The sequence below is a fragment of the Micromonospora sp. NPDC006431 genome (assembly GCF_042870725.1).
Classification (GTDB): domain Bacteria; phylum Actinomycetota; class Actinomycetes; order Mycobacteriales; family Micromonosporaceae; genus Micromonospora.
In genome coordinates this window covers 1-57,671 of record NZ_JBIAHQ010000013.1, presented here as the reverse complement: position 1 = coordinate 57,671, position 57,671 = coordinate 1, and the positions used below count along the sequence as shown (strand labels likewise).

At 73.8% G+C, this 57,671-nt stretch carries 43 protein-coding genes and 1 tRNA gene (1 of these 44 running past the window's edge); 21 read left to right on the top strand and 23 right to left on the bottom strand.

What is annotated here, in order from left to right; genetic code table 11:
• Both ACFYM6_RS22110 and ACFYM6_RS22105 read right to left on the bottom strand, forming a co-directional pair.
• Window positions 1-505, bottom strand: the beginning of a protein-coding gene (locus ACFYM6_RS22110; protein ID WP_387278211.1) for a glycosyltransferase family 4 protein. 821 nt of this gene lie to the left of the window's left edge; the window shows 505 of its 1,326 coding nt (coding positions 1-505); the start codon lies at window positions 503-505; the stop codon falls past the left edge of the window.
• A 146-nt stretch (window positions 506-651) separates the two neighbouring features.
• Window positions 652-2,589 carry an amylo-alpha-1,6-glucosidase gene (locus tag ACFYM6_RS22105; protein WP_387278209.1) on the bottom strand — a complete coding sequence of 646 codons (1,938 nt, stop codon included), beginning with the start codon at window positions 2,587-2,589 and terminating at the stop codon, window positions 652-654.
• Between the two features lie 87 nt (window positions 2,590-2,676).
• On the opposite strand from ACFYM6_RS22105, the gene ACFYM6_RS22100 reads away from it, so the two are divergent.
• The 5 genes from ACFYM6_RS22100 to ACFYM6_RS22080 all read left to right on the top strand — a co-directional run bounded on the left by ACFYM6_RS22100 (window position 2,677) and on the right by ACFYM6_RS22080 (window position 9,214).
• Window positions 2,677-5,364, top strand: a complete 2,688-nt coding sequence (locus ACFYM6_RS22100; RefSeq protein ID WP_387278207.1) for a glucosidase — start codon at window positions 2,677-2,679, stop codon at window positions 5,362-5,364.
• Between the two features lie 84 nt (window positions 5,365-5,448).
• Window positions 5,449-6,147: an HAD family hydrolase gene (locus ACFYM6_RS22095; protein ID WP_387278205.1), complete on the top strand. Its 699-nt coding sequence runs from the start codon at window positions 5,449-5,451 to the stop codon at window positions 6,145-6,147.
• A gap of 21 nt (window positions 6,148-6,168) precedes the next feature.
• Complete coding sequence (locus ACFYM6_RS22090; protein ID WP_387278203.1) at window positions 6,169-6,960, top strand: DUF4184 family protein; 792 nt, start codon at window positions 6,169-6,171, stop codon at window positions 6,958-6,960.
• A 422-nt stretch (window positions 6,961-7,382) separates the two neighbouring features.
• Window positions 7,383-8,171, top strand: a complete 789-nt coding sequence (locus ACFYM6_RS22085) for a L,D-transpeptidase (RefSeq protein WP_387278201.1) — start codon at window positions 7,383-7,385, stop codon at window positions 8,169-8,171.
• 110 nt (window positions 8,172-8,281) lie between these two features.
• Window positions 8,282-9,214 carry a rhomboid family intramembrane serine protease gene (locus ACFYM6_RS22080; RefSeq protein WP_387278199.1) on the top strand — a complete coding sequence of 311 codons (933 nt, stop codon included), beginning with the start codon at window positions 8,282-8,284 and terminating at the stop codon, window positions 9,212-9,214.
• Window positions 9,215-9,454: 240 nt separating this feature from the next.
• Here ACFYM6_RS22080 and ACFYM6_RS22075 read toward each other — a convergent pair whose 3' ends face one another.
• The 4 genes from ACFYM6_RS22075 to ACFYM6_RS22060 form a co-directional block, all read right to left on the bottom strand.
• Window positions 9,455-9,727: a hypothetical protein gene (locus tag ACFYM6_RS22075; RefSeq protein WP_073836709.1), complete on the bottom strand. Its 273-nt coding sequence runs from the start codon at window positions 9,725-9,727 to the stop codon at window positions 9,455-9,457.
• 46 nt (window positions 9,728-9,773) lie between these two features.
• Entirely contained in the window at window positions 9,774-10,208 is a 435-nt protein-coding gene (locus tag ACFYM6_RS22070; protein WP_073836708.1) for a hypothetical protein, read from the bottom strand.
• Window positions 10,209-10,394: 186 nt separating this feature from the next.
• On the bottom strand, window positions 10,395-12,371 hold the full coding sequence (locus ACFYM6_RS22065) for a zinc ribbon domain-containing protein (protein ID WP_387278196.1): 1,977 nt from the start codon (window positions 12,369-12,371) through the stop codon (window positions 10,395-10,397).
• Between the two features lie 203 nt (window positions 12,372-12,574).
• Window positions 12,575-13,279 carry a VOC family protein gene (locus tag ACFYM6_RS22060; protein ID WP_387278194.1) on the bottom strand — a complete coding sequence of 235 codons (705 nt, stop codon included), beginning with the start codon at window positions 13,277-13,279 and terminating at the stop codon, window positions 12,575-12,577.
• A gap of 328 nt (window positions 13,280-13,607) precedes the next feature.
• Between ACFYM6_RS22060 and ACFYM6_RS22055 the strand changes: the two genes are divergently transcribed.
• The 4 genes from ACFYM6_RS22055 to ACFYM6_RS22040 are packed head-to-tail and all read left to right on the top strand — an operon-like array spanning window position 13,608 to window position 17,985.
• Window positions 13,608-14,888: an ABC transporter substrate-binding protein gene (locus tag ACFYM6_RS22055; protein ID WP_387278192.1), complete on the top strand. Its 1,281-nt coding sequence runs from the start codon at window positions 13,608-13,610 to the stop codon at window positions 14,886-14,888.
• Between the two features lie 43 nt (window positions 14,889-14,931).
• Window positions 14,932-15,927 carry a carbohydrate ABC transporter permease gene (locus ACFYM6_RS22050; protein WP_387278190.1) on the top strand — a complete coding sequence of 332 codons (996 nt, stop codon included), beginning with the start codon at window positions 14,932-14,934 and terminating at the stop codon, window positions 15,925-15,927.
• A 1-nt stretch (window position 15,928) separates the two neighbouring features.
• On the top strand, window positions 15,929-16,765 hold the full coding sequence (locus tag ACFYM6_RS22045; protein WP_387278188.1) for a carbohydrate ABC transporter permease: 837 nt from the start codon (window positions 15,929-15,931) through the stop codon (window positions 16,763-16,765).
• Window positions 16,766-16,776: 11 nt separating this feature from the next.
• Complete coding sequence (locus ACFYM6_RS22040; protein ID WP_387278186.1) at window positions 16,777-17,985, top strand: ABC transporter ATP-binding protein; 1,209 nt, start codon at window positions 16,777-16,779, stop codon at window positions 17,983-17,985.
• Window positions 17,986-18,025: 40 nt separating this feature from the next.
• On the opposite strand, the gene ACFYM6_RS22035 is transcribed toward ACFYM6_RS22040, so the two are convergent.
• From ACFYM6_RS22035 to ACFYM6_RS22025, 3 genes are read right to left on the bottom strand one after another with little or no spacing between them, the layout of a single operon-like run.
• A complete protein-coding gene (locus ACFYM6_RS22035; protein ID WP_387278184.1) occupies window positions 18,026-20,125 on the bottom strand; it encodes a xanthine dehydrogenase family protein molybdopterin-binding subunit in 2,100 nt (699 codons plus the stop codon).
• Window positions 20,122-21,114, bottom strand: coding sequence for an FAD binding domain-containing protein (locus ACFYM6_RS22030; RefSeq protein ID WP_387278182.1), 993 nt, complete (start codon window positions 21,112-21,114; stop codon window positions 20,122-20,124). Before ACFYM6_RS22030 ends, ACFYM6_RS22035 begins: the two co-directional genes overlap by 4 nt.
• Window positions 21,111-21,662, bottom strand: coding sequence for a 2Fe-2S iron-sulfur cluster-binding protein (locus ACFYM6_RS22025; protein WP_387278180.1), 552 nt, complete (start codon window positions 21,660-21,662; stop codon window positions 21,111-21,113). Before ACFYM6_RS22025 ends, ACFYM6_RS22030 begins: the two co-directional genes overlap by 4 nt.
• Before the next feature lie 78 nt (window positions 21,663-21,740).
• Here ACFYM6_RS22025 and ACFYM6_RS22020 point away from each other — a divergent pair, with 78 nt between their 5' ends.
• Window positions 21,741-22,844, top strand: coding sequence for an XdhC family protein (locus ACFYM6_RS22020; protein WP_387278178.1), 1,104 nt, complete (start codon window positions 21,741-21,743; stop codon window positions 22,842-22,844).
• The gene (locus ACFYM6_RS22015) at window positions 22,841-23,422 is read left to right on the top strand and encodes an NTP transferase domain-containing protein (RefSeq protein ID WP_387278176.1); all 582 of its coding nucleotides are present in this window, start codon (window positions 22,841-22,843) and stop codon (window positions 23,420-23,422) included. The genes ACFYM6_RS22020 and ACFYM6_RS22015 overlap by 4 nt, the downstream gene beginning before the upstream one ends.
• A gap of 57 nt (window positions 23,423-23,479) precedes the next feature.
• Here ACFYM6_RS22015 and ACFYM6_RS22010 read toward each other — a convergent pair whose 3' ends face one another.
• Together ACFYM6_RS22010 and ACFYM6_RS22005 are read right to left on the bottom strand one after the other, a co-directional pair.
• The gene (locus tag ACFYM6_RS22010; protein WP_387278174.1) at window positions 23,480-24,577 is read right to left on the bottom strand and encodes a winged helix DNA-binding domain-containing protein; all 1,098 of its coding nucleotides are present in this window, start codon (window positions 24,575-24,577) and stop codon (window positions 23,480-23,482) included.
• A gap of 108 nt (window positions 24,578-24,685) precedes the next feature.
• Window positions 24,686-25,411 carry a YsnF/AvaK domain-containing protein gene (locus ACFYM6_RS22005; RefSeq protein ID WP_387278172.1) on the bottom strand — a complete coding sequence of 242 codons (726 nt, stop codon included), beginning with the start codon at window positions 25,409-25,411 and terminating at the stop codon, window positions 24,686-24,688.
• A 372-nt stretch (window positions 25,412-25,783) separates the two neighbouring features.
• Here ACFYM6_RS22005 and wrbA point away from each other — a divergent pair, with 372 nt between their 5' ends.
• A complete protein-coding gene (gene wrbA, locus ACFYM6_RS22000; protein ID WP_387278170.1) occupies window positions 25,784-26,401 on the top strand; it encodes an NAD(P)H:quinone oxidoreductase in 618 nt (205 codons plus the stop codon).
• A 61-nt stretch (window positions 26,402-26,462) separates the two neighbouring features.
• Here the strand turns inward: wrbA and ACFYM6_RS21995 are convergent, their stop codons facing one another.
• Window positions 26,463-28,400, bottom strand: coding sequence for a chorismate-binding protein (locus ACFYM6_RS21995; protein WP_387278169.1), 1,938 nt, complete (start codon window positions 28,398-28,400; stop codon window positions 26,463-26,465).
• Window positions 28,401-28,663: 263 nt separating this feature from the next.
• Between ACFYM6_RS21995 and ACFYM6_RS21990 the strand changes: the two genes are divergently transcribed.
• From ACFYM6_RS21990 to ACFYM6_RS21980, 3 genes are all read left to right on the top strand, one after another.
• On the top strand, window positions 28,664-30,067 hold the full coding sequence (locus ACFYM6_RS21990; RefSeq protein WP_387278167.1) for an FGGY family carbohydrate kinase: 1,404 nt from the start codon (window positions 28,664-28,666) through the stop codon (window positions 30,065-30,067).
• A gap of 105 nt (window positions 30,068-30,172) precedes the next feature.
• Entirely contained in the window at window positions 30,173-32,803 is a 2,631-nt protein-coding gene (locus ACFYM6_RS21985; RefSeq protein ID WP_387278165.1) for a nitrate- and nitrite sensing domain-containing protein, read from the top strand.
• Between the two features lie 5 nt (window positions 32,804-32,808).
• On the top strand, window positions 32,809-33,222 hold the full coding sequence (locus tag ACFYM6_RS21980) for a roadblock/LC7 domain-containing protein (RefSeq protein WP_196806755.1): 414 nt from the start codon (window positions 32,809-32,811) through the stop codon (window positions 33,220-33,222).
• 47 nt (window positions 33,223-33,269) lie between these two features.
• Here ACFYM6_RS21980 and ACFYM6_RS21975 read toward each other — a convergent pair whose 3' ends face one another.
• Window positions 33,270-34,763: a GH1 family beta-glucosidase gene (locus tag ACFYM6_RS21975; RefSeq protein WP_387278163.1), complete on the bottom strand. Its 1,494-nt coding sequence runs from the start codon at window positions 34,761-34,763 to the stop codon at window positions 33,270-33,272.
• Window positions 34,764-35,605: 842 nt separating this feature from the next.
• On the opposite strand from ACFYM6_RS21975, the gene ACFYM6_RS21970 reads away from it, so the two are divergent.
• Window positions 35,606-38,503 carry a glycoside hydrolase family 48 protein gene (locus tag ACFYM6_RS21970; protein WP_387278407.1) on the top strand — a complete coding sequence of 966 codons (2,898 nt, stop codon included), beginning with the start codon at window positions 35,606-35,608 and terminating at the stop codon, window positions 38,501-38,503.
• A 286-nt stretch (window positions 38,504-38,789) separates the two neighbouring features.
• On the opposite strand, the gene ACFYM6_RS21965 is transcribed toward ACFYM6_RS21970, so the two are convergent.
• Entirely contained in the window at window positions 38,790-39,473 is a 684-nt protein-coding gene (locus ACFYM6_RS21965; RefSeq protein ID WP_387278161.1) for a DUF3159 domain-containing protein, read from the bottom strand.
• A gap of 85 nt (window positions 39,474-39,558) precedes the next feature.
• Between ACFYM6_RS21965 and ACFYM6_RS21960 the strand changes: the two genes are divergently transcribed.
• Window positions 39,559-40,446 (top strand): phosphatase PAP2 family protein, encoded by an 888-nt coding sequence (locus tag ACFYM6_RS21960; protein ID WP_387278159.1) that lies wholly within the window; start codon window positions 39,559-39,561, stop codon window positions 40,444-40,446.
• Here ACFYM6_RS21960 and ACFYM6_RS21955 read toward each other — a convergent pair whose 3' ends face one another.
• Window positions 40,447-40,899 carry a YbhB/YbcL family Raf kinase inhibitor-like protein gene (locus ACFYM6_RS21955; RefSeq protein WP_387278157.1) on the bottom strand — a complete coding sequence of 151 codons (453 nt, stop codon included), beginning with the start codon at window positions 40,897-40,899 and terminating at the stop codon, window positions 40,447-40,449.
• Between the two features lie 109 nt (window positions 40,900-41,008).
• Between ACFYM6_RS21955 and ACFYM6_RS21950 the strand changes: the two genes are divergently transcribed.
• Window positions 41,009-41,734 (top strand): maleylpyruvate isomerase family mycothiol-dependent enzyme, encoded by a 726-nt coding sequence (locus tag ACFYM6_RS21950; RefSeq protein WP_387278155.1) that lies wholly within the window; start codon window positions 41,009-41,011, stop codon window positions 41,732-41,734.
• Window positions 41,735-41,811: 77 nt separating this feature from the next.
• Here ACFYM6_RS21950 and ACFYM6_RS21945 read toward each other — a convergent pair whose 3' ends face one another.
• Complete coding sequence (locus tag ACFYM6_RS21945) at window positions 41,812-42,657, bottom strand: DUF1028 domain-containing protein (protein ID WP_387278154.1); 846 nt, start codon at window positions 42,655-42,657, stop codon at window positions 41,812-41,814.
• A 222-nt stretch (window positions 42,658-42,879) separates the two neighbouring features.
• On the opposite strand from ACFYM6_RS21945, the gene ACFYM6_RS21940 reads away from it, so the two are divergent.
• Together ACFYM6_RS21940 and ACFYM6_RS21935 are read left to right on the top strand one after the other, a co-directional pair.
• Window positions 42,880-43,851, top strand: coding sequence for an LLM class F420-dependent oxidoreductase (locus ACFYM6_RS21940; RefSeq protein WP_387278405.1), 972 nt, complete (start codon window positions 42,880-42,882; stop codon window positions 43,849-43,851).
• A gap of 1 nt (window position 43,852) precedes the next feature.
• The gene (locus ACFYM6_RS21935) at window positions 43,853-44,650 is read left to right on the top strand and encodes an SDR family oxidoreductase (RefSeq protein ID WP_387278152.1); all 798 of its coding nucleotides are present in this window, start codon (window positions 43,853-43,855) and stop codon (window positions 44,648-44,650) included.
• A 174-nt stretch (window positions 44,651-44,824) separates the two neighbouring features.
• On the opposite strand, the gene ACFYM6_RS21930 is transcribed toward ACFYM6_RS21935, so the two are convergent.
• The 5 genes from ACFYM6_RS21930 to ACFYM6_RS21910 all read right to left on the bottom strand — a co-directional run bounded on the left by ACFYM6_RS21930 (window position 44,825) and on the right by ACFYM6_RS21910 (window position 55,162).
• The gene (locus ACFYM6_RS21930) at window positions 44,825-47,299 is read right to left on the bottom strand and encodes a transglutaminaseTgpA domain-containing protein (protein WP_387278150.1); all 2,475 of its coding nucleotides are present in this window, start codon (window positions 47,297-47,299) and stop codon (window positions 44,825-44,827) included.
• Window positions 47,275-48,423, bottom strand: a complete 1,149-nt coding sequence (locus ACFYM6_RS21925; RefSeq protein WP_387278148.1) for a DUF58 domain-containing protein — start codon at window positions 48,421-48,423, stop codon at window positions 47,275-47,277. The genes ACFYM6_RS21930 and ACFYM6_RS21925 overlap by 25 nt, the downstream gene beginning before the upstream one ends.
• 3 nt (window positions 48,424-48,426) lie before the next feature.
• The gene (locus ACFYM6_RS21920) at window positions 48,427-49,422 is read right to left on the bottom strand and encodes a MoxR family ATPase (protein WP_357447144.1); all 996 of its coding nucleotides are present in this window, start codon (window positions 49,420-49,422) and stop codon (window positions 48,427-48,429) included.
• 32 nt (window positions 49,423-49,454) lie between these two features.
• The gene (locus ACFYM6_RS21915; RefSeq protein ID WP_387278145.1) at window positions 49,455-52,085 is read right to left on the bottom strand and encodes a fibronectin type III domain-containing protein; all 2,631 of its coding nucleotides are present in this window, start codon (window positions 52,083-52,085) and stop codon (window positions 49,455-49,457) included.
• Between the two features lie 152 nt (window positions 52,086-52,237).
• Window positions 52,238-55,162 (bottom strand): tetratricopeptide repeat protein, encoded by a 2,925-nt coding sequence (locus ACFYM6_RS21910; RefSeq protein WP_387278143.1) that lies wholly within the window; start codon window positions 55,160-55,162, stop codon window positions 52,238-52,240.
• Window positions 55,163-55,394: 232 nt separating this feature from the next.
• Between ACFYM6_RS21910 and ACFYM6_RS21905 the strand changes: the two genes are divergently transcribed.
• Window positions 55,395-55,478, top strand: a tRNA-Leu gene (locus ACFYM6_RS21905).
• 466 nt (window positions 55,479-55,944) lie between these two features.
• Here the strand turns inward: ACFYM6_RS21905 and ACFYM6_RS21900 are convergent.
• Entirely contained in the window at window positions 55,945-57,114 is a 1,170-nt protein-coding gene (locus ACFYM6_RS21900; RefSeq protein ID WP_387278141.1) for a winged helix DNA-binding domain-containing protein, read from the bottom strand.
• 128 nt (window positions 57,115-57,242) lie between these two features.
• On the bottom strand, window positions 57,243-57,671 hold a 429-nt coding region (locus tag ACFYM6_RS21895; RefSeq protein WP_387278139.1), incomplete at its 5' end, for an alpha/beta fold hydrolase.

The following is a 57,671-nucleotide window of genomic DNA, read 5'->3' as shown; positions in this document are numbered from 1 at the left end:
GCCAGTGCTCGACGCCGTGGATGGTGCGGTTCATCTCCTCGGGCAGCCAGCCCTGGTGCCGGCCGGCCTCGGTGGCGTGGATCGTGGTGACCAGGGGTAGATCGAGGTGCTCGGCCAGGGTGACCGCGGTGTGCGCGACCAGCCAGTCGTGGGCGTGGATGACGTCGTACCCGCCGGTCGCGGCGGCGCGCAGCGCGGCCCGGGTGAGGGTGTGGTTGAACGCCATGGTCCAGGCCAGCAGCGAGTCGGTGGCGAGCGGGAACCGGACCGGGTCCTCGGCCGCCCGCAGGATCCGCACCCCGTCGGCGTACTCCTCCAGGGGTGCGCCCTCGGCGTGCCGGGTGACGACGGTGACCTCGTGGCCGGCGGCGGCCAGCGCGACGGAGAGGGCGTGCACGTGGCGGCCGAGGCCGCCGACCAGCACGGGCGGATATTCCCAGGAGAGCATCAGCACCCGCAGGTGCCGGGCGGGCTGGAGGTCGATCACTTCGGCGTCAGCGGACATGCGGCCCCCTTGAGTTGTGTCTCCCGCACCACGCCACGGCCGCCCACCGCACCGGGGGCCGCCGTCCGCGCCCGGGGTCGCAGCCCATCCTGCCGAGCGGTCGATAACCGGCGGAGACGCGCTGATTGCCGGGATGTAACGCGTGGTCAGCGCCGGCGGACGCGGAGCAACTCCGCGACCGACCAGGCCTGGAACGGGCAGCCGGTGGCGGTGTGCGGCGGGTCGCCGTCGGCGGTCTCGCTCACCGAGCCCAGGCCGAACTCCGTCAGATGCCCGTCAAGACCCACGAACAGGTCGTCGGTGGGCAGCCCCGCCCGGCGGTACGCGTCGGCGAACGGCCCGATCAGCCACGGCCAGACGGTCCCCTGGTGGTAGGCGGCGTCCCGCTCCGCCGGCCCGCCCCGATGCCGGCCCACATAGCCGGGGGAGTCGGGGGCGAGGCTGCGCGGGCCGAGCGGGGTGAGCAGCGCCTCGGCGATGCGGCGCAGCGCCGCCGGGTCCGGTTCGAGGGGGGCGTACGGCAGCGACCAGGCGAGCAGCTGGTTGGGGCGGAGCAGGTCGTCGTCGTGGTGCGCCGCCCCACCGAGGGGGTACGCCGGGGCGGGCGCGTCCACCGCGTCGTGCAGCCAGCCCAACGGAGCGGGGAACCGCGCCCGGAACGCGGCCGACGCCCGGGTGTGCAGTCCCCACAGCGCGGTGGCGTCCCGCCCGACCAGCTCGGTCAGCTCGGCGACCCCGGCCAGTCCGTTGACCCAGAGCGCGTTGACCTCCACCGGCTTGCCGGTGCGCGGCGTCACCGGCGCTCCGTGCACCCGGGCATCCATCCAGGTCAGCGCGGTGCCGGGGGTGCCGCCCTGGGTGATCAGTCCGTCCGTCGGGTCGGCCCGGATGCCGTAGCGGGTGCCGGCCAGGTGCGCCTGCACCACCGCGTGCAGCGCGGGCAGCAGCTCGTCGCCGAGGTCGGTGTCGCCGGTGACGGTGACGTGCCGGGTCACCGCGTGCAGGAACCACAGCGTCGCGTCGACCGTGTTGTACTCCACCCGCCCCGTGTCGGCGGTGTTGGACAGCATCCCCTCCGACAGGGTCGCCGCGTAGGCGCGCAGCAGTGCCCGCCCCTCGTCCGCCCGGTTGGTGGCCAGGAACAGGCCCTCGTAGGAGGTCATGGTGTCCCGTGACCAGGCGCCGAACCACGGGTAGCCGGCCACCACGTCGGGGCCGGTGCCGGTGCTGACCACGAACGCGTCCGCCGCCAGGGCCAGGGTCGCCGCCACCGGGTCGTCCGGTTTCGCCGCGGCCACCACCGCCCGGTTGCGCCGTCGCGCCGCCTCGACCAGCGCGGTCGCCGGCGGCGGCTCCTCGGCCAGGTCGTCCGCCCAGGCCAGCACCGGGACCGTGTCGCCGGGGGAGTCCAGGGTGCCGGAGAAGCGGCCCGCGTACCAGAGGTCCTCGTCCGGGTTGAGGCCGCGGGCCGCCTCCTCCCGGTGGCGTACGCCGAGCCACCACTGCCCCTCGGGCACCCAGTCCGGCCCGGCCAGCCGGAAGGCGCCCTCGACCACCGCCCCGCCGGCCGCCGGCTCCAGGCTCGGGGCCGGCCCGTCCGCCCGGCGCTCCCCGTGCGCGTCCCGCCAGGTGCAGGCCGCCGCCAGGTCCAGCCGCACCGGGCCGCCGGAGACCAGCCGGTGCACCACCGCCACGCAGGGCCGTCCGTAGGCCATGGCGATCTCCCGCTCGATCACCACGTCGCCGATCCGCCACCGCCAGCGCGGCACCCCGTCGACCAGGTCGAACCGCTCGAGCAGTTCGTAGCCGCGCGGGTCGACCACCCCGGAGGACCACTCGTGGGCGCCCAGCCGGACCCGCTGCCCGGAGGGCAGGGTCACCGCCGGGTCCAGGCTGACCAGGCCCACCTTCCGGGAGGCGGGGGTTTCCCCGGCCACCACCAGCAGCCCGTGGTAGCGGCGGGTGCGCAGCCCGCTGACCGTGCCCATGGCGTAGCCGCCCCGGCCGTCGGTGACCAGCCACTCCCGGGCCGACCCGGCGGCGAGGTCCCCGCAGACCTGCGGGCCGAAGCGAATCTCGATCAACTTTCCTCCACCGGCGGCGAGGTGCTACACGCCACGACGACAATGGCCGCTGTGGTGAAGTACCCAGGCGGCGTCGAAGATGTGCAAATGCTCACCGACCGCCCGACCTCCGCGACCCCCGACCCCGAGCGGCACCGGCTCGCCCAGACCGACGCCGGGGCGCAGGACTGGCGCGCATGGGGTCCCTATCTGTCCGAGCGGGCGTGGGGGACGGTTCGGGAGGACTACAGCGAACACGGCACGGCGTGGGACTACTTCCCCCACGATCATGCGCGCTCCCGAGCCTACCGGTGGAACGAGGACGGGATGGCGGGCGTGTGCGACGACCGGCAGACCTTCTGCTTCGCGCTGGCACTGTGGAACGGTCGGGACCCGATCCTCAAGGAGCGGATGTTCGGCCTGGGCGGCGACGGCGGCAACCACGGGGAGGACGTCAAGGAGTACTGGTGGTACGAGGACTCCACCCCCACCCACTCCTGGATGCGCTGGCGCTACCACTACCCGCAGGCCGCCTTCCCGTACGACGAGCTGGTCGCGGTGAACGCGCTGCGCGGCCGGGACGACACCGAGTACGAGCTGGTCGACACGGGGATCTTCGACGAGGACCGGTACTGGGCGGTGACCGTCGACTACGCCAAGGCGTCCCCGACCGACATGTGCGTCCTGGTGACGATCGCCAACCGGGGGGACCGGGACGACACCCTGCACGTGCTGCCCACCCTGTGGTTCCGCAACACCTGGGGGTGGGGACTTCCCGGTGGCGACCGGGTGCCGCGGATGGTCGGCTTCGAAGCCGGCGCGGGGCCGGGCCCGGCGGCCGGGGCCCGGCTGGTCGGTGAGCACTGGGTGCTCGGGCAGATCCGGCTGGAGGGCGACGGCACGCCCGTCCCGCTGCTCTGCGACAACGACACCAACGCCGAGCGGCTCTGGGGGCTGCCCGGGCGGTCGCCGTACCCGAAGGACGGGATCAACGACCACGTGGTGGCCGGCGCGGCCACCGTCAACCCGGACCGGGAGGGCACCAAGGGCGCCCTGCACTACGTGCTCGACGTGCCGGCCGGTGGGCAGCGGCAGATCCGGTTGCGGCTGACCCGGACCGCCCCGCCGCCGGCGAGCCCGCCGCCGCCCCCGGCGGATCTCGGGGACGACTTCGACAGCGTGGTGTGGGCGCGGCGCGCCGAGGCCAACCGCTTCTTCGCCGGGGTCATCCCCGTCGCGGCGACCGCCGACGAGGCGCTGGTGGCGCGGCAGGCCATCGCCGGGCTGATGTGGGGCAAGCAGTTCTACCACTTCGACGTGAAGCGGTGGCTGGAGGGCGATCCGGGCTCGGCGCCACCCCCGGCCGGGCGTCGGCACGGGCGCAACAGCGCCTGGTGGCACATGAACAGCTTCGACGTGATCTCCATGCCCGATCCGTGGGAGTACCCCTGGTACGCGGCCTGGGACCTGGCCTTCCACTGCATCACCATCGCCCGGGTCGACCCCGGCTTCGCCAAGGAGCAGCTGCTGCTCCTGCTCCGCGAGTGGTACCTGCACCCCAACGGGCAGATCCCGGCGTACGAGTGGGCGTTCGGGGACGTGAACCCGCCGGTGCACGCCTGGGCGGCGCTGAAGGTCTTCGAGATCGACGGCTCCCGGGACCACGAGTTCCTCGCCCGGGTGATGCACAAGCTGCTGCTCAACTTCACGTGGTGGGTCAACCGCAAGGACACCGGCGGCAACAACGTGTTCGAGGGCGGCTTCCTCGGGCTGGACAACGTCGGCCCGTTCGACCGGTCGGCCGCGCTGCCGGTGGCCGGGGTCCTCGAACAGTCCGACGGCACCGGCTGGATGGCCATGTACGCGCTCAACCTGCTCGACATGGCCATCGTGCTGGCGGAGCACGACCGGGCGTACGTGGACACCGCGACCAAGTTCTTCGAGCACTTCGCGTACATCGCGGCGGCGGCGTACCAGCAGGGGCTCTGGGACGACGAGGACGCCTTCTTCTACGACGTGCTGCGGCTGGCCGACGGCAGTCAGGTGCCGCTGAAGGTCCGCTCGGTGGTGGGGTTGCTGCCGCTCGCGGCGGTCACCCGGCTCACCGCGCGTACCCTGCGCCGGCTGCCCGAGCTGGGTGCCCGGCTGCGCTGGTTCCTCACCAACCGTCCCGAGTTCGCCGACGTGGTCGGCGCCCGCCGGCTCGGCCCCGACGGGCGGCAGCAGCGGCTGCTGTCCATGGTCGGTCCCGACCAGATGGTCCGGCTGCTCGCCCGGATGCTCGACACCGACGAGTTCCTCTCCGAGTACGGCCTGCGGACGCTGTCCCGCGCCCACCTGGACAAGCCGTTCACCGTCACCCTCGGCGGGCAGGAGTTCAGCGTCGGTTACGAGCCGGCCGAGTCGACCAGCGGCCTGTTCGGCGGCAACTCCAACTGGCGCGGCCCGATCTGGATGCCGACCAACTTCCTGCTGATCAGCGCGCTGCGGGACTACGCCGCCTTCTTCGGCGACGACCTGCAGGTGGAGTACCCGACCCGCTCCGGGCAGAAGCGGACCCTGGACGAGATCGCCGATGATCTCTCCGCCCGGCTGATCGCGCTGTTCACCCGGGACGGCTGGGGCCGACGGCCGATCTACGGCGCCTGCCAGCTCTTCCAGACCCACCCCGACTGGCGGGACCTGATCGCCTTCCCGGAGTACTTCCACGGCGACAACGGCGCCGGGCTCGGGGCGTGGCACCAGACCGGGTGGACCGCGCTGGTCGCCGACCTGATCCTCACCCTGCGCCGCTGACGTGCCGGCGCGGTCGGAAACCCGGATGTCGCGGCTGTCCCGGCGCAGTAGCGTGTCCCGGTCCGTTACGGGAAGGGGTACGCGATGCGACAGCGCCGGGAAGCCAAGGTGCTCGTCTTCGACGCCGACGACACGCTCTGGGAGAACAACGTCCTCTTCGAGCGGGTGATCCACGACTTCCTCACCTGGCTGGACCACCCGACGCTGGACCGGGCGGAGATCCGGGCCGTCCTCGACGACATCGAGCGGGCCAACGCCGTCGCGCACGGCTACGGCAGCAAGGTCTTCCTGCACAGCCTGGGCGAGTGCCTGGAAAAGCTGCGGGAGCGCCCGGCGACGGAGCGGGAGCGCGCCGAGATCGAGAGCCTCGCGGCGGCGCTGGTGGGCCACCAGGTGGAGCTGATGCCCGGCGTGGCGGAGACCCTGGACGACCTGGCCACCCGGCACGAGTTGCTGCTGCTCACCAAGGGGGAGCGGGAGGAGCAGCAGCGCAAGCTCGACGCCTCCGGGCTGCTGCACCACTTCCGGGCCGCGCACATCGTGCGGGAGAAGGACGCGGACACCTATCGCTGGTTGGCCTGCGAACACGGCTTCGACCCGGCCAGCGCGTGGATGATCGGCAACTCCCCGCGTTCGGACATCCTGCCCGCCCGGGCCGCCGGCATGAACGCGGTCTTCATCCCGAACGAGAACACCTGGGTGCTGGAGCACGACGAACTCGACCCGGGCGACCATGGGGTGATCCGGTTGGCCGCTTTCCCCGACCTGCGCCAGCACTTCTGATCGGCGGGTAACGTCCCGCCTGTGCCGTTGACCTTTCCCTCGCACCTGGCGCCCGTGCTGCCGCTGAAGCTGTGGCGACCGCGCTGGTTCGACGGGGTCGCCCTGGCCACCGGCTCCGTCGCGCCGGACGTCGGCTACCTGTTCACCGGCACGCGGTTCGAGCTCGGTCAGCGTACGCACACCCTCGGCGGGCTGCTGTGGTGGTGCCTGCCGGTCGCGCTCGCGTACGCCTGGATCGTCCGCCGGGTGATCGCCGGCATCGCGGTGCACCTGCCCGGCGAGCGCCTCTTCGCCTGGCGGGACCACGCCGCGCTGGGCGGGGTCCGGCATCCCTGGCAGGTCACCGTCTGCTCGGCGCTGATCGGTGCGTTCAGCCACGTCGGCTGGGACCGGATGACCCACAGTGACCGCTGGCCGCGGCTGCTGGGCATCGTGGACTTCCACGCGCTGACCAGGCTCTACTGGTGGCAGTTCTCCGACGTGCTCGGCACGGTGGCGGGCGCCGTCGTCGTGGTCGCCCTGGCGGTGCGTGCCGCCCGCCGGCAGGAGATCTTCGACGGCGCACGACCACCCGCGCCGCCGGCTCGGCCCGGCCGGTTCTGGGCGGTCGCGCTGCCGGTGGCCGCGCTCGGGGCGCTGCTGCTGCCCGGCCTGCCCGCAGCCGCCGTACCGGCGCCGGCCGGGGTGCGGCTGCTGCACCTGGGGGCGCTCGCGTTGATCGCCGGAGCCGCCGCGGCCGGCGGCCTACGTCCGGTCCCGCCGCCCGCGACGCGCGACGGACACCTCGCGGACAAACAGCGCCAGCCCAGCTGACCCTGTTACACGAACATGCCGTATTTCGACATTGGCATCAATCACATTCTCCCGGCGCTGGGGAACCTTGTTCGCCCTGCGAGAAGGTGCCTAACCTGAGCCCGCGTTCACGACTCTTCGGGGTGAGTCGGGGACGCACCGAAGTCCGGTAGTTGGGCACCGTGGAGCTGAGTGCAGGCGGGCCGGCTCGCCGTGTTGAGCCCGGCGTGGGCGTCGTGCCACGCCCGCCGCGCTCGCAACGGCGAATTCCGCTACCACGCCGGACGGCTGGGGGTCAGGACCGGGGAGTTGCGGACCCGGTCCTGACCCACCCCGGCCTCTCCCCGCGCGTCTCCCGTCTCCGGCGCCCCGCTAGCAGATTGTGCGAAAAGTCGCGCTTCCCGGGACTGTGCGGATAAGCACGAAGTGCGATGATCCCCCGAATGAAGCGGAGATCTCTGTTCATCGGTGCGGCGGCCGGCGTGACGGCACCCGTGCTCGCCGCCGGCGCGACCCCCGCAGCGGCCCGACCCAGGGGCGCCACGGCCACCAGCGGCACCGCCGTGCCCGGTCCCAAGCGCCAGTGGCCGGTCGCCCCAGACAACAAGGCCGCCCGCCTGACCACCCTGCCGCCGACAACACAGCAGGTCATCATCGTCACGGGGAACAGCTACACCACCACTTACGCCACGTTGGAGACGTTCCAGCGGATCCGCGGCGTCTGGACCCCGATCTCCGCGCCACTGGCCGCCCGGATCGGCAGCAACGGCTTCAGCGACAACCACCTCGAGGGCGTCCCCAACACTCCGACCGGCGTCTACTCCATCGGCCCGACCATGTACGGCATCGCGGCCAACCCGGGCGTCAGCTACCCCTACCACCGGCTGGTCACCAACGACTGGTGGAACGAGAACCCGGATTCGCCGGCCTACAACAGCTTCCAGCACACGGCCACCAACCCCGGCGGCTACAGCGAGGCCCTCTGGCGGGAGACGCCGGCCTACACGCACTTCGCCGTGATCACGTACAACATGGCCCCGAACGTCGCCACGCCGGTGCCCGGCGCCGGCAGCGGGATCTTCCTGCACGAGTTCAGCAAGACACCGTCCGGCCCCACCGCCGGCTGCGTCAGCCTCTCGCACGGCGACCTGGTGAGCGTGCTCACCTGGCTGAAGCCGGAACTCATGCCCCGCATCGTGCTCTGCCCCGCGCAGAACCTCAGCCGCTACTGAACCGCCCCGCGGACGGCTACGCTGACCGTCCACCCAGAGCCTCCGGCCGCACCCGGCCGGAGGCTCTGCGGCACGCCGGCCCACGAACCACCCGGGGGACCACCCAGCTCATGGACACGATCAGCACCGGCCAGCCCTCCGGCGGCGAGGCGACCACCACCTGCTACCGGCACCCCAAGCGGGAGACGCTGCTGAGCTGCACCCGCTGCGACCGCCCCATCTGCCCCGACTGCCTGCGCGAGGCGCCGGTGGGGCACCGCTGCCCGGAGTGCGTACGCGACGAGAACCGCACCGTCCGCCAGGCCCGCACGGTCTTCGGCGGCCGGGTGGCCGCCCGACCCGTGGTGACGTACGTGCTCATCGGGCTCAACGTGCTGGCCTACCTGGCCGAGCTGGTCCGCCCGGCGATCCTCGACCAGTTCGACAGCCTGGGCACCGGGCTGGTCGACGACGCCGGCCAACGGTACGTCGACGACGGCGGCGCCTACGACGGATACCAGCTCATCGGCATCGCACACGGCGAGTGGTACCGCCTGATCACCTCCGCCTTCCTGCACCAGCTGCCCACCCAGGGCATCCTCGGCATCCTGCACATCGTGTTCAACATGTACTGGCTCTGGGTGCTCGGCCGGGTCATCGAGGAGCGGCTGGGCGCCGTGCGCTTCCTCGCCGTCTACCTGCTCGCCGCGCTCGGCGGATCGGTCCTGGGCTTCCTGGTCTCCCCGCACCAGGCCGCCGTCGGCGCCTCGGGCGCGGTGTACGGGCTGGCCGGCTGCTACTTCGTCCTGACCCGGCGGCTGCACCACCACCCGATCGACCCCAACCGGGTGATCATCCCGTTCCTGATCTGGATGGTGGTCTCCGCCGGCTGGACCTCCTGGGAGGGGCACCTTGGGGGCCTCCTGGCCGGCGGGGTCGCCGCCGTCGGGCTGGCGTACGCGCCGGCGAAGCGGCAAACCATCGTGCAGGTGTCGGTGACCGTCGGACTCGCCGTGCTGCTCGTCGCGCTGGTCGTCATGAAGTCGCTCGCCCTCACCACCTGACCGCCGCCGGCCATCGGCTACCCGGCGCTGCGGGGCTGGGCGGGCGCCGGAGACTTCGAGGGGCACCTGAGCTTCGGCCTCGGGGTGCGGGCCTCGGGCGAGCCGCTGCCGGTGCGACTGGGCGAGTCGACCCGGCCCGACGGCATCCACGTCGTCTCGGTGGACGTGCGGCGCAGCTGACCGCGGTGGGCGGCACCGCCCGCGCGGGCCGGACGGCGACCCGGTCGGATGACGGGTGCCTCAGGCCGCGCCGCGGACGATGGCCACGGCCACCCGGCAGAACTCGTCCATGTCGGGCTGGAAGCCGGCGGCGATGTCCGGGTGCAGGCCGGCGCGGGTCTCGTCGAGCAGCCGGCGGCACACCTCCTCGACGGGTTCGCCCGCGTAGCCGGCGCGGACCCGCTCGGTGGCCGCCTGCAGGGCCGAGGTCAGCTGATCCTCCAGCGGGCCACGCAGCTTCTGCTGCACCGGATCGAGCCCGCTCGGGTCGAGCGTGACGTGTGGCTCCGACATGCTGCTCCCTTCGTCGGCGTCCGCGGTACCCCGCCGCGGTCGTCGGTCAAACCACCGCCGGTACGGCGGCCACCCGGACCTGGTACGAGAAGTCCTCGGCCGGCTCCTCCGCGTACGACAGCCGGCGGATCTGCCGGTCGTCGGCGTAGAGGGCGACGTCGACCAGCACCCCGAGGTGGGCCAGGCCGATGTTCGCCACCCGCTTCTTGTCCTGCAGCACCGCGCAGACTCCGCCCAACAGTGTGCTGGCGTCGGAGGTGCGGTGCCCGGGCGGGCAGCGCAGGGTCAGGTCCACCTCGATCGGGCCGGCGAGCGGGGTCCAACCGGTGTGCTGGGCCGCCTCGCAGGCGGCCTGGAGCAGGGCGCGGACTCTCGCCGCCTGCCGGTGCCCGGCGGCGAAGATGGACAGGGCCTCGGTCTTGACCGGGGGCAGGCCGCTCACCTCGAACGTCAGGGCGAGAGCGCGGGTGGTGTCCTGCACGACGGACCTCCTCGGTTGGGACGATCCTGCCCAACCGGTGGTGCCGCAGAGGCGAGTTCGCGCGAGAACCAACCGAAAGGGCGGGCTGGGGTCGGCCGGAGGCGTATCGACGTCGACGGCGAACGCGCTGGCTGCGGAACTATGAGAAGGCTAGTCGACCGGGCGGACGCTGGGTAGCGTCTCTGATCAGCTTGGCGATCCTGTGTCGGATGGGGTTTCCGGGATCGTTTCCCACCGTGGTGGAGTTGCATGGGCGTGGAGGTGGAATCCTGCGCCCAGTGCGGCTCCTCGTGGCCGGTGGCCGGTGGTGGTGGGTGTGCTGATCGTGTTCACGCTCTGGTGTCGGTGGGCTGCGCGGGGCAGCCTCCGGTCCGTTGGTGCGTGTCCCTCCGGACGCTTGCCCGCCTGACCGTGGGGCCGGGTGGGGGAGGGTGCCCTGCGTCGCCTGGGCGCGGGGCGTGTTGGCTTGTGCCGGGTGGGGCCGGTCTTCGATCGGTCCCTCCGACTGGTCTTGGAGGTGGTGGGGGTGACGACGGCTGCGGCTTCGAGCGTGTCCACGACCGAGCGGGTTACCATCTGCCCGCTGGTCTTGTCGATGACGGTCTTGGTCTGATGGGTGAGGCCGCGGGCGGCGATGCGCCGCCAGGCGCCGTGGTCGCGGTCGCCCTGCCAGCGGCAGGACTGGTTGGGGCAGATGGCCCATTTCCAGCCTGGGGTGGTGGGGCGGTCGGGGGCTTTACGGTGCTGTAGCGGGGTCAAACATTGCGGGCAGTGCTTGGAGGTGTTGCGGGCGGGGACGGTGACCACGGCGATGCCGTGCTCGGCGGCGAGGTGCCGCATCCGGTCGCTGATTCTTCCGCGGACCTGCTGGGACAGGCGCGTGTTCAGGCTGTGCCCCATGCCCTTGGCTTCCATCGACCGCAGGTCTTCCAGGTAGATGACGGACGCCCGGGCGGCGATCGCCTGGTCGACGGTCCAGCGGGCGGCGGCCCAGGCGAGCGCGTCGTTGAGGTTTTGGCGGCGGGTGGACACGTGGCGGATCTCGCCGGCCAGCACCTCGTGTTTCGCGCTCAGCTGCTCGTCGGGGCGGCCGCCGAGCAGCCGCGTGTACTGGTCGGCCTTCGCGTGCAGCCGCTCGCTGTGGCGGCGCAGGCGGTGCTGCTTGGCCAGGACGCCGGCGGCCCGGAACTGCCCACCAGCCCCCAACGCCGCAATCCGCCCGGTGTCGTGCAGTCGTAGGGCGCCCGCGCTGAGGAGCGTGTTGAGACCCCAGTCCACACCGACCGCCACGGTGTGGCCGGTGCGGGCAGCTTTCGGCACGACGTGCGTGTATGCCAGGTCGGCACGCACCGACCCGTCGGTGAGGCGGAGGGTGGGCAGGTGCAGCACCGCCGAGGCGGGAACCGTGGACGGCAACGTGATCGGACACTCGACCCACGTCCAGTCCCGATACCCTCGCGGGTCCGGACGTGTGGGCAGTTGCAGCCGCAGCAGCGCTCTCGCCGGGTCGGTGTCGCTGCGTTCGATGGTGGCCTGCTGCCGGTCACACGCGGCCAGCAGCAGCATCCGCGGAATCCTCGGGACGCCTTCGAGTTCGAACACGTCCACCGGCAGGCGACCATTGGCCTTGGCGAACGTGGCGGCCTGCCGGGTGCGGCCCTTGATGATGTTCGACGACAGATACTCGCCGCCGGGGATCGCGGCCCGAACCTGATCCCACTCGGCGGGGGTGCGCTTGCGCGGATCGGCCGGCCAGGCCGCCAGGACCCCGGCGGTCACGTCAGCGCGCCACTTCACTGAGCGCAGCGCACGCCCCGCCTGCTCCTGCGCCATCCGCACGACCCGGTCATTGACCCTCACACCCACCGGCGCGGTCACCGCCCAGCCCAGCCGCCGCAGCGCCATCCACGCGTGCGACGGCAACCTCCGGCCACCCGCATCCACCCCGCCGGCCAACACCCCCACATCCACGCGGTTCCAATGCTCGCCGACCAGCGCGGCCACCATGCCCGCCACCAGATCAGTACACCAACCGACCCGCTGCGCCAGCACCGCCCGAGACAGCACCTCACCGGTTGCCTCATCCACCCCCGCGCGCAGCACAGCGCGCGCGCACGCGGTGCGGGAGGTCGCGCCCTCGGCCAGCCGCAGCTTCCCGCTCACCGACTCAACGCCTCAACACCGATCCACAAAAACCGGCTCTCACCGCCGACTCACGTTGCCGGAGCCCTCCCCGAGCCAACCCAAACGTGATGCGTCACGGGGTGAACACCGACGCGCTTCCCGGCCTCGGAAAGCCGAAACGTTCCACACAGGCCAATCTATGATCACTGATCATCGATAATCAAATCGGTTAGCCTCGCCGCTCACTGGTTGGGACGCGGGGCGAAGGCACAGAACTCGTTCCCCTCCGGGTCCGCCAGGACCCACCACCGGGTGGTGTCGGTGGGCTCGCGCAGCAGGGTGGCGCCGGCCGCGATCAGCGCGGTGGGGTCCGGGCCGGTCAGGTCGACGTCCCAGTGCACCCGGTTCTTCACCCGCTTGCGCTCGGGCACCGGGTCCAAGACCCAGTGGTCCCAGGGGAAGCCGGCCGCGCCCACCACCGAGGCGGCGCCCTCCTCGGTGGTGGCCACCCGGCCGCCGACCACGCCGGCCCACCAGCCGGCCTGGGCCGCCGGGTCGGCGCTGTCGACCACCAGCTCGAAGACGCCGGGCCGGGCGCCCTCGCGGGGCCGGAAGGCGGAGAACTGGTTGCCTTCCGGGTCGGCCAGCACCCACCAGCTGATCTCGGCGTCCGGCTCACGGACCAGCCGCGCGCCGGCGGCCAGCAGCGCGGTCGGCTCCGGCTCGGCGAGGCGCAGGTCCAGGTGGACCCGGGTCTTGCCGGTACGCGGCTCGGGCACGGTGTTGACCCAGATCGACTCGGCCTTCGAGGCGGCCGCCCGGGGATCGATTCGGGTGTCGCCGTCGCCGGTGTCGATCAGGTCCGCGTCGAGGACGCCGGCCCAGAAGGCGCCGAGCCGGTGGGCGTCCACGGCGTCCATGCAGAGGTCCTTGAAGCGCGCGATCATGCCCCCACTATGCCGTCCGGCTCCGACACCCGGCTGCCCCGCGCGTGCTCCGGCGGTCCGCCGATTCCCGGGAAGTGCGCGTCGGATGGCCAGGCTTGCGTCCATCGGAGTGGACCGGGGCCCGGTGACGTGAACTGGACCACAGCCCGGCCCTGTGGTGGGCGTCGCGTGACGGTCAGGTTTCGCGCCGTTGCGGGTCGGGCACTGTCAGGCGCACGAAACGCCTGGGGCCGGGGCGGATCTGCCGCCGACCGCGCCCCCGACCGTCTCGCCGTGCGCCGGGGCACGGGCGACTTCCCCGGCCTTCGCCGACGAAAGGGGGAGGGCGATGACGACACACGCCGCGGACCGGCGGCGGCCACGCAGGCGTGCGGCTGCGGCAGCCGCCGCGCTGGCGTTGGTGGCGCCGTTGGCCGCCTGCGGTTCCGGTGGTGACGGCGGTACGCCGACGATCAACCTGTACTACCCGCCGGAGCAGAACCTGCAGAAGGTGGTCGACGACTGCAACGCCCAGGCGCAGGGGCGTTACCGGATCGTCTACCGGGTGCTGCCGCGGCAGGCCGACGACCAGCGGGTGCAGATGGTGCGCCGGCTGGCCGCGCAGGACAGCGGGATGGACGTGCTCGGCCTCGACGTCACCTGGACCCAGGAGTTCGCCAGCGCGCACTGGATCCGGGAGTGGACCGGCCAGGACAAGGCGGAGGCGGAGCAGGGCACCCTGGCCGGCCCGCTGGACACCGCCCGCTACGAGGGCAAGCTCTACGCGGCGCCGAAGAACACCAACGTGCAGCTGCTGTGGTATCGCACCGATCTGGTGCCGGAGCCGCCGAAGACGTGGGACGAGATGATCTCCGCCGCGCAGCGGCTGAAGGAGCAGGGCAAGCCGTACCAGGTGCTCACCATGGGCGCCCAGTACGAGGGTCTGGTCGTCCTCTACAACACCCTCGCGGAGAGCGCCGGCGGGAAGATTCTCAGCGACGACGGCAAGCGGGCAGTGATGGACGAGGGCGCCGTCAAGGCCCTCGACCAACTGCGGAAGCTGGCCACGTCGGGGGTGACGTCGCCGTCGTTCACCAACGCCACCGAGGACCCGGTACGGCTGGAGTTCCAGTCCGGCGGCGGGGCCTTCGAGGTCAACTGGCCCTTCGTCTATCCGGCGATGCAGGAGGCGGCGCCGGAGATGGCGAAGAAGGTGAAGTGGGCGCGGGTGCCGGGCATCGACGCGAACACCCCGAGCAAGGTCACCATCGGCGGCGTCAACATGGCGGTCAGCACCTACTCGAAGCACCCGAAGGAGTCCTTCGAGGCCGCCAGGTGCATCCGCAATCCGGAGCACCAGAAGTTCTCCGCGGTCAACGACGGCGTGCCGCCGACCATCGAGAAGGTCTACGACGACCCGGAGATGGACAAGGCGTACCCGATGAAGGAGACCATCCTGGAGGAGCTGAAGGAGCCGGCGGTCCGGCCGCTGACCCCGGCGTACCAGAGCATCTCCACGGTGATGTCGGCGATGCTGTCGCCGCCGTCGGGGATCCGTCCCGAGCAGACCGCCGACGAGTTGCGCAAGGCCATCGCCGACGCCCTCGAGTCGAAGGGGGTGCTGCCGTGAGCGAGATCCACCCGCAGCGGGCCGACCGTCCGGAGGTGACGGCATGAGTGTGAACGCCACTCCCACCGGCGCGGACGTCGCCGCCGAGGCCGAACGCGGCCCCGGGCGGCACGCCGCGGTGCCGGCGCAGCGGACCCGCCGAGGGACGAAGCCCCCGCTGAGCGAGAACAAGCGGGCCGAGCGGCGCCTCGGCTGGCTGCTCTGCGCGCCGGCCGCGCTGGTCATGCTGCTGGTCACCGCCTACCCGATCGTCTACTCGGTCTGGTTGTCCCTGCAGCGCTTCGACCTGCGCTTCCCCGACCAGCGCGAGTTCGTCGGGCTGGACAACTACGTGACCGTGCTGGGCAACCAGTTCTGGTGGACCGCGTTCGGGGTGACCGCCCTGATCACAGTGGTGACCGTCGCGGTGGAACTGGTGCTCGGCATGGGCCTCGCGTTGATCATGCACCGGACGCTGGTCGGCCGGGGCATCGTCCGCACCGCGGCGCTGATCCCGTACGGGATCGTCACGGTGGTCGCGGCGTTCTCCTGGCGGTACGCCTGGACGCCGGGCACCGGCTACCTGGCGAACCTGTTCGACGGCAGCGCGCCGCTGACCGAGCGGGCCAGCTCGCTGGCGATCATCATGCTGGCGGAGATCTGGAAGACCACGCCGTTCATGGCGCTGCTGCTGATGGCCGGCCTGGCGCTGGTGCCGGAGGACCTGCTCAAGGCCGCATCCACGGACGGTGCGACGGCCTGGCAGCGGTTCACCAAGGTGATGCTGCCGGTGATGAAGCCGGCGATCCTGGTCGCCCTGCTGTTCCGCACCCTGGACGCGTTCCGGGTCTTCGACAACATCTTCATCCTGACCGCGGGCGGTAACGAGACGTCGTCGGTGTCGATGCTCGCCTACAACAACCTGATCCGGGGGTTGAACCTGGGCATCGGCTCGACGATGTCGGTGCTGATCTTCATCACCGTGGCGATCATCGCGTTCGTCTTCGTGAAGTTGTTCGGCACCGCTGCCCCCGGCAGCGACGACGGGGAGAGGCGCTGACATGGCCACCGAAACCACCATGCGGGCGAGGCTGCGCTGGGGTCTGCTGGACGTCCTCGTCGTCGTCTTCGCGTTGATCCCGGTGCTCTGGATCGCCTCGCTGTCGTTCAAGACCCCGGCGACGCTCACCGACGGGAGGTTCATCCCGCGGGAGTGGACACTGGACAACTACCGGACGATCTTCGCCACCGACCAGTTCGTCCGGGCTCTGGTCAACTCGATCGGCATCGCGCTGATCGCCACCCTGATCGCGGTGGTGCTGGGCGCGATGGCCGCGTACGCGGTCTCCCGGCTGGACTTCCCCGGCAAGCGGCTGCTGATCGGGGTGTCCCTGCTGATCGCGATGTTCCCGCAGGTGTCGCTGGTCTCGCCGCTGTTCGAGATCGAGCGGCAGCTCGGAATCTTCGACACCTGGCCGGGGCTGATCCTGCCGTACATCACCTTCGCGCTGCCGCTGGCGATCTACACGCTGTCGGCGTTCTTCAAGCAGATCCCCTGGGATCTGGAGAAGGCGGCGAAGATGGACGGCGCCACCCAGGGCCAGGCGTTCCGGCGGGTGATCGCGCCGCTGGCCGCGCCGGGGCTGTTCACCACGGCCATCCTCGTTTTCATCTTCTGCTGGAACGACTTCCTGTTCGCCATCTCGCTGACCTCCACCGAGCGGTCCCGCACGGTGCCGGCCGCGCTGTCGTTCTTCACCGGCGCGTCGCAGTTCGAGGATCCCACCGGGGCGATCTGCGCCGCCGCCGTGGTGATCACCATTCCGATCATCCTGTTCGTGCTCTTCTTCCAGCGCCGCATCGTCTCCGGCCTGACCTCCGGCGCAGTCAAGGGATAGGTGGTGTTGTCATGGCTGACATCGTGCTGGACAAGGTGAGCAAGCGGTTCCCGGACGGGACCGTGGCGGTGCGGGACGTCGACCTGGAGATCGGCGACGGTGAGTTCGTGATCCTGGTCGGCCCCTCCGGCTGCGGGAAGTCGACCACGCTCAACATGATCGCCGGGTTGGAGGACATCAGCTCCGGTGAGCTGCGCATCGCGGGGGAGCGGGTCAACGACCGGGCTCCGCGGGACCGGGACATCGCCATGGTGTTCCAGTCGTACGCGCTGTACCCGAACATGACGGTCCGGGAGAACATGGCCTTCCCGCTGCGGCTGGCGAAGCTGGACCGGGAGAGCATCAACACCAAGGTCGAGGAGGCGGCGAAGGTCCTGGAGCTGACCCCGCTGCTGGACCGCAAGCCGGCCAACCTCTCCGGCGGCCAGCGGCAGCGGGTGGCGATGGGCCGGGCGATCGTCCGGCAGCCCAAGGCGTTCCTGATGGACGAGCCGTTGTCCAACCTGGACGCCAAGCTGCGGGTGCAGATGCGCACGGTGGTGTCCCGGCTGCAGAAGCAGCTCGGCACCACCACCGTCTACGTGACCCACGACCAGACCGAGGCGATGACCCTCGGCGACCGCGTGGTGATCATGCGGGGTGGCGCGGTGCAGCAGGTCGGCCCGCCCCAGGAGCTCTACGACCACCCACGCAACCTCTTCGTCGCCGGGTTCATCGGCTCGCCGTCGATGAACTTCCTGCCCGCCGCCGTCGAGGACGGCCACCTGCGGACGGCGTTGGGTGATGTGCCGATCGGCAACCGGGTCCGCCATCAGTTGGCGGGCGGTGACGCGCCGCGCGAGCTGATCCTCGGCATCCGGCCGGAGCATTTCGAGGACGCCGAGTTGCTCGACGAGGAGACCCGCCGCCGGGGCCTGGAGTTCGAGGCGCCGGTGGAGATCGTCGAGTCGATGGGCTCCGACAAGTACGTGTACCTCACCGTCGAGGGGGAGCGGGCCAACTCCGCCGAGCTGGAGGAGTTGGCCGCCGACGCGGGCACCGGCGACTTCACCGGCACCGGTTCCAGCCTGGTCACCCGGCTGTCCGCCGAGTCACCGGCCCGGGAGGGGGAGCACCGTCGGGTCTGGTTCAACCTGGAGAAGATCCACCTGTTCGACCCGTCAACCGGGCGGAACCTGACCCTGCACGAGGGCCGGGCGGCCGGCGCGCTCGCCGACTGAGGGACGCAGACTGAAGGGCCGGTGCCACGCCGCCGGCCCTTCAGCCTGCCGGCAGCCGGTCCAGCAGCTTGTCCAGCCGGATGGGCAGGTCCCGGACCCGTACGCCGGTGGCGTGATGCACCGCGTTGGCGACGGCGGCGGCGCTGCCCACGATGCCGATCTCGCCGATCCCCTTCACCCCGGCCGGGTTCAGGTCAGGGTCCTCCTCCGGCAGCCAGTACGCCTCGATCCGCTCGACGTCCGCGCAGCCGCTGATGTGGTAGGTGGCGAGGTCGTGGTTGACCCAGTCGCCGTACCGCTCGTCGAGCAGGCCCTCCTCGTGCAGCGCCATCGACAGGCCCATGGTCATGCCGCCGATGAGCTGGCTGCGGGCGGTGGTCGGGTTCACCACCCGGCCGACGGCGAACATGCCGAGCATCCGGTCCACCCGGACCTCGCCCGTGTCCGCGTCCACCCGCACCTGCACGAAGTGGGCGCCGTACGCGTACCGGGCCAGCGGACGTTGGGCGCGGACCTCGTCGGCGGTGCTCACCTCGACGGTCAGCCCCTCGGCGGGTACCGCGGTGTCGCGGAGCCGCTGCCGCAGCTGCTCGCAGGTCCGGATCACCGCCCAGCCCCACGAGGCGGTGCCCATCGAACCGCCGGCCACCGGGGCCGGCGGCAGGTCGCTGTCGCCCACTCGGATGGCGACCCGGTCGGCGGGTACCGCCAGGGCGTCGGCGGCCAGCTGCCACAGCGCCGTCCGGGCGCCGGTGCCGATGTCGGTCGCGTTGATCCGTACCTCGAAGGTGCCGTCGGGTGCGGCGGTGGCCGTGGCGGCGGCGGCCCGGGAGCGGGCGGGGTAGCTGGAGCCGGCCACCCCGGTGCCGATCAGCCACCGCCCGAGTCGCCGGACCCCCGGCGTCGGGTCGCGGTCGGCCCAGTCGAACCGGCGGGCCCCCTCGCGGAGGCAGGCGACCAGGTTGCGGCTGCTGAACGGTTGCCCGCTGTCCGCGTCGACGGTCGCGTCGTTGCGGACCCGCAGCTCGACCGGGTCGACGCCGCACGCGGTGGCCAGCTCGTCCAGCGCCGACTCCAGCGCGTACGCGCCCGGGCACTCGCCGGGGGCGCGCATCCAGAACGGGGTCGGCACGTCCAGCCGGACCAGCCGGTGCGTGGTGCGCCGGTGGCGCCCGGCGTACATGCTGCGGGTGTAGACGGCGGTCTGCTCGGCGAACTCGTGCACCTTCGAGGTCTGGCTGATCGCGTCGTGGCAGACCGCGGCGATCCGCCCGTCGGCGTCCGCGCCGAGCCGGACCCGTTGGATGGTGGGGGTGCGGTATCCGATCGGGCCGAAGAGCTGCTGCCGGGTCAGCGCCAGCCGCACGGGCCGGTCCACCTGCCGGGCGGCGAGCGCGGCGAGCACCACCGGCGCCTTCGGGGCCCCCTTGCTGCCGAAACCGCCGCCGACGTGCTCGGCGATCACCCGGACCGCCTCCGGGGGCAGCCCGAACAGCTGTGCCAGGGTGCCCTGCACCGGCGTCGAGCCCTGGGTGGAGTCGTGCACCAGCAGCCGCCCGTCCCGCCAGCGGGCGGTGGTGGCGTGCGGCTCCATCGGGTTGTTGTGGTAGGCCGGGGTGCGGTAGGTGGCGTCCAGCTGGACCTCCGCGGCCGCGAAGGCGGCGTCGAAGTCCCCCTCCGCGGTGTCCGCCGGGTAGCCCGGGTTGACCTTGTCCGGGCGGTACAGGCCCGGGTGGTGTGCGGAGAGGACGGTGCTGTGCGCCTCGGTGTCGTAGTCGATCCGGACCAGCCGGGCGCCCTCCCGCGCCGCCTCGAGGGTCTCCGCCACCACCACGGCGACGAACTCCCCCCGGTAGTGCACGGTCGGCTCCTGCAGCAGGAACAGCGTGTCGTCCACGCCGGGCGCCAGCCGGGACGCGTTGCCGTGGTGCAGCACGTCCAGCACGCCCGGCACGGCCAGCGCCGCGGCGGCGTCGATCCGGCTGATCCGCCCGCGGGTGGCCGCCGCCGGCACCGCCCAGCCGTATGTGACGTCGTCCACCGGGTATTCCACCGCGTACCGGGCCGCCCCGGTGACCTTGTCCCGGCCTTCCAGGCGGGGGTGTTCCCGGCCCACCGCACCGACGGGTGGCGCGCTCATCGGGGTGCCGCCCCGGCCAGCGCGGTCAACGCCCGGATGGTGAGGTTGCGGATCAGCGGCACCTTGAACCCGTTGTGCGGCAGGGGACGCGCGGCGGCGAGCTCGGCGTCCGCGGCCCGGGCGGCCAGCTCGGCGGTGAACGGGCGGCCGCGCAGCGCCTCCTCCGCCCGGTAGGCCCGCCACGGCCGGTGCGCGACCGCCCCGTACGCCAGCCGGACGTCGCGGACCGTGTCCCCGGCCAGGTCCAGCGCCGCGGCCACCGAGCCGACCGCGAACGCGAAGCTGGCCCGGTCGCGCACCTTGAGGTAGGTGCAGTGCCGGGCGAAGGGCAGCGGCGGGATCCGTACCCCGGTGATCAGCGCGCCGCGGGGGAGCCTGGTCTCCCGCTCGGGATGCTCGCCGGGCGTCCGGTGCAGTTCGACCAGGGGGATCTCCCGCGCGCCGCCCGGGTCGTACACCTCCACCACCGCGTCGAGGGCGACCAGGGCGACCGCCAGGTCCGACGGGTGGGTGGCCACGCACAGTTCGGACCAGCCGAGGATGGCCAGGTCCCGGTTCTGCCCGTGGCGCGCCGCGCAGCCGGTGCCGGGCTCCCGCTTGTTGCACGCCTTCCCGGTGTCCTGGAAGTAGACGCAGCGGGTGCGTTGCAGCAGGTTCCCGGCGGTGGTGGCCATGTTGCGCAGCTGCCCGGAGGCGCCGGCGAGCAGCGCCCGGGAGAGCAACGGGTGGTCCCGCCGGACCATCGGGTCCGCGGCGAGGTCGCTGTTGCGCACGGTCGCCCCGATCCGCAGCCCGCCGTCCGGTAGGGCCTCCACCGTGTCCAGGGGCAGGCCGGTGACGTCGACCAGCAGGTCGGGGCGCTGCACCCCGAGTTTCATCAGGTCCACCAGGTTGGTCCCGCCGCCGAGGTACGCCGCCGCCGGCTCGGCGTCGAGCAGCGCGACCGCCTCCGTGACGTCGGTCGGCCGGTGGTAGCGGAAGGGCCTCACCGCGCCGCCGCCACGTCCCGGATCGCGGCCACGATGTGCGGGTACGCGGCGCAGCGGCACAGGTTGCCGCTCATCCGTTCCCGTACCTCCGCGTCGGTCAGCTCCACCGGTGCGGTCAGGTCCTCGGTCACCGCGCTGGGCCAGTCCCGGGCCACCTCATCGAGCATCCCGCGGGCGGAACAGAGCTGCCCGGGTGTGCAGTAGCCACACTGGAAGGCGTCGTGCGCGACGAACGCGGCCTGGAGCGGGGACAGGTCCGCCGGGCCGGCGAGTCCCTCCACGGTGACCACCGTCCGGCCGTCCAGGGTGACCGCCAGGATCAGGCAGCTCTTCACCCGCCGGCCGTCGAGCAGGACCGTGCACGAGCCGCACTGCCCGTGGTCGCAGCCCTTCTTGCTGCCGATCAGGGCGAGCCGCTCGCGCAGGGCGTCCAGCAGGGTGGTCCGGTTGTCCAGCGTCAGGTCGTGGTCGACGCCGTTGACGGTGAGCGCGATGCGGGACGACCGGTCGTCGTCCGCCGGTTTCCCGCTCTCCCGCCCGCTGCGCACCGCGCCAGACTACCGTTGACTACGACATCCAATGACAAATACGGGCAGAAGCCCGAAACTGGCGATCGGTGGAGCGGCATGCGCGAGGTCCTGGCCGCGGCCCACGACTGGCGGCGGCGACGGATCCCCTTCGGCCTGGCGACCGTGGTGGCCAGCAGCGCGGGCACCGTCACCGGCCCGGGCGACCTGCTCGCCGTCGACCCCACCGGCGACGTGCGCGGCGGCATCCCGGCCGGCTGCGTCGAGTCGGCGGTGCTCGACGCGACGGCGGAGACCCTGCGCACCGGCCGGACCCGGCTCGCCCGCTACCCGGTGGGCGGGGACGGCCCATGGCCGGCCCGGCCCGGCTGCGCCGGGACCGTCGAGGTGCTGCTGCGCCGGGTGACCGCCGACTGCCCCACGGCATGCTCCCTCGCCGCGCTCGCCGGGCCCGACCCGGTCGCCGTGGCAACCGTGGTGGGCGGCCGGGCGCCCTTCGCCGCCGAGCTGGTGATCCGGCGGGACCGGACCGAGGGCACGCTCGGCACCGTGGACCTGGACGACTGGGCCGTCGACCGGGCCGCCGGGCTGCCGGCCGGCGCCGTGGTGCTGGGCTACGGCGAGCGCCCCGGCGTGCGGGTGCTGTTCCAGGCAATGCCGGCCGCACCGCGGATGCTGCTGTTCGGCGCCACCGCCGTCGCCGCGGCGCTCGCCCGGATCGGCGCGGACCTCGGCTACCGGGTCGTCGCCTGCGACCCGCGACCCGCGTTCGCCACCGTCGCCCGGCTGCCCGACGCACACGAGGTGCACCGGGCCTGGCCGCACCGCCTGCTGGCCGCCACCCCGGTCACCCCGGACACGGTGCTCTGCCTGCTCGGTCACGACCCTCGCTACGAGCTCCCGCTGCTGCGCGCGGCGCTGTCCACCCCGGCCGGCTACCTCGGCGTGCTCGGCAGCCGCGCGGCGCACCAGGCCCGCCTCACCCGCCTGCGCGCCGACGGGGTACCCGAGGCCCAGCTGGCCCGGCTGCGCGCACCGGCCGGGCTGGACCTCGGCGGGCGCAGCCCGGCCGAGACGGCGCTGGCGATCGCCGCGGAGGTGGTGGCCTGGCGCCACGGCGGCAGTGCCCGACCGCTGTCCGGCCTGACCGGCCCGATCCACGCCGCCCACCCGGCCGGCCTGACCCCGGCCGCGGCGCGGTGACCGTGGCCGGGCTGGTGCTCGCCGCCGGGGCCGGACGCCGGCTCGGCCGACCGAAGGCACTCCTCGACTGGGACGGTGAGCCGCTGCTCCGGCGCGCGGTCCGGCTGCTGCACCTCGGCGGTTGCGACCCGGTGCACGTGGTGGTCGGCGCGGGCGCCGGCCGGCTTCCCGCACTGCCCGGCGCGGTCCCGGTGGTCAACCCGCGGTGGCGCGACGGCCTCGGCGGCTCGCTGCTGCGCGGCCTGGACTCACTGCCGGACGTCGCCGACGCGGTCGTGGTGGTGCTCGTCGACCAGCCCTGGCTGACCCCGGCCGCGGTCCGCCGGGTACGCGCGGCGTACGCGGCCGGCGCCGTCGTCGCCGTCGCCGGCTACGCCGGCCGGCCCGGCCATCCGGTCCTGCTCAGCCGCGCCACCTGGCCGCTGGTCGCGCCGTACGCGACGGGGGACCGGGGTGCCCGCGACTTCCTGCGGGCCCGGGCCGACCTGGTGACCGTGGTGCCGTGCGACGGGTCAGCGGCCGACGTGGACACCCCGGCCGACCTGGCCCGAGTGCATCCGGGGCCGTCCCTGCCCTGATCGCCGTGCGGTGGTCTCCAGCAGCTTCGCAAACCTCTGCCGATCCGCGCTCGCTCCTCAGGTGCGCAGGGACAGGCCGAGGTAGCGGGCGTAGTCGGCCAGGGCGGACTCGACGCGGGAGCGCAGCGCGGCGTCGAACGGTGCCAGCGGCTGCACGGTCACCGAGACCGAGGCCTTCCCGACCGTCCGCTTCCAGGTGCCGACCACCCGGCCGTCGCGGACCACCGTCGGCAGGAACACCCCGTTGTTGCCGGGGACCACGGCGGCGGCGTGCGCCGGGTCGAGCATCAGCGTGCGGTCCTTGAAGCCGAGCAGGTATTCGTCGAAGCCGAGCAGCGTGTGCACGTCGTCGACCGGCTCGCGGGGCGCGTCGAGGAGGGCGGCGTCGACCATCGCCTCGACATCGTCCACCGCTACCGGGGCCAGGGCGTCGCCGGCCACCGCGAGGCCCCGCCGTGCGTCGGTGACCGTCAGGCCGGTCCACCGGGCCAGCTCGTGCGGGGTGACCGGGCCGTGGCTGCGCACGTACCGCAGGGCGAGGATGCCGAGCGCCTCGTCGCGCTCCGGCCGGTGTGGGTCGGGCACCCACTCGTCGAGCAGGGCGAACGTCTGCTCGGTGCCGACGTGCGGGGCGATGCAGGTGACGCCGCGCTGGGCGGCGTACCAGAGCAGGTGGTAGCCCCGCTGCCCGGTGGTGTCGATGCCGGCGGCGCCGAGGGTGGTCAGGCACTCCGCACGGGTGAGGCGGCGGCCGCCGGCCAGGGCCGCGCCCAGCAGGTCCACGGCCCGGTCCGCCTCGGCCTCGGTGAGCCCGAGCTGTGCCCGGCGGGTGGCGGCGCCGGCCAGCGTGCGGACGCCGGTCACCGCCAGCATCCAGTGGGCGTCGCGGGACGGCACCAGGTGGACGGTGCCGCGCATCGGCCAGGTCCGCAGCGCCTCCCGCCGCTCCAGCGCCGCCCGCACGTCGGCCAGGGTGCGCCCCGGCAGGCGTACGCCGAGCGACCACAGGCCGCTGGCGTTGTCCTGGGCCTGCATCGCGCCGAACCACTCGACCACGCCGGCGACCCCGTCGGGGCGCGCCACCGGGTGCGGGCGCAGCAGCAGGCTGGTCATCCGCAGCGCCAGCGCCTCGGCGCCGGTGAGCCGTACGGGCACGCAGGCCTCCCGTCAGTGGTGGACGGTCAGCATAGGCGGCGGGTCCGACGTTTCCGCCGGACGCGACCGGGCGGGTGGGATGGCCCACCCGCCCGGGTTGCTCTCGCCTCACTCCTGCGGCCGGGCCTCCTCGGGCACGTCCGCCTCGACCACTTCCCGGCGGACCTGGGCGTGGGCGGGCCGCTGCTCGACGACCTGGTGGGTGGCCAGCCGGACCCGTTCGACCGGGACGCGTTCCTTGACCACCACCGGGCGTTCGGCGTGCAGCACCATCTCGCGCTGCTCCGTGTCGGTGCCCGCGGGCACGGTACCCCGGTCCGCCTCCGCGATCGGTTCCCGGACGAGGGTCGCCTCCTCGTGGGCCACCGGCACGGTGGTGTGCACGTTCTCGGTCACCACGCGCTTGCGGAGCCGGGCCGTGCCGGCCGGCGCGGTCTCGGTGTCGAACCGGGCTTGTTCCTCGAACCGGGTCAGCTCCGGTGGCCCGGGCCGCTCCGGCCGTCCGGCCGCGCCCTCGGGCGGCAGCTGGTAGTGCCGGTGGAGCAGGGTCAGCTGGTCCGCGCCGAGCGGCTGGTCGGTGCCGGGCTCCACGGCGGGGGCGGTGCGGACGGTCGTCCGGTCGTACGGCACCCGCAGCCGGCCCGCCTGCCACCGGGCCGTGTGCAGCGGAGCCATCGACTCGCGGTGACCCGTGCCGGCGGTGCGCACGCTGACCCAGGTGGGCTCGCCTGCGGGGTTTGCCCAGACCTGGCCCACGGTGCCGATCGTCGCGCCCGAGCGGTCCTGGACGTCCTGCCCGTACAGCGAGCGGATCTGCGGTTCGGTGAGCCGCATGGTTCGTCCTCCCTCTCGTGGGTCACCGAGAGGATCCCCGTCGGCGGGGACGGCATGCCGGGGAATCGGGACGAATAGGAGGAGCAGGAGGAGAACACCTGATCGCGCTGCGCCAGCCGGCGTGCCGGCGGAGCGCGATCCCCCGTTCAGGTGCCTCCGGGCGGTGGGACGCGGATCGGCACCGGTGCGAACAGGATCCCCGGAGTCCGGATTCCGGGCAGCCGTTCCGGTCCGAACTTGCGCAAATATTGAGGTTTGCTGACCGATCGACAGGGGTGAATCAAGCCACGGAGTGTGCCACGGCAGTCGTTTGACGCCGCAACCAACGGGTAGTCGTCCGAGTTCGCCCGGAACCGAGGAGGGAAACGTCTGATGGACGGCCAGGTCAACGTCGCGGTGATCTATTACAGCGCGACCGGCATCACCTACCAGATGGCGCAGTCAGCGGTCGAGGCCGCGGGCGAGGCCGGTGCCGAGGTCCGCCTGCGCAAGGTGCGTGAGCTGGCGCCCGACGAGGCGATCCGCTCCAACTCGGGGTGGCAGGCACACCACCTGGAGACGCAGGACGTGATGGAGGCGCAGCTCGACGACCTCTCCTGGGCCGATGTGGTGATCTTCGGCTCGCCCACCCGCTACGGGATGGTGGCCGCCCAGCTCAAGCAGTTCATCGACACCACCGGCCCGCTCTGGGCCCAGGGCATCCTGGCCAACAAGGTCTACTCGGCGTTCTGCTCCACGGCCACCTCGCACGGCGGTCAGGAGTCCACGCTGCTGGCGCTCTTCAACGTGTTCTACCACTGGGGTGGGGTGGTGGTGACGCCCGGCTACACCGACCCCAGCCAGTTCGTCGCGGGCAACCCGTACGGCGCCTCGCACACCAGCAACAACGGCGAGATCGCGCCGGACCACCTCGCGCTGGCGGCCACCGCGCTGACCGCGAAGCGGGCGATCCAGATCAGCGCCGCGCTGAAGCGGGGGATGGCCGGCTGAGCACGGGCGACCGGTGGCCGGGCAGGGGGTCGGACCCGTCCGGCCACCGGTCGCCGCAGTCCTACCCCCGGTCGGCCGGCGCATGCCCGGCGAGCGCGCGATGGTCGAGCAAGTGCGCGAGCAGTTCGGCGAGGATGACCATGCCGTCGCGGCTGAGTACCGACTCCGGGTGGAACTGCACGCCGGCGAAGCCGGGCCCGCGCAGCGCGTGCACCGCTCCGTCGGCCGGGTCCCGGGACAGCTCCACCGGGCCGTACGGGGTGGCGACCCGGTCCGCGCCGGCCCGAGCGGTGAAGCTGGAGTAGAAGCCGACCCGGCGGGTGGCGCCGAACACCGGCACGTCCCGCGGCACCCCCTGGTACGGCGCGTCCCGCCGGTGCAGCGGCAGCCCGAGCAGCCCGGCCAGCAGCTGGTGCCCGAGGCAGACGGCGAGGGTCGGTCGGCCGGCCGCCAGCAGCTGTGCCAGCAGTGCCCGCATCGTCGCCATCTTCGGCTCGGCGAGGTCGGTCGGGTCGCCCGGGCCGGGGCCCATCACCACCAGGTCGTACTCCCCGACCGGGCCGGGTTGCCGCCAGCCGCGGCGCGCCACGGCCAGGCCGAGGGCCCCGAGCTGGTGGGCGAGCATGCCGGTGAAGGTGTCCTCGCCGTCCACGATCAGCGCCCGCCGGCCGGCCAGCCCGGGCAGGACCGTTGCCCCGGGGATCCGCTGGTCCAGCCAGAACCGGGCCAGCGGCGCGTTGCGGGCGGCGAGGGCGGCGCGTACCTCGGGGTCATCGGCGAGCGCGCGGCCCGGCGCGTCCGGGCCGGACTGAGCCGGACGGGCCGCCGGCGCGTCGGGGCCGAGGCCGAGCGCGGCGAGCACCCCGGCTGCCTTGGCGTGGGTCTCCGCCACCTCACCGGCGGCGGTGGAGTGCCGGACCAGCGTCGCCCCGACCGGCACCCGCAGCTCGCCGGTAGGGGAGAGCTCCGCGGTGCGGATCAGGATGGGCGCGTCGAGGGTCTGCCGGCCCGCGGCGTCCCGGCCGAGCAGGGCGAGCACCCCGGCGTAGTAGCGGCGGCCGGTCCGCTCGTGCCGGGCGATCACCCGGCACGCGTTCTCCATCGGGCTGCCGGTGACCGTGGGCGCGAACATGGTCTCCCGCAGCACCTCCCGGACGTCGCGGGAACCCCGTCCGGCCAGCAGGTACTCCGTGTGTGCCAGGTGCGCCATCTCCTTGAGGTACGGCCCGACCACCTGCCCGCCGTGCTTGGCGACGGTGGCCATCATCTTCAGCTCCTCGTCGAGCACCATGTACAGCTCCTCGACCTCCTTCGGGTCGTGGAGGAAACGCAGCAGGGCGTCCCGGTCCGCCGCCGCGCCGGCGTGCCGGAACGTGCCGCTGATCGGGTTCATCATGACCAGACCGTCGTCCACGCTGACGTGCCGTTCCGGGCTCGCCCCGACCAGGGTCCGGGTGCCGGTGTGCACGACGAACGTCCAGTACGCGCCGCGTTCGCGCAGCAGCAGCCGGCGCAGCGCGGCCAGGGCCGCCGCCCGGGGGTCGCCCTGCACGGTGGCCCGCAGGGTGCGGTGGATGACGAAGTTCGCGCCCTCACCGCGGCCGATCTCCTCGGCGAGCACCCGGCCGACCGTGGCCGCGTACTCGGCGTCGGAGCTGTCGAAGCCGGCGTCGGTGGTGACCACCGGGGCGTCCGGCAGCGCGGCCAGCGCGTCGGCCAGGGGGATCTGCCGGTGCTCCCCGATCACCAGGCACTCCAGCGGCATCCCGTCGTCGACGCAGGCGAACCCCCGCTCGGTGATCTGCCGGTAGGGGACCAGGGCCAGCGTGCGCGGCCCGGGACCGCCGTCGGGCAGCGGGACGTCGGCGAGCCGCTCGGCGGTGCGTACCGTGCCGGTGAACAGGTCGAGGTGGTCAGCGCCCGCGCGGCGGACGAGCGCGAACGGGCCGGGGTCGAGGCCGGCGGCGACGGCGGCGAGCGGGTCGTGCGGGCGGGTCATCGGGTCTCCTCGTGGGCCGGTGGCCGCCTGCGGGGCGACCCGGGATGCCGGGGAGAGACCGGCGGCCGCCTCGTCGGGCGGCCGCGTGGGAAAGCTACGCGCGGGGGTGGGCCGCCGGGTCGGCGGGCCACCAGCAGGACAGGAGCGCGGGCATGGCGATCACTCTACGCGCCCGGGCGGCCCCCGGGAAGCCGATCGCCGGTGCGGACCTGCCGCGCGGATCTTGGCTTCGCGGCCGTCCCCGGCGGGTAGGTTGTCCCGCGATGACCATTCTCGCTCTCGACCTGGGCACCTCCTCCGTACGCGGGCTGGTGCTGGACGCCGACGCCGTCCCACGTCCCGGCGCGCTGGCCCGGCGGCGGGTGCGGCTGACCACCGGCGAGGACGGCACCGGCACGCTGGACGGTGCCGGCTACCTCGCCCGCCTGGTGGAGTGCCTGGACGAACTGGCCGAGGGTGGCCACCTGCGGGACGTCGAGCTGGTCGCCGCCTCGGCGCAGTGGCACTCGGTGCTGCCGCTGGGCGCCGACGGGGAGCCGCTCGGCCCGGTGCTGACCTGGCTGGACACCCGGCCGGAGCCGGTCGCCGGCAGCGCCGGCCCGACCGACCCCGCGGCGTTCCACCAGCGCACCGGCGGATGGTGGCACCGCTGCTACTGGACGGTGCGGCTGCCCTGGCTGCGGGAGCGGGCCGGCAGCCGGGTGGCCCGGTTCGTCGGGCTGGTCGAGTACGTCCTCGACGCGTTGCTGACCGAGGCGCCGATGTCGGTGTCGATGGCTTCCGGCACCGGGATGCTCGACCTGGGCCGGATGGCGTGGGACGCCGAGGCGTGCGCGCTGGCCGGCGTACGCCCCGCGGAGCTGCCGGCGCTGGCCCCGCAGCGGTGGCGCGGGCGGCTCCGCCCCGAGTGCGCCCGCCGCTGGCCGGACCTGGCCGAGGCCCGGTGGACCGCCCCGGTCGGCGACGGTGCGGCGTCCAACGTCGGCTCCGGCTGCGTCGACGAGTCCCGGGCGGCGGTGACCGTCGGCACCTCCGCCGCGGTACGCGTCGTCCGGGTCGTCCCCGCCGACGCGGCGCTGCCGCCGCTGCCCGACCAGCTCTGGCGCTACCGGGTGGACCACGAGCACGTGGTGACCGGGGCCGCCTACTCCAGTGGCGGGAACCTGTACGCGTGGGCCAACCGGGAGCTGCGGCTGCCCGAGGGCGCCGAGCTGGAGGCGGCGCTGGCCCGGTCCACCCGGGACCTGCGGGTGCGGGCCAATCCCCGCTTCGGTGGGGACCGCCCGCCCGGCGTCGCCGCGGCCGGCTCCGGCGAGCTGCACGGGCTCAGCTTCGGCACCACCGCCGTCGATGTCCTCGCCGGGCTGATGACCGGCCTGTGCCGGCTGGTCGCCGACGACCTCGCCGTGCTCGAGTCCGATGTGGATCATCCGGTCGAGGTGGTGCTGGGCGGTGGTGCGATGGCCGCGTCCGCCTGGTGGCGCGGGACGTTCGCCGATGCCCTGGCCCCGCGTACGGTGCGCTTCCAACACAATCCGGAGGTCGGTGCGACCGGCGCCGCGTTGGTGGCGCTCGGCCGGGTTGCGGCGGCGGCGCGCGTCGGCGGTATCGGCCGGACGGACGAGGGGGCCGCGCCGAACACCGTAGGTGGTGCCCGGCCGCACTGACCATCCTGGTCGTGCGGCCGGTCATCCCGTTGACAGGGCCCGCCGGCCTGGTTGGATGGACTCCGCTCCCCGTGCGACGGGAGTCGAGGGACCGAGGAGGCAAGCGTGGGCGCAGGTCCCGACCCGGCTCGCGGAACGGCCGCCCACCCGGGCCGGAGCCGGCGCGACCGCCTGGTGCCCCACCGGCGGCGCTCGGCGTTCCGGTTGCGGGACTGGCGGATCGGCACCAAGCTCGCGACGGTGCTGGTCATCCCCTCGTTGGCGTTCCTGGTGCTGGCCGGCGTGCAGACCCGGGGGCTGGTGGGGCAGACCAGCGCGCTGACCGCCTTCGCCGAGCAGGTCGGCATCGGCCGGCAGATCACCGCCGTGGTGGACCGGCTCCAGCAGGAGCGGGACCGCGCGGCCGGGGAACTGGTCGCGCTGCGCCGCGCCGGTGCCGGCGCTGACCGGGACGCGGCCATCGCCGCGCTGAAGCCGTTGCAGGAGGCCGCCAACCAGGCGCTGTCCGAGCTGCGCCGGGCGGCTGAGCCGCTCGCCGGCGCCGACGCCGCCTGGCGGGTCGCGTTCTCGGAGGTCCTGGAGGCGTACGACCAGGTGGTCTACATCCGGGCCGCGATCCCGCCGGCGGTGCTCAGCAGCGACACCATCCTGAGCAACTATCACCGGGCCATCGGTGCCCTGCTCAACCTGCTGGCCGAACCGTCGCCGGGGGAGGGCCAGCAGGCGCTCACCGACGCGGTGCTGCGGTACGTGCAGCTGTCCCGGGTCAAGGAGTTCACCTCCCGGATCCGGGCCGAGCTCTACGCGGCCGCCCGGGCCGGCCGGTACGACGTCGACGACCAGGTCACCCTGACCGACCTGCGGGCCCAGCAGCTCACCGCCCTGGGCGCGTTCCGCCTGGCGGCGAGCACCGAGCAGGTTCGCCGTTATGACCTGGTGTCGGTGAATCCGGCGTTCGTGGCGGCCGCCCGGCTGGAGGAGCAGACCCTGCCCACCGGCACCGCCGAGCCGGCGGTGCTCTCCGCACCGGAGTGGTGGGCGGCCAGCGAACGGCGGCTGGAGCTGCTCCGCCAGCTCGAGGGTGAGGTCCTCGACGACGCGGTACGCCATGCCGACGGCGCCCGCGCGCAGCAGCTGCGGGACACCCTGCTGGTGGCGGGCGGCATCGTCGCGGTGCTGCTGGTCGCCGTGCTGATCTCCCTGCTGATCGGACGGTCCATCGCCCGGTCGATGCGCCTGCTGCGCGGCGAGGCGCTGCGGATCGCGCAGGTGGAGCTGCCACACACCCTGCACCGGCTGCGCGCGGTGGACCGTCCGGTGGCGACGATCGAGGTGCCACCCACGGCGGTCCACTCCCGGGACGAGATCGGCGAGCTGGCGGAGGCGTTCGTGGCGGTGCACCGCAGCGCCGTCGACGTCGCGCTCGAGCAGGCGATGATGCGGCGCAACGTCAACGCCATGTTCGTCAACCTGGCCCGGCGCAGCCAGGTGCTGGTGGAGCGGCAGCTGGAACTCCTCGACGAGCTGGAACGCGAGGAGAGCGACCCGGAGCAGCTGGAGAACCTGTTCAAGCTCGACCACCTCGCCGCCCGCATGCGGCGTAACGACGAGAGCCTGCTGGTGCTCGCCGGCATGGAGTCCGGCCGGCGGTGGAACCGGCCGGTCGGCCTGGGCGCGGTGCTGCTCGCGGCGAGCGCCGAGATCGAGCAGTACCAGCGGGTCCGCCACCGGTCCAGCGCCGCCCTGCACCTCGTCGGCCACGCGGTCGGGGACCTGGTGCACCTCTTCGCCGAGCTGCTGGAGAACGCCACCGCCTTCTCCCGGCCGGACACCTTCGTCCACGTCGTCGCCTGGAGCGACGGGACCGGCGCGGTGGTGCAGATTGTCGACCAGGGGCTCGGGATGAGCCCGACCGCGTTGGCCGAGGCGAACGCGCTGCTGGCCGAACCACCGGCCGCGGACGTGGCGGCCTCCGAGCGGATGGGCCTGTACGTGGTCAGCCACCTCAGCGCCCGGCACGGCGTCGAGGTGAAGTTGCGCAGCGACCACGAGGGACTGGTGGCCCGGGTCCGGATCCCCGCCGACCTGCTGGCCCCGGCGCCCGAGCCCGAGCTGGACCAGCCCGCCGCGCCGCGGATGCTGACCCACCAGCTCGCCGCCCGGTCCCGGCTGTACGCCGCCACCCAGCCGGCCGACCTGCCGCTGGCGGGACGCCGGCCGGAGATGCCCGCGCCCGAGCTGCCGGTGGCGGGCCGGTTCCCCGGCTTCGCGGCCGAGCTGCCGGTGGCCGGCCGCCCGGCGATGCCGTCGACGGGGATCCGCCCCGATCCGCCGGCCCCGGCCGCGCCGGCGGTGCCGCGGCAGGCCCGCCCGGTGCCGGTCCGGGCCGAGGACGTGCTGACCCCGGCGGCCGGCTCGCCCGGCGGCGGCTGGTTCACCCGCCAGGGTCCGGCGTCCTCGGTGCTCGGCGTGACATCGCCGCCGGCCGCGACCCCGGTCACGGCCGGGATCAACGCGCGGGGCCTCCCGGTACGCGTGCCGATGGCCCAGCTCGGCGCGGTCAGCCAGCCCGCCCGCCCGCAGCAGCCGGTGCCCCGCCACGAGCCGGACCCGGACGCGGTCGGCGGCATGCTGTCCCGCTTCTACGGCGGGGTGCGGCGGGCGGAGGCCGAGGAAACCATCCAGATGTACATGCCGCCCGCCGGCGTACGCAGCGAAGGGGGACAACGACCGTGACGACGTTGAGCCAGGAGGCACGTGACCTGAGCTGGTTGGTGAACGCGTTCGCCGAGCGGGTCCCGGGGGTGGCGCACGCCGTGGTGGTGTCCTCCGACGGGCTGCTGGTGGCGATCTCCGCCCACCTGCCCCGCGACCACGCGGACAAGCTCGCCGCGGTCACCTCGGGGCTGATGAGCATCACCGCCGGCGCGGCGCAGATGTTCGACGGGGACGTCGTCAAGCAGACCGTGGTCGAGATGGGACGGGGCTACTTCCTGGTCATGCAGATCCGGGACGGCTCCATCCTGGCCACCCTGGCCGGCGCGGACGCCGACATCGGTGTGGTCGGCTACGAGATGGCGCGGCTGGCCAAGCAGGCCGGTGAGATGCTCACCCCGGCGCTGCGGGCGGAGCTGCAGCAGGCACTGCCCCGCTGAGCGGGGCGGGCCCGGCCGGCGGAGCGTCCGGCCGGGCCGCGAACCGGCTACAGGCCGTTGTTGCGGATCACCGTGCGGTACCAGTGGGCGCTGCGCTTGAGCACCCGGCGCTGCGTCGGGTAGTCCACGTAGACCAGTCCCCAGCGCTGGTCGTATCCCTCGGCCCACTCGAAGTTGTCCAGCAGCGACCAGACGTGGTAGCTCTCCAGCGGCACGCCGTCGCGGATGGCCCGGTGGGCGGCGGCGAAGTGGTCGCGGAGGAAGTCGATCCGGGCGGTGTCGTCGACCGTGCCGTCCGGGGCGAGCGTGTCCGGGCAGGGCAGCCCGTTCTCCGTGATGGTGAGCGGGATCGGGCCGTAGTCGCGGGTGACCCGGGTGAGGATGTCGTACATCCCCTCCGGATAGATCTGCTGCCACTCCGCCTCGGAGGTCGGCCACTTCCGCACCGTCGTGCCCTGGCCGGTGACGTAGATGGGCGTGTAGTACTGCACGGCGAGCAGGTCCACCGGGCTGGCGATCACCGCGAGGTCGCCGTCGCGAATCCCGCGCACCATCCGGCTGTCCGCACGGAGGTCGGCCAGCACGTCTTGGGGGTAGGCGCCCGTGAACACCGAGTCCAGGTAGAGCCGGTTCTCGTAGCCGTCGTAGAGCCGGGTCGCGGCCGCCGCCTCGGCGGTGTCGTCGGCCGGGTAGCAGGGGTGCAGGTTGAGCGCCGGGCCGATCCGCCCCTCGACGCCGGCGGCGCGCAGCGCGCGTACGGCGAGGCCGTGGGCGAGCTGGAGGTGGTGGGCGACCAGATAGGCGGCCGCCGGGTCCTGCCGGCCGGGCGCGTGGTGCCCCGACAGGTAGCCGTTCTGCACCACGGTCTTCGGCTCGTTGATCGTCAGCCAGGCCGGTACCCGGTCGCCGAGGGCGCGGAAGACGATGTCCGCGTACGCGCCGAAGCGTTCGGCGGTGTCCCGGTTCTCCCAGCCGCCGGCGTCCTGCAGGGCCTGCGGCAGGTCCCAGTGGAACAGGGTGGCCATCGGGGCGATGCCGCGCTCGTGCAGCCCGTCCACCAGCCGCCGGTAGAAGTCGAGGCCGCGCTGGTTGGGTCGGCCGGAACCGTCGGCCTGGATGCGTGACCAGGAGATGGAGAACCGGTAGCTGCGCAGCCCGAGGTCGCGCATGAGGTCCAGGTCCTCGGCGTAGCGGTGGTAGTGGTCGGCCGCGACATCACCGGTGTCGCCGTTGCGGGTCTGTCCCGGAGTGCGGCTGAAGGTGTCCCAGACCGACTCACCCCGGCCGTCCTCCTTGGCCGCCCCCTCGATCTGGTAGGCCGAGGTGGCCGCGCCCCAGCCGAAGTCGGGCGGGAAGCGCAGCGCCCCGGACGAGGCGTCCCCCTCCAGGGCGGGGTCGGGTGTGTCGTCGCAGCCGGCGACGGCGGCGGATGCGACGGTCCCGGCCGCGGCGGCGCCGGCCAGCCCGGTGCGGACCGCGCCGGTGGCGGTCGCGGAGAGGGCGGCGCGCCGGAGCAGGCGCCGCCGGGTGAGTAGCGACATGGGCGTTTCTCCTCGGGATGACTGGCCGCCCTACGGGCCGGGAGCGCTCCCAGCATAGGCCAGGCGCGACCGGCCGCATGCCGAGGGCGGACCGCGCGGGTGGCGCCCCGGTCGGGCGGCCGGGAGTTCGGTGGGCGGGGTGTCGCTCGGGGGCGGCGAGCGGCGAGGGTGGGGGGATAGCGAAGGAGGCCGGCCGGGCAGCGCCTCGCGCCTGTCCCGTCGGCCTCTTTTCCCGTCGACAACGGAGGTTTAGTGTGGGGACGGGGGAGGGCAACCCCCGTCCCCACCTGTGATGCACACACGCGCGAGTGGAATTGGCGTCCGGTCGTGCGTGTCGCGCGGGAGCCGGGCCACGCGAGTGGCTCTGGTTCCACCTCCCTCCGATGTGTCGGCGGGTGACGGCTGACGGCGGCGTCCGGGCTGGCCCGTCGTCAGCCTCCTGGGTCGAGGCGCCGGGCAGGAACGGTCCCGGCGATCTGGCACTTGGAGCTCCGTCGATGGAAGCGCTCCCATCGACGATGCTTGCGACTGTAACGCCCGTCACGGGTTTGTGAAAGCCCCTGAACGAGATCGAAACATCGAGCTGGGCAACTCTCGTCGGCATTGTGGTGGGAGCGCTTCCATGGCAGACTCTCAGTCGCGACGTGGAGCCAGCTCGCGCGAGTGTGGGCCGCCGAGGGCAGCCGGGGTACGCCCGGCGCGGCGCCCCGATCCCCGGCACAGCCGGGTCGACCACCTTCCCGGGCGCCTCCGTCCCCCGCGCACGTCCGTCGCGTGGAGGCGCCTCGCCGGAGCCGTACGGTTCCGGCCTGGTCCGAGGAGACACCGCGCACATGAGACTCATGGCCAGACGTCGCCGCACGGCGATGTTCGCCGCCACCGCCCTCGCCATCGGCGGGGTGGCCCTACCGGCCGGCGCCGCCCAGGCCGCCCCCGCCTGCGACGTCGTCTACACCGTGAACGACTGGGGCGGCGGCTTCACCGCCAACCTCGACGTCAAGAACCTGGGCGACCCGATCAACGGCTGGACGCTCAAGTTCACCTTCCCGAACAGCACCCAGCGGGTGACCCAGGGCTGGTCGGCCCGGTGGAGCCAGACCGGCAGCGAGGTCACCGCGACCAACGAGACGTGGAACGGCAGCCTCGGCACCGGCGCCACCGCCAACATCGGCTTCAACGGCTCCTACTCCGGCGCCAACCCGAAGCCCACCGGGTTCACCCTCAACGGCGTGGCCTGCAACGGCACCCCCGCCAACCAGCCACCCGCGGTCTCGCTCGACGTGCCGGCCGGGTCCTTCACGGCGCCGGCGACCGTGCCCCTGACCGCCACCGCCAGCGCCCCGGACGGGACGATCAGCAAGGTCGAGTTCTACCGCAACGGCCTGCTGGTCAACACCGACACCACCGCTCCGTACGCGTACACGCTGGACAGCCTGCCGGCCGGTAGCTACACGGTGCAGGCCAAGGCGTACGACAACCTCGGCGCCAGCGCGGTGGCGGAGAAGTCCTTCACGGTCAACCCCGCCACGGGGCCGGCCCTGGTGGCCACCCCGGCCACGCTGAGCGTGAACGAGGGCGACACCGCCACGGTCAACCTGAAGCTGAGCACCGCACCGAGCGGCAACGTGCCGGTGACGCTGACCCGCAGCGGTGACCCCGACATCACCGTCTCGCCGACCACGGTGACGCTGACGCCGGCCAACTGGAACACCGGCGCCACCGTCACGGTCGCGGCGGCGGAGGACGCCGACACCGTCAGCGGCACCGCGACCATCACCGCCTCGGCCACCGGCCACACCCCCGTGACGATCACCGTCACCGAGGTCGACAACGACGTGCCGGGCGGGGACAACGCCTACATCAAGAAGTTCCTCGACCAGTACGGAAAGATCAAGAACTCGGGCTACTTCAGCCCGGAGGGCGTGCCGTACCACTCGATCGAGACGCTGATCGTCGAGGCACCCGACCACGGCCACGAGACCACCTCGGAGGCGTTCGGCTTCTGGCTCTGGCTCGAGGCGCAGTACGGCCGGGTCACCCAGAACTGGGCGCCGTTCAACAGCGCCTGGACCGTGATGGAAAAATACATAATTCCGAATCATTCAGATCAGCCGACGGCCGGCGCCCCGGGCACCCCCCAGTACGCGGCCGAGTACAACCAACCCAGCCAGTACCCGTCGCAGCTGCAGCCGAACGTGCCGGTCGGCCAGGACCCGCTCCGCTCCGAGCTGCAGTCCACCTACGGCACCGGCGACATCTACGGCATGCACTGGCTGCTCGACGTCGACAACACCTACGGCTACGGCCGCTGCGGCGACGGCACCACCCGCCCGGCGTACCTCAACACCTTCCAGCGCGGCCCGCAGGAGTCGGTGTGGGAGACCGTGCCGCAGCCGACCTGCGACACGTTCAAGCACGGCGGCCCGAACGGCTACCTCGACCTGTTCATCAAGGAAGCCAACGCCCCGGCCAAGCAGTGGAAGTACACCAACGCCCCGGACGCCGACGCCCGCGCCGTACAGGCCGCCTACTGGGCGCTGACCTGGGCCAAGGCGCAGGGCAAGCAGGCCGACGTCGCAGCGACCGTGGCCAAGGCCGCCAAGATGGGCGACTACCTGCGGTACTCCCTGTTCGACAAGTACTTCAAGAAGATCGGCAACTGCGTCGGCCCGACCACCTGCCCCGCCGGCACCGGCCGCGACTCGGCGCACTACCTGCTCTCCTGGTACTACGCCTGGGGCGGCGCGTACGACCCCAGCCAGAACTGGTCCTGGCGCATCGGCTCCAGCCACAACCACTTCGGCTACCAGAACCCGCTCGCCGCCTGGGCCCTGACCAACGTGCCGGAGCTCAAGCCCCAGTCGCCGACCGCGGTCGCCGACTGGCAGAAGAGCTTCGACCGGCAGCTGGAGTTCTACACCTGGCTCCAGTCGGCCGAAGGCGGCATTGCCGGCGGCGCCACCAACAGCTGGGACGGCAGCTACTCCCAGCCGCCGGCCGGCACGCCCACCTTCTACGGCATGTTTTACGACGTCGCCCCGGTCTACCGAGACCCGCCGTCCAACCAGTGGTTCGGCATGCAGGCCTGGTCCATGCAGCGCATCGCCGAGCTGTACCTGCAGACCGGCAACACCAAGGCCAAGGCGCTGCTGGACAAATGGGTCCCCTGGGCGATCGCCAACACCACCCTGGGCGCCAACTGGTCGATCCCGTCCGACCTGCAGTGGACCGGCCAGCCCAACACCTGGAACCCGACCAACCCGCTGCCAAACACCAACCTGCACGTCACGGTGACCAAGGGCGGCCAGGACGTCGGCGTCGCCGCCGCCTACGCCCGGACCCTGATCGCCTACGCGGCCAAGTCCGGCAACACCGCCGCCAAGAACACCGCCAAGGGTCTGCTCGACGCGCTGTCCGCCGCCGCCGACGCCAAGGGCGTCTCCCGCCCCGAGACGCGGGAGGACTACAACCGCTTCGACGACGTCTACAACGCCGGCAACGGCCAGGGCCTCTACATCCCGCCGGGCTGGACCGGCAAGATGCCCAACGGCGACGCCATCGCCGCGGGCAGGAGCTTCCTGGACATCCGCTCGTTCTACCAGAACGACCCGGACTGGCCGAAGGTCGACGCGTACCTCAAGGGTGGACCCGCGCCCACGTTCAACTACCACCGGTTCTGGGCCCAGGCGGACGTCGCCATGGCGTACGCCGACTACGGCACCTACTTCCCCGCGGGATGAGGTGACGGCGCCGCCACGGGTGGCCAGGCCCACCCGTGGCGGCGGCCGACCGGGCCCGGGAGGAACCACATCGCCCGGCCGACGGACGGCCTGACACCCCACGGTCAGGCCGGGTGGGCCGGCCGCCCGGCCCACGCAGCCGACGGACCGGCCCACCACCACGCCCAAAGACGAACTTGCCGCGAAAACGCCCGAGAAAATCCAGCCGTCACGGGATCACACGACGGCCCCGGACGGAGTAACGTACATCACCGGAGAGGCCGCTCCCCCCGTGGCGGCCTCTCTCTTATTGCTCCCGCCCGCCGTCCCCATCGGACGGCATGACCGGGTGCCGCAGCCCCGGATGCCCGGACGGCAGCGAACGCCGGATCATCAGCCAGCTCACCGCCAACGCCGCCGCGACCAGCGGCCAGGTCAACGCCACCCGGGCCACCACCAGCACGACCACCTGGCCGCCGAGCCACAACGGCACGAAGACCACCAGCCGCAGCAGATAGGTGGCCACCCACACCCAGCTGGCCCGGCCGTACGCCCGCAGCAGCGCCGGATCGCGACGCCAGCGGGCGCGCTGCCCGAGCGCCGCGCCCACCACCACCCCGAGCAGCGGCCAACGCACCACGACGCTGACCATCCAGGCCAGCGCGCTGGCCGCGTTGGACACCAACTGCACCAGGAAGAAGTCGCTGGCCCGCCCGGTGCGCAGCGCGATCAGCGCGGCCACGCAGACGGCGAGCAGCCCGATCAACACCGACCGCGGACGGTCCCCGCGCCGCAGCCGCCAGCCGGCCACCGCCGCCCCGCCCACCAGCGCCGCCAGCACACCACCCCACAGCCCGGCCGCCAGCCAGCCCACCGCGAACGCCACCGGCGGCAGGGTCGCGTCGAGCGCTCCCCGCCGACCACCGAGCAGGTCCGCCAGCGACTCCGGGCGCTCCCGGGTCGGCCGCTCCCGCTCCGGTGTGCTGGTCACTCGCCACCCCCTCCGATCGATCCTCAACATAACCAGAGGCGCGACCGCCGCCCAACGAGCGCCGGAGGCGGCCGGCCGTTAAGTTGTGCGAGTGCGCACGACGGCGAGGGGCGGGACGGCGGTCTGGTTGGTCGTACTGGCCCTGGCACAGGCCGCCGCGTTCCTGGTGGTGTGGCGCGTCGCCGTGCACACCACGTCGGGCCAGTGGATCGACACGGTCGCGTTGACCGGCAACCAGATCGGCCGCAGCCGCATCGACGGCCCGGTGGACCGGATCCTCAACGCCATGTCGGTGGTGTCCCTGCTGGCCGCGACCGCGGTGATCGGCTTCATCGCGCTGATCCGCGGCCGCAAGGCCCTCGCCGTCACCGCCACCCTGCTGATCGCCGGCGCCAACGTCAGCACCCAACTGCTCAAGCACAGCCTGACCCGTCCCGACTTCGGCATCGATCCGGCGCGGGCAGCCGTCGGCAACAGTCTGCCCAGCGGCCACACCGCGGTGGCCGCCTCGGTGGCCGTCGCGCTGATCCTGGTGCTGCCGCCGAAGGTGCGGGCGGTGGGCGCGTTCCTCGGCGCCGGCTACGCCGCCGCCGCCGGAGTGGCCACCCTCTCCGCCGGCTGGCACCGACCCAGCGACGCCGTCGCCGCGTACCTCCTGGTCGGGATCTGGGCGGCGGTCGCCGGCCTGGTGCTCCTCGTCTTCCAGCGGGAACGGGCGAAGATCTCCCCGGCCGACGCACACCCGAAGGCCGCCGCCGTGCTCGGCCTGGGCGGCGCGCTCGCGCTCGTCGCGTCCGCGCTGGCCCTGCTCTGGCTGGCCCGACTCTCCGACACGCCCGCCGACGAACTCACCCGCCGGCCCCTCTTCATCGGGTACGCGGGCAGCGCGGCCGGCATCGCCGGGACGATCGCCGTGGTGGCCGCGCTGGTCCTCGCGCTGGTGCACCGCCTGGTGCCCCGCCACAAGGGTTGATCAGCGGTAGTAGGTGCCGACCATGGTGCCGCTGGCGATCTCCTTGTCGGTCAGCGCCCGCTGCACGTCGGTGACCTGGGGTGTCTCCGGCAGTTCCAGCGGCCGCTCGAGGGCGTAGAGCCGGAAGAAGTACCGGTGCGGGTCCTCGTGCGCCGGCGGGTGCGGGCCGCCCCACCCGGTGTTGCCGAAGTCGTTGGGCCACTCCCGGCCGCCCAGCGGCACGCCGCCCTCGGCGACCCCGTCGGACCGGGGCGAGATCCCGGTCACCAGCCAGTGCAGGAAAGGAGTCTTCCCCGCGTCCGGGTCCTCGACGTACAGCACGAGCTCGCAGGCCGCGTCGGGGACCTGGGACCACTCCAGGGGCGGCGAGACGTTTCCACCCTCGCGGGCGAAGCGTCCCGGTAGCAGGTCGTGGTCGTTGAAGGCGGTGCTCCGCAGCATGATGCCGGCCATCTTTCCGCGCCTCCTCCTCGTCGTCCCGCCGCGCGTACCCGGCGGGTGGGCGACGAAACGGCGGGTGGCAGGCTGACCCGGCAGGCCAGGCAGCCGACGGGGAGGGCGCATGGAGACCGTACGAGGGGCGTTCCGGGACGAGTGCGGGCGGCTGGAGGAGGTGCTGCGGGGCCTGACCGAGGCGGACCTGGAGCGGCCCACGCCCTGCCCACCCTGGCCGGTCCGCGACCTGCTGGCACACGTGTCGACCGGCGCGGGACGCCTCGTTGCCATGCTCGCCGCCCCGGCACCCGAGCGGGCGGAGGTGGACGCCGCGGGCTACTTCGGGGCCGCCAAGTTCACCCCGGAGGTGGACGGCGCCCGGATCGACAGTGCCCGACGGGAGGCGCGCCAGCTGGCCGGCGTACCCGAGGTGGCGGACGGCTTCGCGCGGGCCTGGCGGGCGGCCGACGCGGCGGTCGCCGCGCAGCCGCCGGGGCGGCTGGTCCGCACCCGGCACGGCGACGCGATGACGCTCACCGAGTTCCTGCGTACCCGGGTGGTGGAGGTCGGGGTACACGGCCTGGACCTGGCCGACGCGCTGGACCGGCGGCCCTGGCTGACCCCGACGGCGGCGCAGGTGGTGGCGGACCTGCTGACCGGCGACGGCTCCGAGCCGCGGCGCGGCGCCAGACGCGCCGAGCCGGAGTTGTCGTACGGCCGGCCGGCGCCGGACGGGCTCGGCTGGGACCCGCTGACCCTGGTCCGCAAGGCCACCGGCCGGGCGCCGCTCACCGAGCGGGAGCGGACCCTGGTCGACCGGTCCGGGTTCCGCTGGCTCTCCTTCGGCGGCTGACCGCCTGGCGGCGCCGCCGCGCCGGGCGCCGACAGGCGGCAGCGCTCGCCTGGCGGCCGGCGCCGCTGGCCGGCGGGTCAGTGGGCGGCCGGGGTGGTGCGGCGCAGGTGGTCCAGGACGATCGGATCGATCCGGCCGGGAACGAGGCGCTCCTCGAGGTTCTCCACCCCGGCCCAGGAGGCGAGCGCGTCGTCCAGGCCGGCCGGGCCGACCGGGTGACCGGCGGCGGCCAGCCGCGCGGCCACCTCGTCGGCGAGCGGGCCGGCGAGGTCCCGCAGGGTGGCCGGATCGGGCTTGCCGAAGAGCATGGTGTGCGTGTCGAGCAGGCGGCCCAGCTCGGTGACCGGGTCGGGGTGGTCGTCCACCCGCAGGTCGACCAGCTCGTCGCCGGTGCCGGCGTAGCCGCCACGGTGCTGCACCACCAGCAGGCCGGCGCTCTGCCGGCCGCGCCGGTCACCGCCCGCCCGGTCACCGGCCTGCAGCGCGGCCAGCAGCCGCCGGGGGAAGGGCAGCTCGGTTCCGCCCAGCCAGGCGTCGCGGATCGCGTCGATGACCTGCGGGCCGGCCAGGATGTTGCCCTGCGCGGCCCAGCCGTCCCCGGCCTGGCCGCCGGCCCACGGGTGGCAGCGCGGCCCGGTCCAGGTGGCCCCGTTGCCGGTCGTCCCGACGACGCCGAGCTGCCGGTCGTCCCGGCCCGGGTCGGCGGCGACCAGGCCGGCCACCACGTCCGCCGGGGCCACGCCGGTCCGCAGCAGCGCGAGCCCCTGCGACCGGTAGGCCAGGTTGACGTGCGCCTGGGTGGCCACGGCGCCCACCTCGGCCTCGGCGGCCGGGACCAGCGCACCGGCGGCGAGGAACTTGCTGGCCACGGCGACGCCGTGCAGGCGCCCGTCGGCGGAGCGCGCCACGATCGAGAAGGTCACGCGCGGATGGTAACGCCGGCAGCCGGTTCGGACGATCCCGCGAGGGCCGCGGGGCGATGGTTCAGAAGGGCGGCTTGGCCGCCTCCAGCCCATCTGGCAGTCGTAGCACTCTTTCCGGTTCTGGTGGCGTCTATCGTGCTCTTCGAGCGGGCGGGACCGGTCCGGATCTTGCTCAGGGGGACGGCGAGCGGGCACGATCGACCAGTGACGATCAGATGGGGCATGACGGTTCCGCTGAGCGGCATCCCGCTCGCCGACCACGCCCCGGTCTACGCCGCCCTCGACCGGGCCGGCTTCACCGACCTCTGGTCGTCGGAGGTCGCCGGGACCGACGCGTTCACGCCGCTGGCGCTCGCCGCCGCGTGGCAACCCCGGCTGCGCCTCGGCACGGCGATCACCCCGGTCTTCACCCGGGGGCCCGGGCTGCTCGCGATGAGCGCCGCCGCGCTCGCCGAGGCCGCCCCCGGCCGGTTCGCCCTCGGCATCGGCGCGTCCTCGCCGGTGCTCGTCCGTGACTGGAACGCCGGACGGTTCGAGGAGCCGTACCAGCGGACCCGGGACATGCTGCGCTTCCTGCGCGCCGCGCTGCGGGGGGAGACGGTCGACGGGGCGTACGACACGTTCACCGTCCGCCGGTTCGCCCTGGAACGCCCTCCGGCCGTGCCGCCGCCGGTGCTGCTGGCCGCGCTGCGTCCTGGCATGCTGCGGCTCGCCGCCGCCGAGGCCGACGGAGTGATCCTCAACTGGCTGTCCGCCGACGACGTGCCGACCGCCCTCGCCGAGTTGGGCGAGCGCCGGCCCGGCTTCGAGGTCGTCGCCCGGATCTTCGTCTGCCCGACCGAGGACGCCACGCACGCCCGGGCGCTGGGCCGCCGCCTGATCGCCGGCTACCTCACCGTCCCCGCGTACGCGGCCTTCCACCGCTGGCTGGGCCGGGATCCGCTGCTCGGTCCGATGTGGGCGGCGTGGGCGGCCGGCGACCGGCGGGGCGCCGCCGCGGCCGTGCCGGACGAGGTGGTCGACGCGCTGGTGCTGCACGGCTCACCCGAGGACTGCGTCGCGCAGGTCCGCCGGTACGCCGAACAGGGGGTGGCCGTGCCGGTGCTGGCGCTGCTGCCCACCCCGGAGCTGGCTGCCGGTGGCGCGGCGGCGCTGGCTGCGCTGATCCCCCGGCTCGGCACGGAGGTGACCTGAGATGAACCTGACCGATCGGGTGGCCGTGATCACCGGGGGCGCGGGTGGCATCGGCGCGGCGCTCGGCCGCCGGTTCGCCGCCGAGGGCGCCGCCGTCGTCGTCCTCGCCGACCTGGACGCCGACGCGGCCCGCACCGTCGCCGAGGGGATCGGACCCGTCGCGCACGGCGTCGGGCTGGACGTCACCGACGAGGCGCAGGTCCACGCGCTGGTCGACGAGATCGAGCAGCGGTACGGGCGGATCGACCTGTTCTGCGCCAACGCCGGCGTGGCCACCGGCGGGGGAGTGGACGCACCCGACTCGGACTGGGAGCGGGCCTGGCAGGTCAACGTCATGGCCCACGTGCACACCGCCCGGGCGGTGCTGCCCGCGATGCTCCGCCGCGGCCAGGGGTACCTGCTGTTCACCTGCTCGGCGGCGGGGGTGCTGACCGCGGTCGGCGACGCCCCGTACACCGCGACGAAGCACGCGGCGGTCGGTTTCGCGGAGTGGCTGTCCGTCACCTACCGCGACGCCGGCATCCGGGTCAGCGCGCTCTGCCCGCAGGGCGTGGACACGCCGATGCTCGCCGACGGTCTGGCCGCCGGGCACCTGGGTGCCCGGGTGATCGCCGCCTCCGGGGCGGTGCTCAGCCCCGACGAGGTCGCCGAGGCCACCATCGCCGGGCTGGCCGAGGAGCGGTTCCTGATCCTCCCGCACCCGGAGGTCGCCACGTACGCCCGCGGGCGGGCCGAGGACCCGGACGGCTGGCAGGCCGGCCTGCGCAAACTGGTCCGCAAGCTGCGCGCCGCAGGTTAGTCGGAGCCGCCCCCGCCGCTTCCCCCGCCGTCGAAACCCCCGCCGTGGCCGGCGGCGTCGCCGTAGGCGCTGTTCTCCAGGATCGCCCCCGAGTAGCGGTCACCGGGCGGGGCGCCCCGTTCGAAGGTGTCCCGGTGCGGGCATGCCCTGACGGTAGGACCGGCGGGCAAGGCGTCAGCGGCGCCAGCGCAGCGGGCCCGGATGCACCGTCCACAGCAGCCGCCGCCACCACGGGCGGGCCGCGCGCAGCGCCGAGACGTAGCCGGTGGCCAGCGTCGCCGCCCGGTCCGCCTGGGCGGGCGTCGCCGTGCCCGGGGCGAACGCCACCTGGTTGAGCAGTCCGGCCAGCTCGTCGACCTCGCCACCGGGCAGGTCGCTGCCCGGCTGCCGGGTCCGCGCCCCGGCCGGCACGATGCCGGGGCTGGAACTCCGGTGGCTACCCGCCGGACCCGACGCCACCGGCCCTGCGGCGGGGAATCCGGCATCCGACCGCCTCTGCTCGGCCGGTTCGCTCGCCCCGCTCTGCGCGGCCCGGGCCTCGGCCAGGGCGCGGCGCGCCTGCGCGGCCACCTCGGCCGCCGCCAGGTCGTCGCCGGCCGGGTGACCGGCCAGCCGCAGCGCTTCGGTCAGCTCCCGCCATGCGCCGGCGATGCGCCGGCCGGGGTCACCCCGTTCCAGCCGGGCCCGGGTCAGGTTCCGGCGCAGCGTGGCCAGCACCAGCAGCGCCAGCCCGATCAGCAGCACCAGAGCGCCCGTGCCGCCGCCGGCCAGCACCGCCGGGCCCGGCCCACGCCGGCCGGCGACCGGACCGGGTGCGGCCTCGCCCGGAGGCGTCGCGGTCGGCTCCACCGTCGGCTCGGGCACCTGCGACGGGGGCGGGTCGTCCGGGGGCGGGCGGAAGTCCTCCTCCACCGGGCGCGGCTCCTCGTCCGGCCGCGGCATCGGGTCGAACGGCACCCAGCCGACGCCCTCGAAAAGCACCTCCGGCCAGGCGAGCGCGTCCGCCGCACGGACCGGTCCATCGCCCTTGGGCGTGAACCCCACCACCACCCGGGTGGGCAGGCCGGCCAGCCGGCCGAGCACCGCGAACGCCGCCGCGAACTGCTCCGAGGTGCCCCGCTGCCCGCCGCCGTTACGCGGCCCGAACAGGAAGAACGCCAGGTTCGGGTACGCGTGCCCGCTCGGCGCGTCCGCGGTCACCCGGTAGTGCTCGGCCAGGAAGTCCGCGATCGCCGCGGCCCGGGCGTACGGGGCGCCGTTCTCCTCGGCGAGCTGGGTGGCCAGCCGGCGCAGCTGCTCCGGTACCCCGTCGGGCACCCGCAACACCCGGGCCACCGCGTCGCCGGCCGGTACGTTCGCCGTGGCGAGCAGGTTGGCGTCCGGGCGCTCGCGTACCGAGGCGACGGTGTAGCGCAGCCCCGGGACCAGGCCTTCCGGCCGGATCAGCGTCCCGGTCGCCGGGTCGTACGCCACCCGGGCGCCGGTCACCTCACGCGGGGTGGGTACGGCGGGCAGCAGCCGCCCGGTCAGGTCGGCCACGGTGATCTCCTGGCGCACCGTGTCGGTGGTGGTGTCCGGGGCGGTGGGCGTGGCGGGCAGGATCCGCCCGGCGTTGCGGTAACTGGCGCCGACCCGCCAGGTCACCCCGTCGTAGTCGCTGAGCACCGCGAGCCGGATCCGGGCACCCTGCTCCGGAGCGCCCTGCTCGGTGCGCACGTCCACCAGCTGCTGGTCCGGGTTCAGCGCCCAACCGGAGATCCGGATCAGCGGGTTCTCGTCCAGCGACTCCACCTGCGGCGGTTCCACGTACCGGCGCGGGTCGACCGGGCGGTCGTCCACCTGGCCGGCCACCACCGGGGCGAGCAGGGCAGCCAGGGCGACCACCACCGCCACCCCGGCCGCGCTCGCGGCGAGCAGCCGCAGCCGCACCGCCGCGCGTACCGCCGGGGCCAGGCCGGCCGCCGGATCGGCCGAGGCCGGGGTGCGCTGCCCGGACGGCATCGCCAGACCGGCCGCGGCGAACGCGGCGAACAGCACCGTCGGCCCGACCGCCGGGTCCGCGTTCGGCCCGACCACGTAGACCGCGCCCGCGTACAGCAGCACCGGTGGCACGTAGCCGAGCAGCACCCGGCCGGTCCGCAGCGCCACCTCGGCGGCGGTCAGCCCGGCCAGCCAGGCGGCGACCAGCGGCACCAGCACGGTGTCCGGCGCCGGCTCCACCGGGATCATCGCGGTGAGCAGCCGGGGGATCGCGTTGCGCGCGGCGTCCACGGTCACCTCGCCGAGGCTGCCCGGCAGTCCGGCGTGGCCGGCCGCCAGCCGCAACGACAGCGCCGTCCACCCGGCCAGGGCGGCCACCGACACGGGCGCCACCAGCCACGACGGCAGCCGCCGGGCGGCCACACTCACCAGCACCGAGCCGACCGCCGCGCCGACCACCAGCCGGGTCAGCAGCGGACCCGCGTACACCCGGCCCAGCACCACACCGGCCAGGGCAATCATCGTGATCAGCGCCAGCGGCACCGGCACCGCCCGCAGCAGCCGGGCCCACCGTCCGCCCGGCCCGGCGTCATCTCCCACCGGCACGCCCGGTCCGTCCGCGCGGGCCTGGGCCGAGGACACCGTCACCACCGGCGGATCCCGTCCCACTCGGCGGCGAACTCCGCGCCGTCGGCCGCGTCGACCACCACCAGGCCCGCCGCGCCGGCCGGCGTCGGCCCGGCCGCGCCGAACACCCCCACCACCACCGACGGGTACGCCCCGCGCAGCGCGCCCACGTACCCCAGCTCGCTGCGGGCACCCGGCCCGGTGAGGAAGACGACGGTGTCGCCGAGCCGTTCCTGCCGCAGCCGGCTCAGCGCGGTACGCAGCGCGTCGGCCCCCCGGTCGGCCAGCTCCACCGCGGCGAGCCGGTCCAGCGCCCCGCCGCCGGTCGAGTCGTCGTCAGGCGCGACCAGCAGCAGGCTCACCGGGAGGTCCTCCCGGACCGCGGCGGCCACCACCGACGCGGCCGCCTCGCACCCCGACTCGAACGACTCGGCGACCCCGTCCACCCGCTCCGGATGGGCGGCCGCCCGGTTGTCCAACACCACCACGATCCGGGGCAGGCTGGTGTCCACGTTCTCCCGCACCATCAACTCGCCCACCCGGGCGCTGGTCCGCCAGTGCACCCGGCGCAACTCGTCGCCGACCACGTACTCCCGCAGCGAGTCGAAGGTGATCGAGCCGTGCGGGACGCTGTCGGTCCGCCCGTCCAGGCTGCGGCCGGCCCCGGTCGGCACCGCCGTCAGCGGATGGATCCGCGGGTGCACCCAGACCGGCACCATGCCCCCGTACGAGCGGGCCAACGCGACCAGGCCCAGCGGGTCGCGGCGGGTGACCCGCAGCGGCCCCACCGGCACCACGCCCCGGCGGTGGGTCGGCACGTCGTAGCGGACCTCGGTGTCCCGGCCGGGACGCAGCCGCAGCAGCGGCACCGGGACGAGACGGCCGCCGCAGCGGTCCTCGGCAACCAGGTTCGCCGCCCGCAGCCGACCGGTGTTGCGGACCGTCAGCGTCATGGCGGCCGGCTCGCCCCGGGCCACCCGGTCCGGGTCGGCGACCCGGTCGACCGCCAGCCGCGGCCGCCAGGCGGCGGTGACCGCGGCGTACCCGACGGCGACGCCGGCCGCCGCGCCGAGCACGGTCAGCTCCGGGTACGCGTACCGGAAGCCGACGCCGAGCAGCACGACGGCGGCGACGAGCAGCCCGACGCCGCGGGCGGTGATCCCCACGGCTCAGCCGTGCACCGGGGCGGGTTGGCCCGACGGCAGCGGCACCGGCACCGAGGCGACCGCCTGGCGCAGCACCTCGGCGGCGGTCACCCCGCGCACCTGGGCGTCCGGGGTGAGCAGCAGCCGGTGCGCGAAGACCGGCTCGGTCAGGGTCTTCAGATCCTCCGGCATGATCCAGCCGCGCCCGTCGATCAGCGCGTACGCACACGCCGCCCGGGTGAGTGCGATGACGCCCCGGGGGCTCACCCCGACCCGGACCTGCGGGTGGTTGCGGGTGGCCGCGGCCAGCCGCACCGCGTACGCGTAGAGCGGCTCAGCGATGTGCACCCGCCGGGCCATCCGGACCATCTCCCCGATGGTGGCGGTGTCGGTGATCGCGCTGAGCGAGTCGGGGGAGCGGACCGTGGCGCCGCGCAGCACCTCCACCTCCACCGCCTCGTCGGGGTAGCCGACGGAGAGCTTCACGAGGAACCGGTCGAGCTGCGCCTCGGGCAGCCGGTAGGTGCCGTCCATCTCCACCGGGTTCTGGGTGGCCACCACGAGGAACGGCTGCGGCACCGGGTGCCGTACGCCGTCCACGGTGACCGTCCGCTCCTCCATCACCTCCAGCAGCGCCGACTGGGTCTTCGGCGACGCCCGGTTGATCTCGTCGGCGATGACGATGTTGGCGAAGACCGGACCCGGGTGGAACTCGAAGCCCCGGGTGGCCTGGTTGAAGATGGTCACCCCGGACACGTCCGAGGGGAGCAGGTCCGGGGTGAACTGGATGCGCCGCCACTGACCCTTGACCGTCGCAGCGATCGCCCGGGCCAGGGTGGTCTTGCCGACCCCGGGCACGTCCTCGAGCAGGACGTGCCCCTGGGCGAACAGCGCGGTCAGCGCCAGCCGGACCACCTGCGGCTTGCCCAGCACGACCGCGTTGACGTTCTCCGCCAGCCGGGCGGCGAGGGCGGCGAAGCCCTGCACCTCCGGCTGGGTGAGCGGTTCCTGGGTGTTCACGTGCGCGGGTGCTCCTCGAGAAGGTGACGCGGTCAGCAGGTGGGCAGGACGTTGATGTTGTCGCCGCCCTCCAGGTTCAGCCAGGCCCACGGGATGTAGTCACGGCCCCGGCTGTGGTCCACCCGGACCCACCAGGTGCTGCGCTTGTCGTTGTTGTAGATGTACGCGTAGACCTCGTCGCCCTGCTTCTTGCAGTACGCCTTGAGCCGGGCGCCGTTGGGCTCCCAGCCCGCCTGCTGGGCGTTGTCCTGGCGGGTCACCCTGAAGATCTCGTTGCCGTTCCGCTCCCCGGGCACGTCCCGCGTGCAGTACGACGCCTCGGCGCCGGAGGAACCGTTGCGGCAGGACGCGATCCCGTACAGCGCGTCGGTGCCCTGGTCCCGGGTGGCGGTGCCCTTGCCCGCCGCGTTGGTCGCGGTCACCGTCACCGTGTACGCGGTGCCCGGCGTCAGGCCGGTCACCCGCAGGCTGGAGCAGTTTCCGCTCGCGGTCTGCCCGCCCGTGGTCGCCGAGCAGGTGGCCTTGCCGCCGCCCGCGTCCACGGTGAACGACACCGTCACCGAGGTGGCGTCGGCCGACGAGCCGGTCGCGGTGACCCGCGGCACGGCAATCGTCCGGGCGGTGGTGCTGGCCTCCGCGCCGGGACCGGCCTCGTTGACCGCCTTCACCTTCACCGTGACGTTCTGGCCGTTGCCGAGACCACCGACCGCGGTCTGGGTGTCGGTCACCTCGCTGGTCTTCCCGCCCACGTCCACCAGGTACTTCATGACCGGGCGGCCGTTGTCGACCGAAGGCGCCCACTGCACCGAGACGGTGCCCGGCTGATCGGCGACCGTGGCCGCGCGCAGCTCGGTCGGCGCGGCCGGGGCCGCGAACGGCACCACCGTGTTGCTCACCGGCGAGGCCTTCGAACCAGCGCCCTTGTCAGTCACCGAGACCACCGTGAACGCGTACTGGGTGCCGTACTCCAGCTGGCCGGCCGGGATCACCAGCTCGGTCTTGCGCGACTCGCCGGCCGGGGCGGTGGCGCCGGCGGAGGTGGCGGTGACCGCGTACCTGGCGACCGTGTTGCCCTGGCCGTTGGCCGCGGGCCACTTCACCAGCACCGTGCCGTCCGGCCGGGCCTCCGCGGTGACGCTGGCCGGCGGGTCCGGCACCTCCGCCGTGGGGGTGACCGGGTTGCTCTTGCGGGCCGGTCCGTCGCCCTTGGCGTTGACCGCGTGCACCTCGAACGTGTACGTCTCGCCGTTGATCAGCCCGGTGATCTCCAGGGCGCGCTGGTTCGCGCCCACCTCGTGGCGCTGGCCGGCGCCCTCCACCACGTACTTGGTGATCTCGGCGCCGTTCGCCGCCGCCGCCTGCCAGCTGACCCGCGCCGACGCGTCACCGGCGGCCGCCGTGACGGCCCGCGGCGCACCCGGCTTGCCCACCTTCGGCTTCTTCGGCGGGGGCGGCGGCGGGGGAGCCGGCGGCGGGTCACCGCCGAGCACGTCGTTGGCGTACTTGTTGACGTCGCGGACCTGGTTCTTGTCGTCCACCACCTGCGCGGTCGACGAGTTCGGCGGGTTGATGAACAGGTGGTTCTCGCGGACCTCCAACTCCATCGGGCCGGGCCGCCCGGAGCCCTTGATGGTGTCCACCAGTTGCCCGTTCGCGTCGAACGAGTAGACCGCGCCGGTGTTCTCGTCGGCGACGTAGAAGCGCCCCGCCCACGCCACCGCCGGGGTGAGCCGGTCACCCGCGCCCGGGACGGTGAACTGCCGCACCTCACCACCGTCGCGGACCACGTGCACCTTCCGCGTGCCGGCCACCGTGACCGGCACCTGCGGGCCGCTGGTGCGCGGCGGCAGGCTGCCCGGGGCGGTCATCGTCAGCTTGGCCCGCTGCGTCCGGCCGCCCCGCACGGTCACCAGCGACGCGGAGGTGCGGTCCAGCACCGCGACGCCGTCGTCCAGGGTGGACACCACCAGCTCGTGGCTCGGCTCGGCGACGTCGTACGTCTCGACCCGCTTCGGGCTCAGACCCGCCCGCGGCGCCGCGCCCGGCGTGGCCGGCAGCTCGGCGGCGGTGACCGCCGACACCGTGCCCTCGCCCGGGACGGCGATCCACAACCGGCCCGCGCCGTCGAACGCCCCACCGGTGATGCCCGGCGGGTAGCGGACCGGCTCGCCCACCGGGGTCAGCGCCCGCGGGTCGAGCTGCCGCACGATGCCCTGCACCGCGTCGACGACGAACGCGGAATCCTCGTACAGCGCCACGCTCACCCCGAGGCCGGGAGTGGTCGGGGTGGTCGCGGTGATCTGCAGGGTGGCCAGGTCCAACGAGCTGACCTGGCCGGTGTTCAGGTCACGCAGGATCAGCAGCCGGTCCGTCTGGGCCACCTGCATCTGGTGGCGGCGGGCCCCCGGCACCTCCGTCCGGGTGTCCACCCGCGCGGTCAGCCCGTTGACCCGGGCCATCTCGCTGCGGGTGGTGCTCCACAACCAGGAAGCCGCGTCGTAGTTGGCCACCGCGTTGTCGGCCGCGCCCAGCCCGAGCACGGTCAACCCCATCGCGGCCAGCAGCGCGACCACGACGCCGATGGTGACCAGCCCGCCCCGCATCCGGGTACGGGGTCGGGACGCCTGCGCCCCGGTGCTCGTGACGTCCTCGATGGTGGCCACTCCCGGATGCCTCCCCGTCTCGGTGCGGGAGGCGTCCACGCACGGGTGGACCCTCCCCAGAGCCGGGAGCCATCATAGGGGCCGCCCGGCGGCCGTGGTACCCGGACCGTCCGCCTGTGGACACCCAGCGTGTCGTGCGTGGACTGAGCCGGTCAGCGGGTCCCCGTACCGCCCTGCCGGTCGGTGCAGACCTGCCCCGAGGTGGCGTACGTGTCCGTCGAGTAGACCGCGAGGACGGTGAAGCAGTAGTCCAGCTTGGCGCTCAGCCCGTTCACCGTGTAGCGGGTCTCCCCCGGGTCGACCGTGGCCATCACCCCCAGCTTCTGCCCGGCCCGACCGCCGGCCACCACGAACGGCACCCCGCCGTCCGTCGGGTCGGTCCAGGTGACCGTGATCGTCGTGCTGCCGTCCTGCAACCGCAGGTCACCCGGGGGCGGGCCGCTCACCTTCGGCTTGCCCGGCGACGGACCGGACACGGGTGGCGGTGGCGCCGCGTCGCGGTTGAGCAGCACCGCGCCCACGCCGAGCACGGCCACCACCGCGACCACCGCCGCGCCGACCACCACGGCCACCGCCGTCCGGTTCCGGCCGCGCGGCTCCGGCTCCTCCACCACCGGGTACGCCGGCGGCTGGTGGAACGGCGCCGGCACCGGCCAGGCACCCTGCTCCGGGTACGCCTGCGGGTTCGGCGCCGGTTGCGGGTGCTTCGGCTCCGGGAACTCGAGCAACTCGTCGTAGACCGGCAGCGACCGCGGCGCGCTTTCGCCGGTCTCCGGCCCGGCCTGGTCCGCGGGCCCCGGGTCTGCCTGCGCCACCTCGTCCGTCGCCGGCTGCGGCGGGGCGTCACCGGGCCGGTCCAGCGGCTGCGGTGCGGTGTCGCCCGGCCGGTCGAGCGGCTGCGGCGGGGCGGCGCTGCTCCACGGCGGGGCGGTCAGCCCCCACGGCGGCACCGGCGACCCGCTGACCGGCGCGACAGCCGGCGGACCACTCACCGGCGGCCCGTCTCCCTGGTGCACAGGCGGCCCGCTCACCGGGTACGCCGGGGGCCCACTGATCGGGTACGCCGGCGGACCGCTCACCGGGGGCACCGGCGCGGGCGGGCCCACCGGCGGCTGCGGCGCGGCGGGGGGCGGACCGGTTACGGGCGGCGCGCTGACCGGCGGACCATCGACCCGTGGCGCGCTGATGGGCGGGGCGCTCATGGGTGGCGGCGCGCTCGTCGGACCGCTCACGGGTGGCGGTGCGCTGATCGGCGCGCCGCTGACGAGCGGTGGGCTCGCCGGCAGACCACTCAGCGCTGCGGCGCTGATCGGCGCGCCGCTTGCGTGGGCCGGGCTGGCGGCCGGGGTTGCGCTTACCGGGGGGCCGCTGACCGGTGCGGAGCTGACCGGCGGGTGGCCCGGGGATCCGGTGGGCGGTGGGCCGCTCACCGGAGGAGCGCTGACGGGCGGGGCGGTGACCGGTGCCCCGCCGACAGGGGTGGCGGCCGGGGACGCAGCGGCTGACCGCTCCGCCTCCTCACGGAGCAGCGGCCCGATCTGCTGCACCTGGATGGTCGGCGTCGCCCAGCCGGGCGCGGGCGTGCCGGACGGGTGCGACTCGGCGGACCCGATGGGGTTGCCCTGGCCCGCCGCCGGCCGGTCGGACCCGGGCAGGGTCGGGCTCACCGGCGGAGTCGATTGCGTGGACGGCGGGTGCGGCGCCGGGACGGCCGGGCTCACGGGGGGAGCCGAGGTGGGCGTGGGCGGGTGCGGCGCCGCGACGGTCGGTCCCACCGGGGGAGCCGACGTAGGCGTGGGCGGGTGCGGCGCCGGGACGACCGGGGAAGCCGAGGTGGGCGCGGGGAATGGCGGTCTGGAGCCTGGCGCGACGCCGGCGCCGGGCGGCACCGCCGGTGCCGGAACGGGTGGGGGCGGGGGCAGCGTGCCGGATCGCGGCGGGGCGGCGAGCGGCGCCGGGACCTGTGGTGCCGGGGGGATCGGCCGGGCGGCCGGCGGCATGGGCGGGGATCCCGGACCGGCTGCGCGGGACGCCGCCGAGGCCGGGCCGGGCGGAGCCGGGATGACCGGTGCCGGCGGCAGGGTGGCCGGCGGCGTGGAGACAACTGGCGGAGCGGAGACGGCCGACGGCGCGACCGGTGGCACCGGCCCCGGTACGGGCGGCCGCGCGACCGGCGGCGCTGGGCTCGCCGCCGAGACGACTGGCGGGGCCGGCGGAATCGGACCCGGCGCCGGCGGGGGTGCCGGTGGCGCGGAAGCCGGCCCGACGGCGGTGGACGGCGCGGGGACCGGCACGGCCGAGGTGGGCACCGGGATGATCGGAGGCGGCGGCAGCGGGGTGGCGGTGGGACCCGCATGGACCGGTGCCGGTGCGGGGACGACCGGCGCCGGGGGCAGGGGCGCCTCCGGACCGGGGGCGGGAGGGGCCCAGGGCGACGGCCGGGCCGTTCCGGTCTGCGGCGTCCTGTCCGTACCCGGCACGGTCGAGGCCATCCCCGGTGCTCCGGGACCGGGTGGCACCGGGCGGGGAGCCGCCGGCACCCCGGGCGCGGGCGGCACGGCCGGGGGCTGGTGCGGGGCCGGCATGGCCAGCAGCGACATCGTCGGCACGGACAGCGCGGCCGGGTCCGGCTGCGGGACGGCAGCGGCGGCGGAGCCGCCGAGGTACTGGCGCGCGGTGCGTACCGCGGGGTGGTCCGGACCGAGCACCGCCGGCCCGGCGGTGGCCACCCGGATGTAGTTGCGACGGGCCTCGTGCCGGTTTCCGAGCTCTTCCGCCACCCCCGCCAGATCGAAGCTGAGCGCGAGCATCAGCGGGTCGGCCTCGCCGCGGCGACGCTCACCGGCCGCGTACGCCTGCTCCAGCACCCGCCGGGCGGCGGCCGGGTCGCCGGCCTCCCGGTGCAGGCGGGCGAGCAGGTGGCTGGTGGCCAGCACGTCGGGGTGGTCCTCCCCGTAGGCCGGCCGGGCCGCGGCGATCGCGTCGTCGAGCAGGCGGCGGGCGGTGGCCAGGTCGCCGGCGGACCGCAGGGCGAGGGCGTGGTGTTGCGCGGCGGTCAGAGGGGAGGGGTGTGACACGTGAGCAATGCTGCCCGGAATCGGGCGTCGGACGCTACCCGACCCGGCCGATCTGGAATGAGGTCTTACGGGCCGATCCCGTCTCGTCGCCCTGACCTGCGGAAACGGGCAGCCGGAACGGCGATGTGCATGATCCATCTGGGCCGTGTACAGTAATGCCCCGTGCGGCCCACGAGGGCGACCGAACCGGTGAGTAAGTCGCCGCGGTCGACAGGGTAGGCTGGACGAGCAGGTCCGGGTGGCGGAATGGCAGACGCGCTAGCTTGAGGTGCTAGTGCCCGTATAGGGCGTGGGGGTTCAAGTCCCCCCTCGGACACGTTATTTCCACACGAAGCGTGATGATTTTTCGTGTTTTGCGTGATCCCCGTCCCGTTGGGCGGGGATTTTTGCTGTCGCGGCGAGGACGCTCCCCGCAGGGTTGAGCGTGTAGACCGCGGTCTCGGCTTCGACGGTCAGGAGCTGCGTCCTTGCGAGCCCAGTCATCGAACGGGTCGCACAGCCCACCCTCACCGAGGATGGCAGGAGGGCCCCAGCGCTACGCTTCGCCGACCCTCGGGTCATGGCCCTGTCGGCGTACGGATTCCGGTGCAGAGTCGGGTACGCCAAATGTGCAGAGGTCGGGGGCGCGAAGCATTCGGGACGCTGCGATGGCGGCCGGCCCGACGACCCAGGTCCGCTACTCACGATGAGTAATCGGTGGATGTGGGCTAGCGCCCGGATCGCGACATGTGCGGACGTTGCCGACACTCGCAGGCGTCCAGGATCGACTGGCGCTGGCGTGGTTAGGCGTGGCCGCCGACGGTCACCGTGCCGATGGTCAGCTGTGGTCTGCCCTCGAGGATCTCCCCGATACGTGCAACCTGGTCGGCGAGATCCCGGCGCTCGGTGACGGTGAGCGTGGTAAGCGGTTCGACCGTGATGTCCAGCTTGCGTCCGGAGCGGCGGAGGTGCCAGATCCCGGCAACGGTGCCGTCGATGAGCAGTACCGGGAAGTTGCCGGCCTGGCCGCCGGAGAGCGCGCGTTGCCCGGCGGGTCCGGGGAAGAGCTGCTCGCGCGGGTGGCAGCCGACGGTGTAGGCGTCGAAGTATGGCAGTAGCCGTACCCCGTGCGGTGGCACGGGTGCCGGCGCGGTGTCGCCGGCCAGGACCCAGGCGACCGTGCCGGCGACATCGACCTGTTGCAGTTCGTCGGCGAGGGAGTCGAACAAGTGGGTCGCCCAGCGGCGAGGTGTGGACAGCCATTGCGCGAACTGCTGCGGTGTGGCCGGCCCGTACGCGTGCAGGTAGCGTCGGACAAGGCCGGCGAGGGCGTCGGGTGGCGGGGCGGGCTGGAATCCTGGGAGCCACCGTTGCGGGCTGGTGTAGGTCACTTTTCGTCCACGGTTCGGGCCGAAACAGAGTGCCCCGCGGTGTGCGGCAAGGTGTATCGCCTGTCGCCAGCGCGGCCACATGCCGCCGAACCCGGGCACGACCGGGTCGGCGGCCCAGGAGCCGGTGCGGGCGGCCACCGCTGCGGTGAGTTCGTCGATGGTCAGTTCTGCGTCGGCCAGTGCTTGCGCGATCGCCGAGACGACCTCGTCGGTCTGGTCTGTGGTCAGCCGCGCGTCGGCGGGCAGGCTGTTCGAGGAGGGTGGCAGGGCGCCGAGCGCGCCGGTCCACAGCGGCAGCTCATGCGTCGGTAGCAGGTGCACGGTGCCGCGCGGCCCGAACGTCTTGACCAGGCTGCGTTCGCCCCACAGCGCGTTGCGGATGTCGTTGCGGGTGGCACCGGCTACGCGCAACCCGATGGACACCTCGGCGGCGGAGAGCACTTGAGCGTGCGCGCCGCACATGGCGGCCACGGCGTCGGCTGGTCGGCCGCGTACCGGAGCGGACAGTCCGTGCCGGTCGAGCCGCCGGCCCCATACATCTGGCCAGGACAGCCGCGGCAGCACAGCGGAACAGTTGGTCATCGAGTACTTCTCCCGGGCGTCGTGGTTCGGGTGAGCGTTCCCAGGCTTCGGATGAGCCCGGAACGTGCCGTCTCGCCGCCCGGATCGGGCGGTCCGGGCGACGAGACGGCCGGCCTGGCTGGGTGCGGTCAGCGGAGCTTACGGAAGAACTCGCGCACGTCGCCGACGAGGAGGTCGGGTGCTTCCATGGCGGCGAAGTGCCCGCCGCGGTTGAATTCGGCCCAGTGCACCACGTTGTGGTCGCGCTCGGCGAGGGGCCGGATGGTGATGTCGTTGGGGAACACCGCCACCCCGGTCGGCACTGAGGAGCGGGGCTTGGCCTGGCCCCAGGTGCGGGCGTCTTCGTAGTAGATGCGGGCGGCGGATCCGGCGGTGCCGGTCAGCCAGTACACCGAGACGTCGGTGAGGATCAGGTCGCGGTCGACAGCGTCCTCGGGCAGGGCGGCGTTCGGGTCGGTCCATTCCTTGAACTTCTCGACGATCCACGCCAGCTGGCCGACGGGTGAATCGGTGAGGGCGTAGGCGATCGTCTGCGGCCGGGTCGACTGGACGATGGC

Coding starts and splice junctions, on each gene's coding strand:
- ACFYM6_RS22050 (WP_387278190.1), top strand. CDS start 14,932: ATGAGTGTGAACGCCACTCCCACCGGCGCGGACGTCGCCGCCGAGGCC.
- ACFYM6_RS21970 (WP_387278407.1), top strand. CDS start 35,606: ATGGCCAGACGTCGCCGCACGGCGATGTTCGCCGCCACCGCCCTCGCC.
- ACFYM6_RS22035 (WP_387278184.1), bottom strand. CDS start 20,125: ATGAGCGCGCCACCCGTCGGTGCGGTGGGCCGGGAACACCCCCGCCTG.
- ACFYM6_RS22060 (WP_387278194.1), bottom strand. CDS start 13,279: ATGATCGCGCGCTTCAAGGACCTCTGCATGGACGCCGTGGACGCCCAC.
- wrbA (WP_387278170.1), top strand. CDS start 25,784: ATGGACGGCCAGGTCAACGTCGCGGTGATCTATTACAGCGCGACCGGC.
- ACFYM6_RS21940 (WP_387278405.1), top strand. CDS start 42,880: ATGACGGTTCCGCTGAGCGGCATCCCGCTCGCCGACCACGCCCCGGTC.
- ACFYM6_RS22075 (WP_073836709.1), bottom strand. CDS start 9,727: ATGTCGGAGCCACACGTCACGCTCGACCCGAGCGGGCTCGATCCGGTG.
- ACFYM6_RS22095 (WP_387278205.1), top strand. CDS start 5,449: ATGCGACAGCGCCGGGAAGCCAAGGTGCTCGTCTTCGACGCCGACGAC.
- ACFYM6_RS21990 (WP_387278167.1), top strand. CDS start 28,664: ATGACCATTCTCGCTCTCGACCTGGGCACCTCCTCCGTACGCGGGCTG.
- ACFYM6_RS21995 (WP_387278169.1), bottom strand. CDS start 28,400: ATGACCCGCCCGCACGACCCGCTCGCCGCCGTCGCCGCCGGCCTCGAC.
- ACFYM6_RS22040 (WP_387278186.1), top strand. CDS start 16,777: ATGGCTGACATCGTGCTGGACAAGGTGAGCAAGCGGTTCCCGGACGGG.
- ACFYM6_RS22085 (WP_387278201.1), top strand. CDS start 7,383: ATGAAGCGGAGATCTCTGTTCATCGGTGCGGCGGCCGGCGTGACGGCA.
- ACFYM6_RS22005 (WP_387278172.1), bottom strand. CDS start 25,411: ATGCGGCTCACCGAACCGCAGATCCGCTCGCTGTACGGGCAGGACGTC.
- ACFYM6_RS21975 (WP_387278163.1), bottom strand. CDS start 34,763: ATGTCGCTACTCACCCGGCGGCGCCTGCTCCGGCGCGCCGCCCTCTCC.
- ACFYM6_RS21900 (WP_387278141.1), bottom strand. CDS start 57,114: ATGACCAACTGTTCCGCTGTGCTGCCGCGGCTGTCCTGGCCAGATGTA.
- ACFYM6_RS22020 (WP_387278178.1), top strand. CDS start 21,741: ATGCGCGAGGTCCTGGCCGCGGCCCACGACTGGCGGCGGCGACGGATC.
- ACFYM6_RS21955 (WP_387278157.1), bottom strand. CDS start 40,899: ATGGCCGGCATCATGCTGCGGAGCACCGCCTTCAACGACCACGACCTG.
- ACFYM6_RS22080 (WP_387278199.1), top strand. CDS start 8,282: ATGGACACGATCAGCACCGGCCAGCCCTCCGGCGGCGAGGCGACCACC.
- ACFYM6_RS22100 (WP_387278207.1), top strand. CDS start 2,677: ATGCTCACCGACCGCCCGACCTCCGCGACCCCCGACCCCGAGCGGCAC.
- ACFYM6_RS21935 (WP_387278152.1), top strand. CDS start 43,853: ATGAACCTGACCGATCGGGTGGCCGTGATCACCGGGGGCGCGGGTGGC.
- ACFYM6_RS22055 (WP_387278192.1), top strand. CDS start 13,608: ATGACGACACACGCCGCGGACCGGCGGCGGCCACGCAGGCGTGCGGCT.
- ACFYM6_RS22045 (WP_387278188.1), top strand. CDS start 15,929: ATGGCCACCGAAACCACCATGCGGGCGAGGCTGCGCTGGGGTCTGCTG.
- ACFYM6_RS21950 (WP_387278155.1), top strand. CDS start 41,009: ATGGAGACCGTACGAGGGGCGTTCCGGGACGAGTGCGGGCGGCTGGAG.